The organism is Aquirufa salirivi, from assembly GCF_045310485.1.
Taxonomy (GTDB): Bacteria; Bacteroidota; Bacteroidia; order Cytophagales; family Spirosomataceae; genus Aquirufa; species Aquirufa salirivi.
In genome coordinates, this window is sequence record NZ_JBEWZH010000010.1 from 57672 (window position 1) to 115342 (window position 57671).

The 57671-nt window shown below is 38.4% G+C and carries 57 protein-coding genes (2 of these 57 cut by a window edge); 22 read left to right on the plus strand and 35 right to left on the minus strand.

Annotated features, from left to right (window positions below; all coding sequences use genetic code 11):
* Together U0R11_RS12690 and eno are read right to left on the minus strand one after the other, a co-directional pair.
* Nucleotides 1-43, minus strand: partial view of an FtsB family cell division protein gene (locus tag U0R11_RS12690; RefSeq protein ID WP_109321894.1) — the beginning only. Its footprint begins 275 nt before the window's first position; only the first 43 of its 318 coding nucleotides appear in the window; its start codon is at nt 41-43; its stop codon lies off the left edge, out of view.
* A gap of 4 nt (nt 44-47) precedes the next feature.
* Entirely contained in the window at nt 48-1325 is a 1278-nt protein-coding gene (gene eno / locus U0R11_RS12695; protein WP_406752083.1) for a phosphopyruvate hydratase, read from the minus strand.
* A gap of 137 nt (nt 1326-1462) precedes the next feature.
* Here eno and U0R11_RS12700 point away from each other — a divergent pair, with 137 nt between their 5' ends.
* Entirely contained in the window at nt 1463-2182 is a 720-nt protein-coding gene (locus U0R11_RS12700) for a thioredoxin domain-containing protein (protein WP_406752085.1), read from the plus strand.
* Here U0R11_RS12700 and U0R11_RS12705 read toward each other — a convergent pair.
* Nucleotides 2163-3134: an aldo/keto reductase gene (locus U0R11_RS12705; protein WP_406752087.1), complete on the minus strand. Its 972-nt coding sequence runs from the start codon at nt 3132-3134 to the stop codon at nt 2163-2165. The genes U0R11_RS12700 and U0R11_RS12705 overlap by 20 nt on opposite strands.
* Before the next feature lie 286 nt (nt 3135-3420).
* Between U0R11_RS12705 and U0R11_RS12710 the strand changes: the two genes are divergently transcribed.
* Nucleotides 3421-3789, plus strand: a complete 369-nt coding sequence (locus tag U0R11_RS12710) for a LytR/AlgR family response regulator transcription factor (RefSeq protein WP_406752088.1) — start codon at nt 3421-3423, stop codon at nt 3787-3789.
* 6 nt (nt 3790-3795) lie between these two features.
* Here U0R11_RS12710 and U0R11_RS12715 read toward each other — a convergent pair whose 3' ends face one another.
* The 5 genes from U0R11_RS12715 to U0R11_RS12735 form a co-directional block, all read right to left on the minus strand.
* Nucleotides 3796-4119 (minus strand): type II toxin-antitoxin system PemK/MazF family toxin, encoded by a 324-nt coding sequence (locus U0R11_RS12715; RefSeq protein ID WP_406752090.1) that lies wholly within the window; start codon nt 4117-4119, stop codon nt 3796-3798.
* A complete protein-coding gene (locus U0R11_RS12720; protein ID WP_166230733.1) occupies nt 4110-4355 on the minus strand; it encodes an AbrB/MazE/SpoVT family DNA-binding domain-containing protein in 246 nt (81 codons plus the stop codon). Before U0R11_RS12720 ends, U0R11_RS12715 begins: the two co-directional genes overlap by 10 nt.
* A gap of 234 nt (nt 4356-4589) precedes the next feature.
* Nucleotides 4590-5084, minus strand: coding sequence for a GNAT family N-acetyltransferase (locus tag U0R11_RS12725; RefSeq protein WP_166230736.1), 495 nt, complete (start codon nt 5082-5084; stop codon nt 4590-4592).
* A 2-nt stretch (nt 5085-5086) separates the two neighbouring features.
* The gene (locus U0R11_RS12730; RefSeq protein ID WP_406752092.1) at nt 5087-5374 is read right to left on the minus strand and encodes a type II toxin-antitoxin system TacA family antitoxin; all 288 of its coding nucleotides are present in this window, start codon (nt 5372-5374) and stop codon (nt 5087-5089) included.
* Between the two features lie 210 nt (nt 5375-5584).
* Nucleotides 5585-6244, minus strand: coding sequence for a hypothetical protein (locus tag U0R11_RS12735; protein WP_406752094.1), 660 nt, complete (start codon nt 6242-6244; stop codon nt 5585-5587).
* A 139-nt stretch (nt 6245-6383) separates the two neighbouring features.
* On the opposite strand from U0R11_RS12735, the gene U0R11_RS12740 reads away from it, so the two are divergent.
* Nucleotides 6384-7244 (plus strand): sugar phosphate isomerase/epimerase family protein, encoded by an 861-nt coding sequence (locus U0R11_RS12740; protein ID WP_406752096.1) that lies wholly within the window; start codon nt 6384-6386, stop codon nt 7242-7244.
* On the opposite strand, the gene U0R11_RS12745 is transcribed toward U0R11_RS12740, so the two are convergent.
* The 9 genes from U0R11_RS12745 to U0R11_RS12785 all read right to left on the minus strand — a co-directional run bounded on the left by U0R11_RS12745 (nt 7241) and on the right by U0R11_RS12785 (nt 16321).
* Entirely contained in the window at nt 7241-7969 is a 729-nt protein-coding gene (locus U0R11_RS12745) for a DUF5672 family protein (RefSeq protein WP_406752098.1), read from the minus strand. The genes U0R11_RS12740 and U0R11_RS12745 overlap by 4 nt on opposite strands.
* 1 nt (nt 7970) lies before the next feature.
* Nucleotides 7971-8957 (minus strand): glycosyltransferase family 2 protein, encoded by a 987-nt coding sequence (locus U0R11_RS12750; RefSeq protein ID WP_406752100.1) that lies wholly within the window; start codon nt 8955-8957, stop codon nt 7971-7973.
* Nucleotides 8958-8997: 40 nt separating this feature from the next.
* Complete coding sequence (rsmG, locus tag U0R11_RS12755; protein ID WP_406752102.1) at nt 8998-9624, minus strand: 16S rRNA (guanine(527)-N(7))-methyltransferase RsmG; 627 nt, start codon at nt 9622-9624, stop codon at nt 8998-9000.
* A 37-nt stretch (nt 9625-9661) separates the two neighbouring features.
* Nucleotides 9662-10489 carry a DUF2490 domain-containing protein gene (locus U0R11_RS12760; RefSeq protein ID WP_406752104.1) on the minus strand — a complete coding sequence of 276 codons (828 nt, stop codon included), beginning with the start codon at nt 10487-10489 and terminating at the stop codon, nt 9662-9664.
* Nucleotides 10490-10549: 60 nt separating this feature from the next.
* A complete protein-coding gene (locus U0R11_RS12765) occupies nt 10550-12007 on the minus strand; it encodes an inorganic phosphate transporter (RefSeq protein WP_406752106.1) in 1458 nt (485 codons plus the stop codon).
* An 88-nt stretch (nt 12008-12095) separates the two neighbouring features.
* Complete coding sequence (locus U0R11_RS12770; protein ID WP_406752108.1) at nt 12096-13322, minus strand: tetratricopeptide repeat protein; 1227 nt, start codon at nt 13320-13322, stop codon at nt 12096-12098.
* Complete coding sequence (locus tag U0R11_RS12775; RefSeq protein ID WP_166373326.1) at nt 13300-14856, minus strand: Rne/Rng family ribonuclease; 1557 nt, start codon at nt 14854-14856, stop codon at nt 13300-13302. The genes U0R11_RS12770 and U0R11_RS12775 overlap by 23 nt, the downstream gene beginning before the upstream one ends.
* Before the next feature lie 279 nt (nt 14857-15135).
* The gene (locus U0R11_RS12780; protein WP_406752110.1) at nt 15136-16002 is read right to left on the minus strand and encodes a tetratricopeptide repeat protein; all 867 of its coding nucleotides are present in this window, start codon (nt 16000-16002) and stop codon (nt 15136-15138) included.
* 25 nt (nt 16003-16027) lie between these two features.
* Complete coding sequence (locus U0R11_RS12785) at nt 16028-16321, minus strand: HU family DNA-binding protein (RefSeq protein ID WP_109321911.1); 294 nt, start codon at nt 16319-16321, stop codon at nt 16028-16030.
* A 176-nt stretch (nt 16322-16497) separates the two neighbouring features.
* On the opposite strand from U0R11_RS12785, the gene mutY reads away from it, so the two are divergent.
* The 5 genes from mutY to U0R11_RS12810 all read left to right on the plus strand — a co-directional run bounded on the left by mutY (nt 16498) and on the right by U0R11_RS12810 (nt 21422).
* A complete protein-coding gene (gene mutY, locus U0R11_RS12790; protein WP_406752112.1) occupies nt 16498-17595 on the plus strand; it encodes an A/G-specific adenine glycosylase in 1098 nt (365 codons plus the stop codon).
* 49 nt (nt 17596-17644) lie between these two features.
* Nucleotides 17645-18109: a single-stranded DNA-binding protein gene (locus tag U0R11_RS12795; RefSeq protein WP_406752114.1), complete on the plus strand. Its 465-nt coding sequence runs from the start codon at nt 17645-17647 to the stop codon at nt 18107-18109.
* Nucleotides 18110-18185: 76 nt separating this feature from the next.
* Nucleotides 18186-19544: a gliding motility-associated protein GldE gene (gene gldE / locus U0R11_RS12800; RefSeq protein WP_406752115.1), complete on the plus strand. Its 1359-nt coding sequence runs from the start codon at nt 18186-18188 to the stop codon at nt 19542-19544.
* Nucleotides 19528-20484: a hypothetical protein gene (locus U0R11_RS12805; RefSeq protein WP_406752117.1), complete on the plus strand. Its 957-nt coding sequence runs from the start codon at nt 19528-19530 to the stop codon at nt 20482-20484. The genes gldE and U0R11_RS12805 overlap by 17 nt, the downstream gene beginning before the upstream one ends.
* Nucleotides 20481-21422, plus strand: coding sequence for a hypothetical protein (locus U0R11_RS12810; RefSeq protein WP_406752118.1), 942 nt, complete (start codon nt 20481-20483; stop codon nt 21420-21422). Before U0R11_RS12805 ends, U0R11_RS12810 begins: the two co-directional genes overlap by 4 nt.
* Here U0R11_RS12810 and U0R11_RS12815 read toward each other — a convergent pair whose 3' ends face one another.
* Nucleotides 21423-23699: an ATP-dependent helicase gene (locus U0R11_RS12815; RefSeq protein WP_406752120.1), complete on the minus strand. Its 2277-nt coding sequence runs from the start codon at nt 23697-23699 to the stop codon at nt 21423-21425.
* Nucleotides 23700-23850: 151 nt separating this feature from the next.
* The gene (locus tag U0R11_RS12820; protein WP_166373310.1) at nt 23851-24204 is read right to left on the minus strand and encodes a hypothetical protein; all 354 of its coding nucleotides are present in this window, start codon (nt 24202-24204) and stop codon (nt 23851-23853) included.
* Between the two features lie 302 nt (nt 24205-24506).
* On the opposite strand from U0R11_RS12820, the gene U0R11_RS12825 reads away from it, so the two are divergent.
* Nucleotides 24507-27299, plus strand: coding sequence for a TonB-dependent receptor (locus tag U0R11_RS12825; RefSeq protein ID WP_406752122.1), 2793 nt, complete (start codon nt 24507-24509; stop codon nt 27297-27299).
* Nucleotides 27300-27358: 59 nt separating this feature from the next.
* Entirely contained in the window at nt 27359-28690 is a 1332-nt protein-coding gene (locus U0R11_RS12830; RefSeq protein ID WP_406752124.1) for a T9SS C-terminal target domain-containing protein, read from the plus strand.
* Nucleotides 28691-29051: 361 nt separating this feature from the next.
* Here U0R11_RS12830 and U0R11_RS12835 read toward each other — a convergent pair whose 3' ends face one another.
* Nucleotides 29052-30326, minus strand: a complete 1275-nt coding sequence (locus tag U0R11_RS12835; RefSeq protein ID WP_406752125.1) for a DUF5690 family protein — start codon at nt 30324-30326, stop codon at nt 29052-29054.
* Nucleotides 30323-30868 (minus strand): phosphonate degradation HD-domain oxygenase, encoded by a 546-nt coding sequence (locus U0R11_RS12840; protein ID WP_406752127.1) that lies wholly within the window; start codon nt 30866-30868, stop codon nt 30323-30325. The genes U0R11_RS12835 and U0R11_RS12840 overlap by 4 nt, the downstream gene beginning before the upstream one ends.
* Before the next feature lie 107 nt (nt 30869-30975).
* On the opposite strand from U0R11_RS12840, the gene U0R11_RS12845 reads away from it, so the two are divergent.
* A complete protein-coding gene (locus tag U0R11_RS12845) occupies nt 30976-31416 on the plus strand; it encodes a GNAT family N-acetyltransferase (RefSeq protein ID WP_406752129.1) in 441 nt (146 codons plus the stop codon).
* On the opposite strand, the gene U0R11_RS12850 is transcribed toward U0R11_RS12845, so the two are convergent.
* The 3 genes from U0R11_RS12850 to U0R11_RS12860 are packed head-to-tail and all read right to left on the minus strand — an operon-like array spanning nt 31407 to nt 34368.
* Complete coding sequence (locus U0R11_RS12850; protein ID WP_406752131.1) at nt 31407-32483, minus strand: alkaline phosphatase; 1077 nt, start codon at nt 32481-32483, stop codon at nt 31407-31409. The genes U0R11_RS12845 and U0R11_RS12850 overlap by 10 nt on opposite strands.
* A 6-nt stretch (nt 32484-32489) precedes the next feature.
* On the minus strand, nt 32490-33635 hold the full coding sequence (locus U0R11_RS12855; protein ID WP_406752133.1) for a TIGR03364 family FAD-dependent oxidoreductase: 1146 nt from the start codon (nt 33633-33635) through the stop codon (nt 32490-32492).
* Nucleotides 33622-34368 (minus strand): HAD family hydrolase, encoded by a 747-nt coding sequence (locus U0R11_RS12860; RefSeq protein WP_406752135.1) that lies wholly within the window; start codon nt 34366-34368, stop codon nt 33622-33624. The genes U0R11_RS12855 and U0R11_RS12860 overlap by 14 nt, the downstream gene beginning before the upstream one ends.
* A 452-nt stretch (nt 34369-34820) precedes the next feature.
* On the opposite strand from U0R11_RS12860, the gene U0R11_RS12865 reads away from it, so the two are divergent.
* The 9 genes from U0R11_RS12865 to U0R11_RS12905 all read left to right on the plus strand — a co-directional run bounded on the left by U0R11_RS12865 (nt 34821) and on the right by U0R11_RS12905 (nt 46159).
* Entirely contained in the window at nt 34821-38057 is a 3237-nt protein-coding gene (locus U0R11_RS12865; RefSeq protein ID WP_406752137.1) for a SusC/RagA family TonB-linked outer membrane protein, read from the plus strand.
* Nucleotides 38058-38090: 33 nt separating this feature from the next.
* Nucleotides 38091-39677 (plus strand): SusD/RagB family nutrient-binding outer membrane lipoprotein, encoded by a 1587-nt coding sequence (locus U0R11_RS12870; RefSeq protein ID WP_406752139.1) that lies wholly within the window; start codon nt 38091-38093, stop codon nt 39675-39677.
* A gap of 234 nt (nt 39678-39911) precedes the next feature.
* Entirely contained in the window at nt 39912-40955 is a 1044-nt protein-coding gene (locus U0R11_RS12875) for a hypothetical protein (protein ID WP_406752140.1), read from the plus strand.
* Nucleotides 40945-41772 (plus strand): cytidylyltransferase domain-containing protein, encoded by an 828-nt coding sequence (locus U0R11_RS12880; protein ID WP_406752142.1) that lies wholly within the window; start codon nt 40945-40947, stop codon nt 41770-41772. Before U0R11_RS12875 ends, U0R11_RS12880 begins: the two co-directional genes overlap by 11 nt.
* Complete coding sequence (locus U0R11_RS12885; RefSeq protein WP_406752143.1) at nt 41750-42604, plus strand: transketolase; 855 nt, start codon at nt 41750-41752, stop codon at nt 42602-42604. Before U0R11_RS12880 ends, U0R11_RS12885 begins: the two co-directional genes overlap by 23 nt.
* A gap of 10 nt (nt 42605-42614) precedes the next feature.
* Complete coding sequence (locus tag U0R11_RS12890; RefSeq protein ID WP_406752145.1) at nt 42615-43520, plus strand: transketolase family protein; 906 nt, start codon at nt 42615-42617, stop codon at nt 43518-43520.
* 3 nt (nt 43521-43523) lie between these two features.
* On the plus strand, nt 43524-44861 hold the full coding sequence (locus U0R11_RS12895) for an aminotransferase class III-fold pyridoxal phosphate-dependent enzyme (protein ID WP_406752147.1): 1338 nt from the start codon (nt 43524-43526) through the stop codon (nt 44859-44861).
* Entirely contained in the window at nt 44862-45662 is an 801-nt protein-coding gene (locus tag U0R11_RS12900) for an SDR family oxidoreductase (protein ID WP_406752149.1), read from the plus strand. It begins immediately after the preceding gene.
* A gap of 11 nt (nt 45663-45673) precedes the next feature.
* Nucleotides 45674-46159 (plus strand): KdsC family phosphatase, encoded by a 486-nt coding sequence (locus U0R11_RS12905; protein WP_406752151.1) that lies wholly within the window; start codon nt 45674-45676, stop codon nt 46157-46159.
* Here U0R11_RS12905 and U0R11_RS12910 read toward each other — a convergent pair.
* The 7 genes from U0R11_RS12910 to U0R11_RS12940 form a co-directional block, all read right to left on the minus strand.
* Nucleotides 46156-46536, minus strand: coding sequence for a DMT family transporter (locus U0R11_RS12910; protein WP_205753204.1), 381 nt, complete (start codon nt 46534-46536; stop codon nt 46156-46158). The genes U0R11_RS12905 and U0R11_RS12910 overlap by 4 nt on opposite strands.
* A complete protein-coding gene (locus U0R11_RS12915; RefSeq protein ID WP_406752153.1) occupies nt 46533-47336 on the minus strand; it encodes a sterol desaturase family protein in 804 nt (267 codons plus the stop codon). Before U0R11_RS12915 ends, U0R11_RS12910 begins: the two co-directional genes overlap by 4 nt.
* A gap of 3 nt (nt 47337-47339) precedes the next feature.
* On the minus strand, nt 47340-48251 hold the full coding sequence (locus U0R11_RS12920; protein ID WP_269004678.1) for an N-acetylneuraminate synthase family protein: 912 nt from the start codon (nt 48249-48251) through the stop codon (nt 47340-47342).
* Nucleotides 48252-48260: 9 nt separating this feature from the next.
* Nucleotides 48261-49187 (minus strand): metallophosphoesterase family protein, encoded by a 927-nt coding sequence (locus U0R11_RS12925; RefSeq protein WP_406752155.1) that lies wholly within the window; start codon nt 49185-49187, stop codon nt 48261-48263.
* 177 nt (nt 49188-49364) lie between these two features.
* Nucleotides 49365-50552, minus strand: a complete 1188-nt coding sequence (locus tag U0R11_RS12930; RefSeq protein WP_406752157.1) for a glycosyltransferase family protein — start codon at nt 50550-50552, stop codon at nt 49365-49367.
* Nucleotide 50553: 1 nt separating this feature from the next.
* Complete coding sequence (locus U0R11_RS12935) at nt 50554-51354, minus strand: UDP-2,3-diacylglucosamine diphosphatase (protein WP_406752158.1); 801 nt, start codon at nt 51352-51354, stop codon at nt 50554-50556.
* Nucleotides 51355-51661: 307 nt separating this feature from the next.
* On the minus strand, nt 51662-52381 hold the full coding sequence (locus U0R11_RS12940) for a type III pantothenate kinase (protein ID WP_406752160.1): 720 nt from the start codon (nt 52379-52381) through the stop codon (nt 51662-51664).
* Between the two features lie 69 nt (nt 52382-52450).
* Here U0R11_RS12940 and panD point away from each other — a divergent pair, with 69 nt between their 5' ends.
* Nucleotides 52451-52801, plus strand: coding sequence for an aspartate 1-decarboxylase (gene panD, locus U0R11_RS12945; protein WP_269004673.1), 351 nt, complete (start codon nt 52451-52453; stop codon nt 52799-52801).
* Here the strand turns inward: panD and panB are convergent.
* Both panB and panC read right to left on the minus strand, forming a co-directional pair.
* The gene (panB, locus tag U0R11_RS12950) at nt 52798-53613 is read right to left on the minus strand and encodes a 3-methyl-2-oxobutanoate hydroxymethyltransferase (protein ID WP_406752161.1); all 816 of its coding nucleotides are present in this window, start codon (nt 53611-53613) and stop codon (nt 52798-52800) included. The two genes, panD and panB, sit on opposite strands and share 4 nt — an antisense overlap.
* On the minus strand, nt 53591-54469 hold the full coding sequence (panC, locus tag U0R11_RS12955; protein WP_406752163.1) for a pantoate--beta-alanine ligase: 879 nt from the start codon (nt 54467-54469) through the stop codon (nt 53591-53593). Before panC ends, panB begins: the two co-directional genes overlap by 23 nt.
* Nucleotides 54470-54538: 69 nt before the next feature.
* On the opposite strand from panC, the gene coaBC reads away from it, so the two are divergent.
* On the plus strand, nt 54539-55729 hold the full coding sequence (coaBC, locus tag U0R11_RS12960) for a bifunctional phosphopantothenoylcysteine decarboxylase/phosphopantothenate--cysteine ligase CoaBC (RefSeq protein WP_406752164.1): 1191 nt from the start codon (nt 54539-54541) through the stop codon (nt 55727-55729).
* Nucleotides 55730-55776: 47 nt separating this feature from the next.
* Here the strand turns inward: coaBC and U0R11_RS12965 are convergent, their stop codons facing one another.
* A complete protein-coding gene (locus tag U0R11_RS12965; protein ID WP_406752166.1) occupies nt 55777-57054 on the minus strand; it encodes an MFS transporter in 1278 nt (425 codons plus the stop codon).
* Between the two features lie 20 nt (nt 57055-57074).
* Nucleotides 57075-57671: the 3' portion of a bifunctional 4-hydroxy-2-oxoglutarate aldolase/2-dehydro-3-deoxy-phosphogluconate aldolase gene (locus U0R11_RS12970; RefSeq protein ID WP_166373253.1), read on the minus strand. Its footprint extends 66 nt past the window's final position; only the last 597 of its 663 coding nucleotides appear in the window; the start codon falls outside the window, past its right edge; the stop codon is at nt 57075-57077.

Genomic DNA, 57671 nt, shown 5'->3' on the forward strand with positions numbered 1-57671 from the left:
AGAAGCGATATTTTCCAAGAAAAAGCCCTTTAACGCGATCCATGATCTTAGAAATTCAAACCTGGGAAATAGGCGTTAGCACCCAATTCCTCCTCTATACGAAGCAATTGGTTGTATTTAGCCATACGGTCAGAACGTGAAGCTGAACCAGTTTTGATTTGACCTGTATTTAAAGCTACAGCCAAGTCAGCAATAGTTGCATCTTCTGTCTCTCCTGAACGGTGTGACATGATGTTTTTGTATGAATTACGTTTCGCCAAGTTTACCGTATCAATCGTTTCAGTTAATGAACCGATTTGGTTTACTTTCACCAAAACAGCATTAGCGACACCTTGCTCAATACCTTGTTGTAAACGCTTCACATTGGTTACAAATAAATCGTCACCAACTAATTGACATTTAGAACCGATCAATTTAGTTTGCTCAGCCCAACCTGCCCAATCATCTTCCGCCATACCATCTTCAATCGAAATGATTGGGTATTTGTTCACCCAAGTCTCCCAATAAGCAGCCATTTCCATGTTGTTCAATTGCTTTCCGTCAGATTTTTTGAAGGTATACAATCCTGTTTTCTCATCAAAGAATTCAGAAGAAGCTGCATCCATAGCGATGAAGATTTCCTCACCTGGTTTGTAACCTGCTTTTTCGATGGATTGTAATACAATTTCAATGGCCTCTTCGTTCGACTTGATGTTTGGTGCAAAACCACCTTCATCACCTACGTTGGTTGAATATCCTTTGCTTTTCAATACTCCTTTCAAAGCATGGAAAACCTCTGTACCCATACGTAATGCATGTGAGAAACTTTCTGCCTTAACGGGCATTACCATGAACTCTTGGAAGTCGATGCTATTGTCTGCGTGTGAACCACCATTTAAGATGTTCATCATAGGTACAGGAAGCGTGTTAGCGTTTACTCCACCAATATAACGGTAAAGAGGAAGACCGGCTTCTTGAGCTGCTGCTTTAGCAACGGCCATTGAAACACCTAAAATAGCATTAGCTCCTAATTTACCTTTGTTATGTGTACCGTCTAATTCGATCATCAAACGGTCGATCATGTTCTGCTCAGATACCTCTAGGCCCCATAATTCCTCTGCGATAGTTGTGTTTACGTTTTCTACGGCTTTTAAAACGCCTTTTCCTACATAAACAGATTTATCATCATCGCGTAATTCCACAGCTTCATGGATACCTGTTGAGGCTCCAGAAGGAACGGCTGCACGACCGAAAGCGCCATCTTCTGTCTTGATGTCTACCTCGATTGTGGGATTTCCACGTGAATCTAAAATTTGTCTTGCGTGAACGTACTGTATTGCACTCATCGTATAATTATTATTGTGAATAAATGGATTACGTTGTAATTGATTAAATTGCCATGCAAAATAACGTATTTTTTAGATAAAATCACTGATTTACCGAAAGTCAGCTGCTTAAATCGCTGATAATTAATGAAATAATAATGAAAGCTAAATTCCTTTTTTCTTCTCTTTTCGCCTTTTCTATTCTTTTTTCATGGCAGGCTTATGCCCAGACTGCCGAAGTTGAGGTCTTTGAAAAAAAGATTCAAGAGAACCCTACTGCCATTTTGTTGGATGTACGAACCTCCGGAGAATTCGGTGGAGGCCATTTGCCTAAGGCATTGAATATCGATTTTCGTGCTGCCGATTTTGCTGAGCAAATCAAGAAATTGTCCAAAGATAAGCCTGTATTGATTTATTGTCTTTCGGGAGGGCGTTCTGCACAAGCTGCTGAATTAATGCGTAAAGAAGGATTTCAAGTGACTGAATTGAAGGGAGGGTATTTGAAATGGACAACCAAATTGAAACCTTTGGAAGGGGTGCCTGATGTAGCACATGACAAAGGCTGGGATCTAGCGGATTTTACGAAGAAGATTCAAAGTGAAAAGGCGGTTGTCGTAGATTTTTATGCCAAATGGTGCGCTCCTTGTTTAAAAATGATGCCAACTGTTGACAAGCTTACACAAGATTATTCAGGTAAGGTAACGGTACTGAAAGTGGAAGCAGATGGCAACCAAGCCATTTTACAATCTTTTGGAATAGACGAAATCCCGAGCTTTTTGGTTTTCCAAGGTGGAAAATTGCTCCAAAAAACATCGGGATTCAGGGAAGAAGCTCAATTAAAAGAGCTCTTTGATCAATCTATTGGGACCACTCGGTAGGCTGTCTTTCCCAACGGTGTTGTTTTAGTTCTTCCAATAGGTTTGGTGCAAGACCTTGTCCGTCAGAAGTACCAATGTTACTTTTCACGTGCTTGATTTTTCTCATTCCTGGAATAATCGTCCCTACATCTGGATTCGACAAGATAAAGCGTAGAGCCATCTCGGGCATGTCCATGTTCGCTGGAACTAATGGCTTTAATGCATTTGCATGGTCTACACTAGAGGTTAAATTTTCTGGAACGAAATAAGTGGAACGCCAATCGTCGGCTGGGAAAGTAGTAGTATAGTCCAATAAGCCAGTTAAGCTTCCTTCATCTAATGGTACACGAGCGATGACGCCGATGTCTAATTTTTGACAAAGCGGGAACAATTGATCTTCTGGGTTTTGGTCAAAGATGTTATATATCACCTGAACAGAAGAAAACAAGTTCGTTTCTAATGAACGAAGGCAATTATGGGGTTCCCAACGGTTAACCGAAATTCCCCAATGTTTCACTTTGCCCTCTTGTGTTAATTTTTGGACAGCCTCTTTCCAGTCATCATTGTCCGCCCAAGCGTCTTCCCAGACATGGAATTGTTGCAAATCAATTTGCTCCACACCCAAGTTTTTCAAGCTTTTTTCAGTGTATTCAATGATGTGTTGAGCAGGGAAACAATCCTTTAATTCAAAATGTGATTTGGATGGCCAAATGAAGTTTTTAGGTGGAATTTTAGTGGCAGCATATAACTGTTTGTCGGCATGCTTTTTTAATAGCGCTCCCAAAATTTGTTCAGATAAACCTTCTCCATAGCCCCATGCTGTATCGAAGAAATTACAGCCTAATTCGACAGATAATTCTAAGGATTTTTGAACTTCATTATCGTCGGAACCAGTCCAACCAGCTAGGCCCCACATACCATAACCCACTTCACTTATTTGCCAATTTGTTTTGCCAAAACGTCTGTATTTCATGTTCTTTTTTTTCTTAAAGGTAAGGATTTTCTCAAAGCTCCTTGACCTGTAAATTAGTATTTGGGTTTATTTTATCAAGTAAACAAATCAAGTTTAGAGCGAAATAATCTACAATTTCTGTTTGAACAGATTGTGAAATGTGAAATAATTGTTAAAATAAAATGGCCTACGTGTTATTTAGAAGCGTTAATAACACAAATAACGTGAATTGTGGATTTTTATTTAAGAACATTGGCTAGCTTTACATTGTAAATGTTCCCTGTGTTAGATTAATCTCCATCAATTTATGAAAAATGTTAAGCCTGTTTCTAGCGACGAGAAGTTGTTAATAAATTTAGGAACCTTTAAAGTTTGCCCAAGTTGTATACTTTTTATTCGTGGCGAAGGAAATTATTCCAATATTTTTCTCAAAGATGGTCGCAAGGTTCTTTCTTGTAGGACTTTGAAATTCTTTGAAACTCTATTGCAAGATTATGGATTTATTCGCCCTTCCAAATCGGCTTTAGTTAATCCAACCTATATATCGTCTGTTGATTTAAAAATAGCTAAAATTATTAAGTTGAACAACGATGTCAACATCTCGATCTCCCGTCGCCAAGTAAGACCTTTGCGCGATTTTTTTAGTAATAAGCATGCTTTGGTGGGAGTATCGTAAAGCGATTTAATCCACAAAAGTTTCCTGTACTATTTTTTTTAGTTGGGCAATTTCATTGACTTCTAGAAATTCCATTGTTTTGATGATACGCTTTCTATCAATGGTGCGGATTTGATCCAATACGATCCAGCCTGGAGTACCCTGGTGCTTGATTTTGACACGGGTGGGATAAGCTTTGCTTTGACTGGTCATGGGTGCTATGACGATAGTCTGCAAATATTGATTCATCTCATTCGGAGAAATAACAACACAGGGACGTGTTTTTTTCATTTCACTTCCTTGGGTGGGGTCCAGATTGACAAGCACGATTTGGTATTGCTTTATTTCCATGCTTCTAAGGATTCATCTTCGAATACATCGGGTATCAGTAATTGATCTTCTTGGTTTTCACTCATTTGTTGGAATGCTTCAGTCCAGCCTTTTCTAGCTTTTTGAATAGGTTTTAAAACAATGCAATCTTCCTGTAAAATGAGTTCAATGCTGTCTTCTATTTGATATTTTTCGAGCATTGTTTTTGAAAGACGTATGCCTTTTGAGTTTCCAATAGCTATGATGGAGATTTTCATATGAATGAATTTGTAATTACAAAGTTATTACAAAAATGAATATTCCAATGTATTGAACTAGAACTTTCAGAGGATGAATCAAAACTTACTAGCATTTACATCATCTATATTAATTCGAATTTGAGCATTGAAAGTGACAAAATCTAGCTGTTAGGAAAATAAACAGTTTGTTGATAATTGGTCGGATTAAAACTCTTTTAATAGTCCCTTTGGAAAAAATTATAAAGCTTGTCCTTATTTGAATAACTCCTTTAGCGTTTTCATGGCAATGAACATTTTGCCACTATCAGGTAATGTAATAAAACCAAATTGTTCATAGAAAACATGGGCTTCTGAATCGATGGGATCTACTACGACGGCAAATGACCCCATTTGAAGAGATGCTTTAAAACTTCTTTTGAGGGCATCAATGAGTAAGATTTTACCTAAACCTTTTCCTTGGAATTTTTTATCTACAGCTAATCTTCCTAGGAGACTAATAGGGATGGAGGAATAGGATGGAGGTAGTTTCTTTTGGACGGACTCGGGGAAATGATGTAATGGAATACTGTAATTAGAAAGTGTATAGAAGCCTTGAATCGGGCTAGAGGAGGGTTCAGTCAGTACAAAACATGCGGCTAGTTTTCTTTTTACATCTTGGGAGGCTTGTGTTTTAACATAATTGTTTAGTAAGTCTTTTCCGCAATCAAAGTCTGCTCGTTCATGTTTGGAATCTAATAATTCAATCATGATTAAATCTTAGCTGTCCATTGTTGGTATTCTTGCAAGGCCTTTTTCAAACCTTCTGAGGGTTCATTAGCATGCGTTAAAGCATCAAAAAATAGTTGAGCATCCTTTTCACTGGCAAGAATCAATTCTTGTTGCTGGATGATCTCTTGAGCTTTTTCTTGTGCAGATTGAAATACAAAATCACTGAGGTTTCTGTAGCCACCTAGTGTTGCGGCTTTTTCAAATAATTGCTTTTGTTCTTTGGGAAGTCTAGCATCAAACCGACTTTGCTCTTTTACGCTGCTTTTCATTCTTTCCATTTTTTCCTAAATGTACGTATATTGTACGTACAAATTACGGTTTTAAATAGATTTATTCTGCTGATTACATAGCAAAATAGTCAGATTGAATGATTCAATCTAGCATATCAAGAAGATAATCAGCTAGATGATATTTCTTTAGTTATTGATCTTAATTAGTTTGTTGAAGTGTTTATTTATATTTGATTGGTTGAGTGGTACTCACCTCTTTACTACAATTCGTACATTTATTCGATTTTTGATTTGTTTATTTTTGGTAAATGAAATTAATTCTAAATTAATAGGACCTGGGTAAATGGAGTCTATATCTTCTAATTCATCAATACTAAAATCAAAAGGTTCAAAACCTGGATTATCATAATTAATCGGACTTTCGTCAAATTTAGGTTTATCTTGACCCCAAACCATATATTGGTTGAAACCTTTTGATAATTCTACGTATTTGTTGGTTTTAGTATAATATAAATAAATCCTATAAGATCTATTTTTGTTTATTAATTTCAACCATAAATCTGAGGATCCTTTTTTAGTCTGATATTTATCAGATATAATTGGAAGGTCTAAGTTATTGAAACAATATTCATATAAAATTGTAGCATAACCTTTTCCTTCAAAAATGGATTTAGACTTAGAAATACAATAAAACTCAGTTTTAAAAAAAGTTGTTGCTTTTAAACGAATTGCAGAAAGTAATTCGTTTTTCTCATCTGTTAATTTTAAATATGTATAATCGTCGTCAATTGCTTTGAAAATTTTTAGATTATTGATTGGAAATTGATATGAAAAATTTAAGTTATTCTTAAAGTAATAGTCTATAAAAGTTTCGGGTTCAAAATCATTTCTAGATATTAAATTTGGCAATTCTGTTTAGTTTAGAATCTAAATATAATAAATATTCAAAATATCGCCCCCCCCCCAAAAAAACTTATTCCCTCAATTCATTTCATTTATTTCTACGAATAGTTAAATTCGTGGATATCTATTTTATCACATTAATACAATGGAAAGAAGAATATTTTTAAAAGGCTTAGCCTTAGGAGTTTCGGGTCTATACGCTCACTCCAGCCTTGCTGCCAACCCTTATGTAGGGCCTTTGGGTGTGCAATTATATACTGTCCGTGACGCCGTAGCCAAAGACCTGGAAGGTTCCTTGGAGAAATTGGCCGGCCTAGGATATAAAAACCTAGAAATCTACGGATACAATGGTACTTTCTTTGGCAAAACTGCCCATGATTTTAAAACCATCCTAGATCGCGTGGGCTTAAAAGTGGTTAGCTCTCACCATACCTCAGGTATCGCCATCAAATCCAAAGGCACTTTGTCGGACGGATGGCAAAAGGCCGTGGAAGATTTACACCACGTAGGCGCAGAGTTCATGGTTTGTGCCTTCTTATTCCCAAATGAGCGTAGCACAGATCATTATAAGGCCCTACCTAACTTATTGACTAGTTCGGGTGAAGCAACTAAATCGGCAGGTATTCAGTTTGCCTACCATAACCACGACTTTGAATTTGTGAAGTCGGCAGATTTTATTCCTTATGATTTCATCTTACAAAATACTTCGCCTGACTTGGTGAAAATGGAAGCTGACTTATATTGGTTTGGTCGTGCAGGGATAGATCCAGTGGCTTATTTTGAGAAACACCCAGGTCGTTTCCCACTTTGGCACGTCAAAGACATGGAAGCAGGAACTAAAGTATTTACTGAGGTAGGAAACGGTACCATTGATTTTGACCGCATCTTTGCTGCTAGAAAAGCCGCAGGTTTGAAATACTGGTTCGTAGAGCAAGACATGAGTAAGCGTGATCCTTTTGAAAGCTTAAAAATCAGTCGCGATTATTTAGCAAAGAAGAATTACTAGGATTCTTTTTCTTCCATATAAGGTTCCCAAAAGCTAGGATTGTATTTTTCCCAAGCATGGCAACCAAAGGGCAATTTCCCTGCATTAAGCTGAAGGCTGATTTGTGGGTTTTGTTCAAATGCGAAGGCCAAGGCCTCTTTCCAAGTAGGTAATTTGAGCAAAAAGCGAAGCGGAAAGGCTCTTTTATGGTAGACTGAAAAAAGTGAATCTTCATTGGCTGGCCAAGTGCCAAATAGCCGATGATACCAGTTTAAAAATTTGACAATGGGGGCCACTTTTCGTAAGGATAGGCCCCCATTCATCATGATGGGCTCTATCAAGGGCCATTGGAAGGCATCTTTATTTTCCCAATGCTTCTTCTTCAATTTTGGCGCTCCTATATAATCATAGCCTTTTTGGCACCAAGCCACCAAATCATCTTGGAATACATAAGCGTCTAATTGGTAAATCAGAATAAACTCATGTTGGACGAATCGCTCATAAAAAGCAGGGTCAATCAATAAATGATTGTAGGATTTGGTACTGGTAAAAAAAGAAGGAGGAAAATAAGCCAAATTGGCCTCTGGAAAATGTTCTTGTACATAAGGGGCATTCAAACCCTCAGGCAGCACAAAATGAATGGGGTAGTGGCCTAATATTTTTTTACACTGGAGCAAAGACTTTTGTTCCAATGACGAAATAGTTTCTTTATAAATAGGAATAAGGATTCCCACCAATGTTTGCATGTTATTCAATAATATCACCTAAAACGGGATGCCACCACTTGCCTCCGTCATGCAATTTATAACCTCCTTGCAAAACTCCTTTCAAAACCGGCCAAATTCTTAGCAATCGGTTGTTGGCTAAGCTAGCGCGCATCTGGTAATGCAACATCCGACTGGCTACTTTTTTCAAGGCATTTTCTGGAGCTTTTCCACTGGCTTTCAGGTAATTATATAAGGCAGCGGAATCTGATGCTTTCTTCTCGATCTGGGCTAATTTAGCTTCTCTAGAACGCTTGAAGCGGTCTAAGAGCGAGACGGCTTTCTTTTCACTTTTAAGGCCAACTTGCTGACTGTCATGTTCACGGTACTGAATCAAAGGCTCTTTGACAAAAGCGATGCGATTGGTCATGGACAAATACAAGGCGATCCAACCATCGTGAATGAGCTCAGGAATGATGTGGGGAGTGGGGAATACTTCTTTTTTTACTTGAGAGCGGATGGCTAATGCAGCACCCGTTACGACATAACCTTTCAATAAGATGTCAAAGGAATTTCCTGCCCTCCAGGCCTCTTGTAATGGTTCAATGAATTCAATTTGTTCAAAGCTAGTTTTTCCGGTGGGTTTCCCAGCACGGTCGATCATGATGGCATTGGAAAAAACCGCATCTTTATCGGGATATTGTTCGAAGTAGCGGACCAAAGTCTCTACTTTATGTGGGAACCAAAGGTCGTCCTGATCACTAAAAAATAGGATGTCTCCACTACACGCCTGAACACACATTTCGAAGTTTTTACTACTTCCTACATTCTTTTCATTTTGATGAATGTGGACCTTAAAAGAGACTTTTTCTTTGAAAGCTTCTAGAATTTCGATGCTTTTGTCGCTGGAACCATCGTCAAAAACAACCAACTCATGGATAGCCTGTGTTTGTGAAGCTATACTTTCCAGTTGATATGGGAGGTATTTTTCGCCGTTATAGGTACAAAGAGCAACTGAAATATGGGGCATTCAAACAGATTAAAAATTCAAGATAAGGAATTAACGCTGTTTACATGGGTACGTAAACCACTTTTTTAGTCTCAAAAAATTCTTCGTTGAAGATTTCTCCCAACTCAAAAACTTTATGTTTTTTGCCAAACTCGGCCAACTCTTCTGTTAGATCTCCTCCTTTTAAATACAGAATACCATTTCTTTGGGTATGAAAATGGTTAGGACTGATCTTGTTGTTTACCCAATAGTAAAATGGAGTGATGCGAGTTACTGCCCTACTCACCACAAACTCAAAGTCTTGGTCCAGATCTTCAACTCGGGTATGTAATGCCGTTACATTCTCTAAACCTAGGGATGAAGCGACACCTTCGACTACTTTGATTTTTTTACCAATGCTATCCACTAAAGTAAACGTACATTGGGGGAATAAAATAGCCAATGGAATGCCCGGAAAGCCCCCACCTGTTCCTACATCTAAGATTTCAGTACCTGGGCGGAAATTGATAATCTTGGCTATACCTAAGGAATGAAGCACATGATGTAACATCAGGTTATCGATATCCTTTCTGGAAATGACATTGATTTTTTCATTCCATTCTTGGTACAAAGGATAGAGCATTTCGAATTGCTCCAATTGTTTGGATGTCAGTTCTGGAAAGTAATTTTTAATAATATCGGCTTTCATTTCTTTTTCAAAGTGCAAAGATACGTAAATGCCTTGTTTAAAAGAATGATTCCAAATTCGATATCGCTAGATTTACTTGAAGGATGTTATTGATTTCCACATTATTTTTTGAGGCATTGTTAAAACGGAAGATGCTTTGTTGCATATATCCCATTTCTACTGAAAGATTGGCGTTAATTCGATAGCCTAAACCAAGTAATACGCGGTTTTGGTCAAAAATATTCAGGTTGGGCACATTTTCACCCATGTTGATCATCAATTCATTGTAAGCTTGAATATACCAGGTTTTGTCTTCCATGTAGGCTTTTCCCAAAGGCATACTTCCTTTGATTTGATAACGAAATCTTTTTCGGTAAGAGTTGCTAGAAAAATCACCTCCATAAATGAAGCTTTTATCATCCACAGCTTGGTTAGCACCTAACCAACGGAACTCATATCGTAAGCGGTGATCAATGCGTAAGCGATTCAGTTGCTGCGTTAAAATGACTTGTGGAGAGATCCGTAATTCAGAAAAGAAAGCGGATGGTTCACCAAGGCTAAATCGGTTGGTTCCTATCCATCCTAAGGGCATCAAGGAGAAGCGTATGGCAGGACTCATTTGATAGTGGATGTAAGGCCTGAACACATGTTGGTTCAAATTATGGTAGGGATTCCCCGTGGTGGTAGCAGGATTGTAATCTCCTTGCTGGTCTTGCCTTCTTTGTTGGTTTTCTAATTGCCAACTGAATTTGCCAGCTATTTTACCCGAAATGTTTAGGTCAGTCCAGCCATTAGCAATGTGATTATAATACCTGGGGGATTGTGCTTTTGCGCTTAGGACACAAAAAAGAAGCACAAGCTTTAGGCTTAGGCTTACCTGTTTCATGGATTATATTGGTGTGTAAAAAAAAGGGAAGCTTTTGGCTTCCCTCAAAATTACGAGCTTTTATCCCGTAATCCAACGGAAAAAGACAAACAAACCTGCGGCTAGGATGATGGTTACTGGGAGTGTTAATACCCAAGCCATCACAATATTTTTGACAGTTCCGCCTTGCAGGTTTTTGATACCTTTTGAGGCAACCATCGTTCCGGCTATACCTGAGCTTAATACGTGCGTGGTACTTACGGGCCATTTGTAGGCGGTTGCCAATCCAATGGTCACTGATGCAATTAATTCGGCCGATGCTCCTTGAGCGTAGGTTAAATGGTGTTTACCTATCTTCTCACCGATGGTCACGACGATTCGTTTCCAACCTACCATGGTTCCCAGACCCAAGGAAAGAGCTACCATCCACATGACCCAATTAGGAGCAAAATCAGTCACTGCTGCAATACCTGTTCCTGAAGTAGCACCAAAGGCAAAAAAGGCAGCTTTATCTCCAGCAGTAGCTTTTTTGAAAGCTTTTTTATCGGCTTCAGATAAGGCAACAGATTCGCTTTCGATTAATTTTTTGGCATGTTTGTTGATATTCAATGCCGCTTTTCTAATCTCAAACTTTTGCTTAGTAGTTAGGTTACTTGTTTGAATGTTTTTTGTTAAAAGTAGTTCGTGCAATGCTTTAGAAGAGCTAGTAACAACACGGAAACTTTCTTGTTCTTTAATGGAAAGTGTTGTGGTGTCAATTTTAGCTGAAATAATTTCTACTTGAGTTAAGTCTTTTTGTAAGCGGCTCAAATCTAAGGTAGAATTAATAGCAAAATAGCCCGGTAAAAAGGCAATTAAAATCACCATGACAAGACCGATTCCTTTTTGTCCATCATTACGACCATGGAAAAAAGACACCAATGTACAAGTCGTAATTAGAATAGCACGAATCCAAAGCGGAGGAGGGGAATTCTTTTTAGGCTCTTTAAAAATCTCTTTATTTTTTATGGTCTTTTTTAATATGTACATCAAAACGATGGCCAATGCAAAACCAAATAGTGGCGAAAGTAATAATGCTTGTCCAATTTCTTGGGCTTTATCCCAGTTAACGGCGCTGACATTGGTTTGATTTTCTGGTAAAATAGCGTGACCAACTCCAATACCAATGATCGAACCGATTAGGGTATGTGAACTAGAGGCTGGTATACCAAAGTACCAAGTACCTAAATTCCATAAGATAGCGGAGAATAATAGGGAGAGTGCCATGGCCATGGAATGGTACACATTGGTATCAATGAGTAGTTCCGTGGGGAGAAGCCCTATGATACTCATGGTAACACCGACACCACCGGTTAAAAGACCCACAAAATTCATGAATCCAGACCAAATAACTGCTTGTGTGGGTTTTAAAGAATGGGTGTAGATAACTGTCGCTACGGCATTGGCTGTATCATGAAATCCGTTTACGAATTCAAATGCACAGGCAGCAAATAGACAGAAAAATAGTAGGAAGAATAAGGTAGGATCTAACCCAAACATATAATATTATTTAAGGTATATTGGTGCAAATATGGTCGCAAAATTACGCTTTACCCATGATGCCCATGTTAAGTAATTGTTAAATTCTTTATTTCTTTTTTCTTCGGGCTTTTTTGGCCTCAGAAAGCAGTTTTTTCGCTTCGGTATATTGACTCGTTTTTTTGTCGGCCTTATCCATTACCTCTTTGCAGTGTTCCACGGCCGTGTCGTAATCACCCTCTTGGTATGCGATACGAGCTAATCCCAAGACGGAAGCCCAATAATATCCTGACTCTAAGGAAGCAGTTTGAATGGAGAAATCCATGCATTTTTTAAAATAGATTTTTGCCTCAGTATGATTTTTGAAAATGTATAATTGGTAGTATCCTAAAATATAAGAGGCATAACGGCCTGATACGCCTTCGTAGCCTACTTGGTGATGATCTATTTTGTTTAAAATACTTTTAGCTACTTCCATGGCCTCATCTAATTTCCCTAACATGAAGGCCGAGCGAGCATGATAACGTTCGAAGAAAGGATTATCTGGATAATTCTGATGTGTGTATTTGGCTAATTCGTAGCTCTTTTCTGACATGTTTTCCATGGCATAGATTTGCAAGAGGAAATAGCGGGCTTCGGTACGGGTATAAAAGGCTTGGTAGCTTACTTTTTCTAATTGTTCTATGCCTTGTTGCTTATTGGCTTTTGGGAAAAGCCAAAGAACAGGTCGTAACAGTTTAAAGTTTTGCTTGATAAAATGGTAGTAGTAATTGTAAAGGCCGTCGCCAAACATCAGTTCAGGACTGAAATCGGCAAATTCCCGTGAATATTCTAAGTATTTTAAGGCGCTTTTAGCGGCGAGAGTGGCACGAGCCCAGTGTTTACGCTCGGCATGTAAACGACCTTTGAAGCCATAGGCAGCGGCCATAAAGAAGGCAGCTTCGGGGTTTTCCGTGTCATCCCAAATTTTCTCGGCTTTGGAAATACTTCGATCCATATATTCCAATAAGCGATCATCATATACTTCATTTTGGGTATTGGGAACCATTTTCCACCATTGAACAAGCCCTAAAAGGAAGTCGGGCAGTGGATGTTCAGGATATTTGACTTTGAGGTAATTGAATTCCCTTTCGGATTCGGGGAATTTGAAATTGTACATTTGATTGATGGCATTGGTAGCTTCAATCTGCACTTCGGAAGTTAATAAAAGCATTCCTTTGGAGCGCTCCTTTTCTGCTTCTTCAGTTTTCTTCCACCATTGACCCAAGCTTAGGAAAGATAGTGAAAGAAAACTTAGAAGTAGTACATATGATCTAAGACGATATCTCGATCTCATCTCCATTATGGTTCAAAAACTTAAAGTCAGTAATACCTAGGGATGAATCCTCTGTAATGTGAATCCAAGACTTAAACGTCATGAACCATTTCATTCGTATAGAAGGGAATCCTTTAGTAAAGTAAGCACTTAAGAAAGGATGAACCAATAAAGTGAGTTTTTTCTCATTTTGTTTGGTAATCAAATGTTCCACATGCTGCGCAATAGTCTCAGAAACGGCGATACTGGCGGTGATGGTACCGGTACCTCCACAACTAGGGCATGTTTCATGCGTGGCCACATTCATTTCTGGGCGGACACGTTGGCGCGTGATTTGCATCAAACCGAATTTGGTCAGCGGCAGAATGGTGTATTTAGAACGGTCCGTTCTCATTTCATCACGCATGATGTCCTGAATCAACTTACGGTTATCCGCTTTTTTCATGTCGATGAAATCGATCACGATGATACCACCCATATCACGCAGGCGTAATTGACGGGCAATTTCCTTAGCGGCTTCACGGTTAACACTTAAGGCAGTAGCCTCTTGATCGTCTTCAGAGTTGGATTTATTTCCTGAATTCACGTCGATCACGTGCAAAGCTTCCGTATGTTCTATGATGAGGTAACCGCCAGCAGGTAAAGAAACGGATCTTCCGAAAAGCATTTTTAATTGCTTTTCGATACCCACTTGTTCAAACAACTTGGTTTTACCCGTGTGTAATTTGACAATCTTTTCTTTTTCTGGAGCTACTTGATGCACATAACCTTTGGCTTCGTTGTACAAATCCTGATTATCAACGATGACATTGTCAAAGTCGTTGTTTAGCAAGTCTCTTAACATAGAAGTGGCACGGCTCATTTCACCAATGACACGGTCTCGAGGTTTGGCATCGACTAGTTTGGCTATACCATCTTCCCATTTGGAAATAGAATCACGTAGATCGCGCTCCATTTCTTCTACGGCTTTTCCTTCGGCTACTGTTCTGACGATGACACCGAAGTTTTTCGGTTTGATGGATGACATCAATTTCATCAATCGACTTCTTTCGGCTTTGGACGTAATTTTCTTTGAAATATTGACGCCATTGGAGAAAGGAACTAACACGAGGAATCTTCCAGCGATGGATATATCACAAGAAAGACGAGGGCCCTTGGTGGAAATAGGTTCTTTCACTACCTGCACCAAGATGAGTTGATTACGGGTTAAAACCTTATCGATTTTACCTAATTTATCAATTTCTTCTTCTATTTTGTAGTTCTCCAACTTGATGTTTTTGCCCTTTTTGTTCATGACATCACGAGAGAATTTCTGCAGTGAGTTCAAGTTAGGGCCTAAATCATGGTAATGAAGGAATGCATCCTTTTCATAACCTATATCAATGAAGGCAGCGTTAAGACCAGAGACTAATTTTTTGACAGTACCAAGATAGATATCACCCACAGAGAATTGAGGTTCCGACTGTTCAATGTGATATTCTACAATCCTTTTGTCTTGCAAAAGGGCAATTCTATCCCCTTTGGGGGTAGAATTAATGATTAATTCATTACTCACAATATATTACGAGAAGAATGTTAGACGGGACAGACTTATCCCTACGCTAATATATATAACAAACACCAAAAACAGGCCATTTGGGATGGTCTGTTTTTGGGTTACCTAATTACGCTACCAAAAGGAGGTAATTATACTAACTATTTCTTCTTGTGACGATTCTTACGAAGACGTTTTTTTCTTTTGTGTGTTGAAATCTTATGACGTTTTCTTTTCTTTCCGCAAGGCATACCTGTTAGCGTTTAAATTTTGAATAATGTAAGAAGTTGATTTTCAACCTCAATGTTTTTGCATTTCTGCGAGCAACTCTTGGGCAGCTTTGGTTTCTTCAGGGTCTTTGCTCTTGTCAAGGACCATCCGAAGCACTTTTTTTGCCTCATCTAATTTATCTAACTGGGCCAAGCAAAAACCGAGGTTTAAGGCGGCTTTGTAATTCGTTGGTTCCAGCTTCAATATCTGTGTGAATCGTTCTTGGCCTTTGCCAAATTGATTCGATTTAATGGACAAAATCCCTAGATTAAATAAAGCAGGCACGAATGTCGGCTCTTGTTCAATCACTTCCCTCAGTAAGGTAATCCCTTTCATTGGGGTGGGAGTGTCCACGTAAGTCATCGCTAAATTCGTTTTTACCAAGAGGTTAGACGGATCTTTCGATAATACTTGTTCAAAATATACACGTGCTTTTTCTCCCATGGCCTTACCCTTTGTCGGGTTCAGTGCATAAGTTTGGGCTTCAAAATACAATTGGCCCGCACGTAAGAAGTTGTTTAAAACAGGATGCTGATCGGCGAATTGTCCTGCAAAATAAGCAGCACTATCGTAATGATTAGCTCCTACAAATGTGTTGATTAATTTATCTAACACACTCGACTTGGCAACCTCTGTTTTTGCTTGACTTAATTCAGATTTTAATTTAGAAACAGCCGCTTGTTGAGCTTTCGTCAAGGGTGCAGCATGCGTTTCTTCTGATTTTGTCGCACTTTTTTCTGTATGTTCATCCTGGTGATCGTCGCCTTTCGCATCGCGATTGGCTCCTCCAGCAGGAGTGTTACTCGTGGTATTACTCACATTTCCCTTAGGTAATTGAAATATGAGGGCAGTCAACCCAAGGCCAATAATCAGAATGATCACATAGGATTTCTTCATTTTTCTAGACCTGAGGCATTAAGCCTTATTTAGCAGGGTCAGTGCTGGTTTTAACTTGTTCAATGAACACTTTAGCTGGTTTAAAGCTAGGTACATAGTGTTCGTCAATGGTAATTGCTGTGTTTTTTGAAATATTTCTAGCAATCTTTTTTGCTCTCTTTTTGTTGATAAAACTTCCAAAACCACGAACATAAATGTTCTCTTGTTTGGATAAATTATCTTTTACAACTTCGAAAAACTTTTCTAACGTTTCAGAAACATCTTTTTTGTCAATCCCTGTTTTGCTGGAAATTTCAGCAATTACATCTGCCTTGGTCACGGTAATTAATGCTTTAAATTATCAATTTTGTTCTAATCGCTTTCCCTTTCTTTAAAAGGGACACAAAAGTAATGTTTTTCTCGAAGAATAGAAATGGTTGTCAATGATTTAATTGATTTTTTTAGTAAATGCTTGTCAAATAGCTCCCTTCTTTCTTCGTATCTTTGATTCATCCCATGCAATCTACAAATCATCACCCTTTTACAGAAGGCCTATTAACCTGGTATCGGCAACATGCTCGAGAATTACCTTGGCGACAAACCCAAGACCCTTATGCGATTTGGTTGTCGGAGGTTGTACTGCAACAAACCCGCGTAGCACAAGGATTGCCATATTATCTAAAATTGCTTGAGGTTTTTCCTACAGTGGAATCCTTGGCCCAAGCGGAGGAATCTGTTTTGTTTCGACATTGGCAGGGATTAGGTTATTATTCTCGAGCTAGAAACTTGCATAAAACAGCGAAATTGGTCGTAGCTAATTTTCAAGGACAATTTCCTACTACCTATTGTGAATTAGTTCAATTACCAGGTGTGGGCCCCTACACCGCTGCGGCTATTGCTTCTTTTGCTTTTGGGGAGGCTAAACCTGTTGTAGATGGTAATGTCTTTCGAATATTAGCGCGTTATTTTGGCATAGAAACGGATATACTTCACAGTTCGGCAAGAAAAGAATTTACTGATGTGGCCATGGAATTAATTCCTCAGGACCAGCCCGCCGAATTTAATCAAGCCATCATGGATTTTGGCTCCTTGCAATGTAGTCCAGCACCTTTATGCGCTAGCTGTCCTTTGAGTTTGACTTGTTTTGCATTTCAACAGAAGCGAATTCAGGATTTCCCTGTGAAGCAAAAAAAAGCGAAACAAAAGAATCGATATTTTAACTACTTTATCTTGGAACAAGGGAATCAGGTACTCGTTCGAGAAAGAAAAGAAAGGGATATTTGGTCAGGCTTATGGGAGTTTTATATGGTAGAATCAACCCAAGAGGAAGAACTTGAAAGTTTATTAGAAATGGATGACAATTTATCCATCATGCTCCAAAGCACTTCCGTACAGTCCTTGAAATCGCCCAAATTACATATACTCAGCCACCAAAAGATACATTGTCGGGCATGGCATGTCCAAGTTCCTGATAATCTTGACATTAACGAATTGGCAGGATTTCAATGGATACGGCCCGAGGACTTTGAAAAGCTGGGAAAATCGGTCTTGCTTTTGAATCTGATAACTGATAATTTGCATCTGGAGATTTTTAATGATTCAATGCCACGATAATTTTGTTTTGGCAAAGGGTTTGCCGATAATCATTTAAAACAAACACATTATGGCAGGAGTAAACAAAGTAATTTTATTGGGCAATTTGGGGGGAGACCCAGAAGTAAGAGCCTTACCAAGTGGGGTTAAGGTGGCTAATATCAATATTGCTACCTCAGAATCTTATCCAGGAAAAGATGGACAGCGGGTGGAGCAAACGGAATGGCACCGCGTGGAGCTGTGGGATAATTTAGCCAACATCGCGGAACAATATCTGCGAAAAGGTAATCAGGTGTACATCGAAGGAAAAATACGGTCAGAGGAGTGGCAAGATAAAAATGGAGCCACGGTACGTGGATACCGGATTCGGGCTACATCCATCAACTTGATTGGGGGTAAAAATGATCGTCCAGCCCAAGACACTCCCGAAGCAAGACCTCGTCCAGAGGCATTGCCTACAGCAGATAAATCAGCCTCATCTGTACCTAGTTTTCCACAAGTTGCAGATTCCGGAGACGATGATCTTCCATTTTAATATTCTGGGCTAGAAGGGAATAGTTAATAAAAGCTATTCCCTTTTTTATAAATTTGCATAAATTTAGCTTTACCCTATGGAGGCCGATCCCTATTCGAATATCTTGTTGATTGCTTTTGAACCTAACATCAGCGCGCCTTCCATCATTTTTATCAGCTTAGTATTAGTCACTTTAATTTTACTTTCTGCTTTGCTTTCAGGCTCAGAAGTAGCCTTTTTTTCCCTAAATGCCGAGCAGAGAATAGCACTCAAAGAAAGTGTCACCAAAAGGGAAAAAACGCTAAGCCGATTGTTAGATCAACCTCAGCTTCTTCTCGCAACACTTTTGATTGCCATCAATTTTGTCAATATCATTTTCATTACATTGGCCAATTACCTTACCCAGCTATTAATTGGGGAAGAGTCGGTTAATACATTGATTGTCACCTTGTTTTTATTGTTTGGGGTAACTTTCATCATTGCCTTTTTTGGAGAATTGATCCCTAAGGTATGGGCTCAACAAAACAATTTGATTTTTGCTCGATATACCGCTCCTTTGATTGATTTTTTCACTTTTACGTTTAAACCACTTTCAAGGGTTTTATTAGGGATATCCAATTTGATTGAAAATCGGATTGAGAAGAAATCTTATTATTTGACCACCCACGAGTTGAATCAGGCCTTAGAAATAACGACGGATGAGAATACGACAGAAAGGGAAAAAGATATTTTGCGGGGTATTTTGAATTTTGGGAATACCTCTGTGAAGGGCGTCATGAAGGCTAGAAGGGATATTGTAGCTTTCGATACGGAGATGGACTTCCATGAATTGATGGATAAAATCAATAAAAATGGATATTCTCGAGTTCCAGTTTATGCCGAAACCATCGATAAAATTGAAGGGATTTTGTACATCAAGGACTTATTGGAACATATTGATCAGGATGAAAAATTTGATTGGTTATCACTTTTGCACCAGCCCTTTTTTGTTCCAGAAAATAAAAAAATTGATGATTTGCTCTATGATTTTCAAGAAAAACGGGTACACATGGCCATTGTGGTGAATGAATACGGAGAGACAGAGGGCTTGGTGACCATGGAAGATATCATTGAGGAGATTGTAGGGGACATCAATGATGAGTTTGATGAAGAGGAATTAGACTATAAAAAGCTAGATGAACATACGTATTTATTTGAGGCAAAAATTTCTTTGAATGATTTTTGTCGTGTTTTTGATGTAGATGTCTCTATTTTTGAAAAAGTAAAAGGGGAAAGTGAGACCTTAGCAGGTTTGTGTATCGAGTTATTTTCTCGTATTCCACATGCTGGTGAGGAAATAGTTTGTGAACCTTTTATCTTTAAAATTCAATCGGTGGATACCCGCCGAATTAAAAAAATTAAGGTTAGCCTGAATGCCGCTCCTTTGCCCCCTGAATCTGATGAAAAAACTGTATAGTTCATATAAACGCTTACTTTTTTTACTACCCTTAAGTTTTTTGCTGAGCGCTTGTCCGGGGCCGGCACCTACGCCTGAACCAGGTGTAACGGAGTCCAGTTATGAAGATGGGGTGGATCGTGGTATCATAGAAAATCCTGAATTGGATGAGGCCTCTGGAATGGTGTCAAGTAAAAAGAATGAAGGCTTTTTATGGGCTCATAATGATTCCGGGGATGGCAATCGACTGTTTTTGATCGATACTTTTGGGAAAGGGATGAAGCAATTTGTTATCCAAGGGGCCGAAAATAGAGATTGGGAAGACATTGCCTTGATATCGGATAGTAATGGAAGTGCAGTTGTTTATATTGCCGACTTTGGGGATAATAGTGCGAGCCATGCTTCTTATGCCATTTATTGGTTTAATGAACCCAATGTCTCTTCCATCAATAATGCAACCATTACCGGAGTTCAGAAATTAACGTTTACCCTACCTGATGGATCTCGGGATATGGAATGTTTGTTAGTAGATCAAAGGACAAAGGATGTTTTTATTGTTTCAAAAAGAGAAACAAAGAAGAGATTATATAAAATACCAGCAGCAAGTTTTACCAATCAGGCTAATGTTAAGGCTGAATTTGTGCAGGAATTGAGTGTTTCGGTGCCTTTTTCTACCTTGGGACAGATTGTGACAGCATATTATATCACGTCTGGTGATGTTTCGCCAGATAATACCGAGATATTGATTAAGAATTATTTCGAATGCTATTATTGGAAGCGAAAAACCAATGAAACGATCCCAGAAGCTTTAGCAAGGGCAGCAAAACAAGTTCCTTATGTGGGGAATCCAACAGAACCTCAGGGAGAAGGAATCACCTTTGCGGCAGATGGAGGAGGGTATTATACCATTTCTGAAAAAGGAAGTACACCGGTTCATTTATATTATTATAAGCGAAAGTGAAAACAACTCACTGGTTTCGTTTAGGAATTCTAGCCTTGATTGTCTGGGCTTGCCAATCGCTCTATATCATTGATGCACAAATGGCTAAAACCAATTTTTCGGCAACGGTCGATGAAGGGGTTTTGGAAAACATTGAAATCGATGAAGCTTCTGGCATGGTGGCCAGTAGACTAAACCCGGAACTTTTCTGGGTTGTCAATGACTCGCAAGATTTAAATCGTATTTTTTTGATTGATCGCTATGGAGCGGGTAAAGTGGAGTTTTTACTTCAAGGAGCTCAGAATAGGGATTGGGAAGATTTGGCTTATTGGTATAAAAATCCAAATGAATCCTATATATATGTGGCGGATACAGGCGATAATAATCAAACTTTTGGGAGTTATTTTATATATCGATTCAAGGAGTTTGACATTCGGTCATCCAATATGGTTACTCGAATCATAAAGCAGGTAGAAAAATTGGAATTTAAATTACCAGAAGGTTCCAAGGATATGGAGTGCTTGTTGGTAGACCAGCTGAATGGAGATATGTATTTGGTGAGTAAGCAGGATGATCGCAAAAGTCTGTTTAGAATTAATGCTCAAAGCTTTACAGAGTCTAAGGTAGTGGAGGCTGAGTTCGTTAGAAAATTGCATTTTTCAGAACCAAGTTCAGATTTAGCGATTCTGAAACAACTATATAATATTACGGCGGGGGATGTGGCTAGCAATAATCAAGAAGTAATCATGAGGAATTATTTGGAGGTGTATTATTGGAAGAAAGGGAAGCATGAAAGTCTAGGGGAAGCCTTAAAACGTCCTCCAAAAATAGTGCCAAGCAAACTAGAACCTCAAGGTGAGGCTCTGGCTTTTTCCCATGAGGCAGATGGTTTTTATACGATATCCGAGGTGGCTAGTTCTCCAGGCCCAGTTCATGTGTATTTCACTCCCAAGAAATAATTAGACTTTCACCATTAGTTTGGCGAAACTCAATAACAAGGTTTTTTCACCTACTCCTTTTTCGAAATCAATCACCGCTTTTCTTTCAGCGCCATTGACTTCAATTTTTTTGATTAATCCAAAACCAAATTTCTGATGCTCCACTTGTTGGCCTGCCTCTAATTTTAATGGATCGGTAGGGGCAAAATGGCTGGATGCTACGTGCTGGTAATTCGTATTTTGTTTTGGTTTTTGGATTAATTGAGCAGCAGACGGGCTAGTGGAACTGGATACAAATCCTGTTTTCTGAACAGGTCTGAAGGCTTGAACCTCTTTTTTGCCAGGTGTTTTTGCCATTTTCAAATAGGCACTGTCAATTTCATCGAGGAAACGACTTGGCTCACATGATTTTAATCGACCAAATTGATAGCGTGATTCCGCATAGGAAATCATCAATTTCTTTTCGGCACGGGTGACGGCCACATAAAAAAGTCGACGTTCTTCTTCCAAATCCGCTTGGCTTTGTAGCATCATTTGGCTGGGGAATAAATCTTCTTCTAAACCTACTAAAAACACGTGTTTGAATTCAAGGCCTTTCGCCGAGTGAACTGTCATTAAGGTCACTTTGTCGCGATCATTGGGGTCTTCTTGCGTGTCGGCATTGGTTAATAAGGAGACAGACTGCAAAAATGTAGCTAGGGATTTGTCTTCATTTTCGGGGTCATCTACAAATTGTTTGATGGCATTCAGTAATTCTTGTAAGTTTTGATAGCGGGCTAGGCCTTCTACCGTTTTATCTTCATAAAGTTCGCGCAAAAGTCCTGAAGCTTTGGCTACGTGGTTGGCGATTTCATAAGCATCTTTATGTTCAACTTCAGCCATTAATTTGAATGACTTAATGAGGTCCGCAAAGTTTTCAATGGAGGCGGTTCCTCTTGCTCCTTGGAAGGTTTGAATGTTGGAAATGACATCCCAAATGGAGCAATTATTTTCAGCTGCCGTAACTGCAATTTTTGCAATAGTGGTATCCCCAATGCCTCTTTTAGGCAAGTTGATGATGCGTTTAAATGCTTCTTCATCGTTTTGATTGACCACAAAACGTAGGTAAGCAAGGACATCTTTGATTTCTTTTCTTTGGTAGAAAGACAATCCACCTATGATGCGATATTTGATGTTTAATCGGCGCAAAGATTCCTCAAAAGAGCGTGATTGAGCGTTGGTTCGATATAAAATAGCAAAATCTGACCAGTGTAATCCTTCTTTTTGTTTGGTTTCAAAGATGGCGGAGGCAATCATCCGGCCCTCTTCATTGTCACTTCCAGCACGGATAATTTCTATTTGATCCCCTACTTCATTGGACGTAAAAACGTTTTTTTCGAGTTGGTTTTTATTTCTTGAAATGATGGAATTAGCTACAGCCACGATATTTTTGGTAGAACGGTAGTTCTCTTCCAATTTGATGGTTGTCAGGTCGGCATAATCCCTTTCAAAATTCAAGATGTTTTGAATATCAGCTCCGCGGAAAGCATAGATGCTTTGGGCATCATCGCCTACCACGCAAATGTTCCGGTGTACGGCAGCCAGTTTTTTCGTTAATAAATATTGAGAAACGTTGGTATCTTGAAACTCATCCACCATGACGTGTTTGAATTTGTGTTGGTATTTGTTCAATACGTCCAAATGATCTCTAAAAAGGATATTGGTTTGGTATAATAAATCATCAAAGTCCATGGCATTGGCTTGAAAGCAACGAATGCAATAGGTTCGGTAGATTTCACCCATTTTGGGGATGCGGGCCATGCGATCTTCTTCTCCCAGAATGGCGCTATTTAGGTATTGTTCAGGACTGATTAATCTATTTTTTGCACCTGAAATTCGGTTTAAGACCAAATTGACTTTATATACCTTATCATCCAGGTTTTGTTCTTTGATGATGGCTCGTAGTAGGGACTTGGAGTCGTCGGTATCATAAATGGAAAAGTTGGAAGTATAGCCCAATTTTTCACCTTCAAAGCGTAGAATTTTAGCAAATACGGAGTGGAAAGTCCCCATCCAGATGTTTTTTGCCTCTTTTCCGATGACGGATTCGATACGATGGCGCATTTCGCCAGCGGCTTTATTGGTAAAAGTTAACAGTAATATTTGGAATGGATCAATGCCATGTTGAATGAGGTAAGCCGTGCGATAAGTTAGCACGCGTGTTTTGCCAGAGCCAGCTCCAGCAATAATCATTAAAGGGCCTTCAGTATGTAAAACAGCTTGTCGTTGGGGCTCGTTCAAGCCAGCCAAATAATCCATAAGGGGAAATTAATTGATGGGAAAAAATAGAGATTAAAATTACGAATTTTTGAGCAGGGGCTTGGTATTCTAACTTATATTTTGGGGTAGTATTTTTTGGGGACAAAAAAAAAGGCGCAAGAGGCGCCTTTTTCATGTTGGGTTTAATCGATTACTGTACAGCCACTAAATCTCTTTTCGTTTCTGTTAAAATACTGAAAGTCTTAGATTTGATGACGTTTTTACGTGAATCAAAAATAACCATTTTATAGCGACCATCATTTAGGTTAGAGAAATTGAATAATTTCTTTGTACTAAGTGTTTCGCGGGTAATTTGGTTATTGTCTTCATCATAAATAACCACGTACAAGGGTGATGATGTATCCGAGCTAACTAGGAATTTCATTTTACCTACTTGGTCAATGTTTACAGGAAGAGCGAATTCTGCGGCATGTGCAGAAGAGACAGACAAGATAGCGGCTACGACGAGAGCGGCTAAGGCGTTTTTTGTGATGAAATTTTTCATAATGTTGATAATTGATAAATGCTTGATTAATAAAATCTTAGGCGGAAACTTTCCGTTTGTTTGCCCAAAACTAGACTTTTCATGTTAACTCCAAATTAAATACGCAAAAAATTTCACTTTTTTAAGAATATTCCTCTTAAAAAAATTATATTTCTTCGAATAATTCAATTTTTATTTCTATGTTACGAAATGGTTAAATTTTTTTGGATTATTTAACATTCAGGAAACATATAGATAATAGCGTGTTAACCGTGAGGCTATTGATTGCAGGTAATTTTGTGCCGTAATCAATATAAATACAAATGAATACACACCAATTATTTAGAAGTTTATTAATCGTTATTGTATCATTGGCGTCGTTTGGTCATACATTTGGCCAAGTAGGGAAAGTTAAAGGAACTATTTCCGATCCTGTATCTAAGGAGCCAGTTATTGGAGCAACCATTCGCTTAGAGGGCTTGAGTATCGGAGCTAGTACAGGAATTGATGGAAATTTTGAATTAGGCACTGTGCCTGCTGGAATTTACAAATTGGTTGTAAGTTCGGTAGGATATCAATCACAGCAAATTCCAAATGTCAGAGTTGAGTCAGGAAAAGAAACCATTGTTACCGTCTCATTGCAAGAAGATAACAAGACCTTAGCCAATGTGGTGGTGAAGGCTCAAAAAATCACGACATCTGAGGTGGCGGTATTGACGGAGACAAGGCAGCTACAACAAATTGCTGTGGGTATATCGGGACAGCAGATTCAGAAGACTCAAGATAGAGATGCTTCTGCTGTGGTACGTAGAATTCCAGGAGTTTCAATTTTTGATGAGAGATTTGTGGTGGTGAGAGGTTTAAATGAGCGTTATAATACGGTATTGGTGAATGATATCATTACGCCATCTACGGAGGTTGACTCAAAAGCATTTTCATTTGATTTAATTCCCAGTTCTATTATAGATCGTATGTTGATTTTTAAATCAGCCTCTTCTGATTTACCGGGCGATTTAGGTGGAGGCGCTATTAAGATATATACCAAGACAGTACCAGATGGGAATACATTTTCAGCCAGTTTTTCTACGAGCTACCGTTCAGGAACGACGGCTCAAAAGGCGATGTCCTATGTAGGTGGTAAGACGGATTGGTTGGGTTTTGATGATGGTGGACGTCAGTTACCATCAGGTTTTCCTTCTAGAAATAGCATTGCTACTGCAGGAAATACCGAAGCCGTGATTTCTCACTTTAGAAATTTGCCTGCATTTTACCATGTAGAAGATAAAAACGTTTTACCTGATTTCAGGGGTAATTTGAATTTTGCCCACCGTTGGTTTATGGGAGATAAAGAGCTTACGAACTTTTCGTATGTGAATTATTCCAATACGAATCAGGCGTTTCAAATGCAGCAAAGAAGATTTACTTTCTTAGGAGACACGGAGAAATATTATCAAGATCAATCTTTATCTCAAAATGTGCGCATCGGTATGATGTCGAACTGGGCCTTGATTTTGAATCCGAATAATAAATTAGAATTCAGAAACTTGTTCAATCAAATTGGTATTAAAGAAACCGTTTTTCGTAACGGATATAATGAGAACGTGGATTTGAACAATGCTTCTTTCCGTTATGAGCAGCGTTCTATTTATTCAGGTCAGGTTAGTGGAACTCACGAATTGTCGGCAGTAAGTAAGTTGAAATGGGTGACAGGTTTAGGATATACATTCAGAACGGAGCCAGATTATAGAAGATATACTCGAAGTAGAGAGAGAAATTCTACAGGGGTCTTTACTTTTGATTTACAGCAATCAGATAGTCCAACTTTACAACAGTCGGCGCGTTCTTTTTCACATGTAGAGGAGTTTATTTATACGACAAGAGCTGATTTTGATCATATACTTAAGGAGAATGAAGATGAGAAATTAAGAACGACTTTCCGTGCAGGAATTTACACTGAGTACAAGGAACGTGCATTTTCTAACCGTTGGTATGGAATCACAAATCCAAATCGATTGTCATCAGACAACTCTTTGTTGAAACAGGATCCAGCTAATTTCTTCAATCCAACTAATTTGGGAGGCAACTCGATTTATTATGGAGTAGGTACCAACTTTGAAGATAAGTACACCGCTCAAAATACCTTTGGCGCAGCCTATGTGCAGATGTATTTACCTATTGGAGCCAAGCTGAATGCTACGATTGGTTTAAGAGGAGAGTATAATAATCAAGAATTACAAAGTAAGGAAAGAGGTTCTGGAGCTGCCATTAAGGTAACGAATCCTGTATTTAGTCCACTTCCTTCGTTGAATTTGGCATATAATTTCACAACAAAAAACTTATTGCGCTTTGCATATAGTTCTACAGTCAACCGACCTGAGTTTCGTGAATTAGCTCCTTTCACGTATTATGACTTCGTATATGATGTGACACGTACTGGTTTTATTCCAAGAGCTGATAAACCAAAATTATTGAATGCTACGATTAACAATTTTGATTTGAGATATGAATTATATCCTTCTAAATCAGAATTGATTTCCTTGGCTGTATTTTATAAGAAATTCTTAAATCCAATTGAATCCAAAGTGTTTTACAATGGTAGTACAGTCGCTTTTACTGTTGACAATGCTACGGAAGCAACTAGCACCGGAGTGGAATTAGAAATCAGAAAGCAAATTGCTCCTAATTGGGTGGCATTATTCAATGCGGCATTGATTAGTAGTAATGTGCGTGCGGGACAATCCGATAATATGTTGAACCGTAATCTTCAGGGTCAATCTCCTTATTTGATCAATGCTGGTATATTTTATGAAAATGCAGACAAAGGATGGCAGGCAAATGTTTTATATAACGTGATCGGAAAAAGAATCTTTGTGATTGGAGATAGCCAGTTGTCGGCTGATATCTACGAGATGCCAAGAAATGTGGTGGATATCAATATCACGAAGGCCTTGACGAAGAGAATAGATTTCAAGTTAGCGGTACAAGATTTATTAAACCAGAAGTTTTCTTTAGTGCAGGATACGAACCGTGATGGTGAAATTTCTGACAAGGATGGTGTATACCAAGAGTATCACCGCGGAAGTTATTTTACCATGGGAATTACGATGAAGTTTTAGTGCAAGCCTAAAGAAAAATGATAAGTAGTAACATTTAAAAACATATAAAAAACAAATTCATGCAACAATTACGTGTCATTTTCGCTTGTTTGCTTACGGCTGCCATAGGTTTGTCAGCTTGTACGAAAAACGATTCAGAAGTAGAAATTACAGTACCAGCGCCAGCTAATCGTACGGTAAAAGAGGTTTCTGGAAAAATCACTGCCAACACTACTTGGAAGGAGTCTGAAAAGTATTTGTTAAAAGGATTCGTCTATGTAGAGTCTGGAGCTACTTTAACAGTAGAGCCTGGAACAATCATTTTGGGTGATAAAATCACGAAGGGCACATTAATTGTTAAGCCAGGTGGAAAATTAATAGCACGTGGAACGGCAGCTAAACCGATTGTATTTACTTCTGGTCAGGCGAAAGGTTCTAGAAATTATGGCGACTGGGGTGGATTAATTATGTTGGGGAATGCTCGCGTAAATAAAACTCCAGCGACAATTGAAGGAGAGAACGTATCTACTTTTGGAGGTTCCAATGATTCAGATAATTCAGGCGTATTGAAATATGTACGTATTGAGTTTGCGGGTATTGCCTTTGAGACGGATAAGGAAATTAATGGTTTGACTTTAGGAGGTGTGGGTTCAGGTACAGAAATTGATTATGTACAGGTTTCATACAATGGAGATGATGCTTATGAGTGGTTCGGAGGAAATGTAAATGCGAAGCACTTGGTATCATACAGAAATATGGATGATGATTTTGATACGGATTGGGGTTATAGTGGTAATGTTCAATTTGCATTGTCGATCCGTGACCCACAAGTTGCTGACCAATGTTCATGTTCAGACAGTAATGCTTTTGAATCGGATAACGATGCAGCAGGTTCAGATGCTTCACCACAGACTAGTGCGAAGTTTGCCAATGTAAGTGCTTTTATCGCAGACGGAACAGTGGATAAAAAATACCGTTCGGCTATGCGTATCCGCCGTAATTCAGCCATTTCGGTTATCAACAGTTTATTTGTTGGAGGTTGGGTTGCTAAGGGAGGGTTAGAATTAGAAGGTACAGCTGCTCAAAATAATTTTATGACAAGCAAGAATATTCTTTCAGGATTAGTGGTAACAGGTATGTTGAAGCCAATCGTTACAGGAGATGAAACGATGTTAAAAGATGTTACCCGTAAAAATCAGTTTGGAGTAGCTGCGGAGACATTAGGTTTAACAGCTGGTTATAATCGATTACAAGGTAAGCCAAGTTTAGCTTTAACTAGTGCATCTAAATTATTGGGTGGAGGAGTTAGTTTACCAGCTGGATTTGAAGCGAATACAAATATTGGTGCTTTTGGAACTACGGATTGGACAGAAGGCTGGACAAACTGGGATCCACAAAACACGGATTACTAAGATTTTATATTGGTGTAATTCAGAAAATGCCGGAAGGATTCCTTTCGGCATTTCTTGTTTTCATGCCTGCGCTTTCTAACGCTGTCAAGGTTTGGAACCTTGCCAGCGTTGCGTAGCTGGGCGCAGACAGAACGTTTCCGAAATAGCCTTATTGTATCAATTTCTTGGTAAATAAGTGGCGTAATTGCTCACTATATCTTATGATATTTAAGCGTTGCCCGTGATGCTGGCAATAGTTAAAAGGAAAATACTGGAGGAGAAATTTGAGTTAAAGAAATGCCTGCGCTTTCTAACGCTGGCAAGGTTCCAAACCTTGACAGCGTTGTGAGCTGGGCGCAGACAGAACGTTTCCAAAATAGCCTTATTGTATCAATTTCTTGGTAAAATAGATTACGCAAGAAAGAGCAATGCCAATTCCAGCGATACCAAATAGGATAATCCAATCAAAAAATAAATGGGCTAAATTCCACTGAGGGAAAATGAATCCACTGCATAAAAGAAGCAAATTATATCCGACATAGCCTGTCGAGTCTACGATGTACATGAGAAAGCCTATATTCGCTTTATGCTTACTTATTGCCAGCATTCGTTCAAATATCGAGGTGGTAATGGTTAAATAAGGTAGATAAATACCAAACCCTGTAAGTACAATTAGCCAAAAAGGATTTAAATAGTGAAGGCCAAGGGTTCCACTGATAATAAGCAAAATAAATCCAAGCATGATGATTCCCATACTTAGGAAAAAGGCATACACATTGTTTTTGATAAATACTAAGCTGCCATTAATCACTAAAATACCGACAGTAACCCATATCTCTGTTTGGGTAAATAAGGAGGGAATATTTTGAAAACCCAAATATTCCCAGATTTCAGGGGCAAAGTCGGACCGAATGCCTCGTAATAGTGATGCAAACAAATACAATAAACTAATACCGAGTATCCCTGGCCCCAATGATTTAATGATCCGATTTCTATCTAAGGATGACATGGGTGCTCTTTCCGAGCGATCTGCCATGTCCTCTTTTGTCGGTTTCGGGATTTGCTGGAGCATCCAAACAAAGAACAGAAATGGTAAGCTAAATAGTAAGCCTGCTGTAAAAGGCATCCAGGTTTCTGATATGCCTGTATTTAGTAAAAATTTCCCCACTGATTTTGAAACTCCGTCGGCTAAAATGAAACTTGCTCCTAAACTGGCGATGAATAATTCCGTATTTTTTTTACCCTCCAAAAATCCTTGAATATAGCCAAAAATCATCCCCAACGGTAGGCCATTAATCATCAAAAAAAGAATGCACCAGGGTTTGGGAGCTAGTCCGAATCCCAATAAGGCTAGTTCGGCTATAAAGACACTTAATACGATTGCTTGAATTCTTTTCGACCAAGCTATGGACGAAACAAAAAAGATTCCTCCACATTTGGATAACATGTATCCTGCAATTTGGGATGATATTAATACCGATTTCCAAGGTATACCTAACCAAAATTGTTCTTCATAGAGTCCTGCCGTAAATGGTTTTCTAAATCCATATACGCAAAAGTAACAACCAAATGCAGCCACCATAGACCACAGCGGATGAGTGAACCATTGTGATATGAATGAGCTTTTTTCGGATCTAGATGAGGAAGGGAATATCACAAAGATGTGTTTTCGATTAAATCCAGGTAATGTTCCAAGGGAAGAACTTGTAGTCCAGGAACCTTGGCAGCATCATCGTATTTTCTTAATTGAATAGATGAATGAAAGTGTGGATTTTGCTCAAAAATTAAACACTCCTCTTCACTCATAGGACCACCTTGAAGTGCTAGACTAATCAGAGATGGTTCGCTTAAGATTGCTTGATATCCCGTTTCTCTGTTACATAAATAGCGTTTGGCATTTACATGTAAATGAATGGGCTCTGTTACGGCTTCATGGAAATATCGATCTAAAAATGCCTTAGCCAAATTTTCATGCATGTCGTCAATGCCAATTTCTGGGGCATCGTCTGGAAGAGCATGCAAAAGATGTCCTATATCATGTAATAAACTTGCAACAATCAGCTCCGCAGATACCCCTTCATCAGTGGCTAATTGGGCACATTGTAAGGCATGTTCTAACTGGCTTACAGCCTCTCCACCATATTGAGAATCGCCCAATTCGGCAAACATGTGTTGGACTTTCTGAGTAATCTCTTTCATCGGCTTTTTTTCAAGTATTTTATGTAATTTAAGCCCATTGAAATGCGCAAAAAATACCCTAGAAACGATTTAAAATAGATTTCACATAGCCGTAACAAATCCGTAAAATGGACCCAAATTATACCCTTCGCCGAGCTAAATTAGATGATGAAACAGCTGTATTGGAACTTGTCAATGAGCTAGAAAACAGAGAGTCTGACCCACAAATTTTTGCTCAAATTTGGGCGGAGTATTTGGGGCATATGCATACCCATGTTTGGGTAGCAGAAAACAAAGAAAAACAAGTACTTGGTTTTTTGAGTGTGGTAGGTCAAAACCTATTACATCACGAAGGAATGGTCTATGAGATTCAAGAATTAATGGTTACGGCCTCTTTTCAAGGTAAAGGCCTCGGTAGAAAATTAATAGAAGTACTTAAAAATGAGCTTAAGGAAAAGGATGTGAAATCAATCGAAGTGACGTCGAACAAACGAAGAAAAGAAGCCCATGCTTTTTATGAAGCGATGGGCTTTACTAATTCACATGAAAAATTTACAATCTATTTTTGAGATAGTCTGAGGGCCGCTTTCAATTTGTCGAAAATGGCGGTGTTTTGATATATTCCTTGAAAAACCTCAGAGCCTGGTCCAAAAGCAAAAACGGGAACCATTTGTCCCGTATGTCCTTTGGTAATAAATGAAGCTTTTACTTCGCCTGTTGTCATATCTCCTCCCAATAAAGCCATACCACCCGTTTCGTGATCAGCCGTAATTAGAACCAATGTTTCTTTATCTTTTTCAGCAAAATTTAAGGCAGCTTCTATACTTTTATTGAAATCCACCATTTCTGACACGGCATAGTTGGTATCATTCGCATGTCCACCCCAGTCAATTTGTCCTCCTTCAATCATGACAAAGAAGCCTTTTTTATTCATGGAAAGTAATTCCATCGATTTGTTCGTTGCATCAAGTAAAACATCCCCTCTGCCTTCACTAATTTTAATGGGGTCACCGGATGCATATAAATAGATAAATTTCCCTTGCTTAATGGCATTCATTTCAGCTAGGGATTCAACTACTTGATATTTTTTTGATTTAAGGGAATCCAATAAATTTTGACCATCTTTTCGTTGGTCAAAGCTTTTTCTTCCTCCTCCTACAACAATATCTACATCCGTTTTGAGAAAATCTTTGGCTATCTCATCATGCATATTGCGCTTGATCTGATGGGCAATAAAGGCAGCAGGAGTAGCATCTGTGATATCAGCGGTACTGACTAAACCCGTAGCCAAACCTTTTTTCTCTGCCAATTCTAAAAGGGTTACTTGTGGAGCTTGTGTGGCATCCACCCCTATAGCTCCATTGTAGGTTTTTTTACCTGTAGAAAATGCAGTGGCTCCTGCTGCTGAATCTGTTACATAATTATCAGATGCTTGATTTTTATGAAAGCCAATGTGACGAATTCTTTCTAAGGCTAGATGTCCTTTATTGGCTGTAAGTCCAGCATAAATTTGACTGACACCCATGCCATCCCCAATTAAAAAGATGATATTCTTCGGGTATTTAATGGTAGAACTTTGTCCAAAAGTGGTAAATGCAAGTAAGTAAAGTAAACTGATGGAAATGACTTTTTTCATAGAAGGTTAATAAAGTTTTTGAATGTATTCTGCTGTAAATCCGGGACTTGTTGTCATTCCTTTGCCACCAATTCCATTGATCACATGAATGACATCGTCCAATGTTTTGGTAAAGATATCAGATTTGTTGGCCTGTAAATAATATCCAGCCCAGGTTGATTCTACATCCCAACTTTCAAGATGCAGAATTCTCTTAGCTTCATTCAGCATCATTTCGTTGATTTCTGTAGCTATTTCAAAACCAAAATTGGCTTGATGGTGCGCTGGAACATAAGCATGAGAATCACCTAAAATAATGGAGCCATCGGCAGCTTGTTTGAATAAAATATGAATACCCTGCTCCTGTAAAAGTTTTTGGTCGACACTTGCTTCTAACTTGTGAAAAGAGGGACAAGAGTGAAAACTTTCATAACGACGAATCGTTAAACCCGTTAAAATATTGGCATTAAATGCCCGTTTTTGTGGTTTTAAACGCATCATTTGAAGCTTACTAATTTTTAAGTCGGCCTGAGCAAATAAGTCTGGGAAAAGAAATTGGGTATCCCTACCACTGGCTAAAATGACCTTATCGGACCAAAAAGCTTGTCCATGTGCGCTATGAATCTTAGCAATGCCTCGCTTTTTTTCAATGGATATAACGGAGCATAAAGGTTGGTAATGTAATCCCATGTACTGGATAAGAAATTCTCTGACTCGATGTACCATCACCAAAGGATTGAGGGATGCTTCTTCGGGAAAAAATAGTCCTCCTTTTACATACTCTTTCTTTAAGGAGGGATTTAATTCCATGCATTCATGAGCCGAGTAGAGTTTATTGGTATAATTTCTTTCCGTAAAAAGTTGATGTATTTCTTCCAAAAGTGTCATTTCTTGGTCGTCTGAAGCATAATACCATGATCCATTTTTGACTAGAGAAATATCGGTGTTTTCTTGTAAGTCCTTATAAATTTTTAAGGATTTACGGCCATATTCAAACCATTGAGGAAGTGATTGTCCCGATGGAACAGCCTGTCCAAAATTACGGAAACTGGCTTCAAAAGGTAGTGCGTCTTTTTCTAATAATAAGACAGTTTTTCCTTTTTTTAAGGCGTGATAAGCACAAAAGGTCCCGATGATACCTGCGCCTACAATGATTAAATCATATTTTTTCATGATTCACTTTTTCAATGATGGGTATTAAATCAGCTATATTATTCAGTAAGCCATCATTTGGATAAGCTTCTAGTTGCTCTCTTGAGTGAGTACCATTACAAACACCAAGTGCGAGACGAACTCCTGCATTTTTACCAAAGGCTAAATCAACGGGCGTATCACCCACATTAATGACTCGATTTTTATCCGTAATACCAAAACGCGACATGGCAAGTTCAATCATATTGGGAGCTGGTCGACCTATTCCATTTACTTCATCTGGACAAACAGAAAGGTGTATGCCCGACTTGTTTTGGATATTCATGTAATTCTGGTTGAGGGTTTTTCCCCAACCTATTTTATCTAAAATGATATTAGCGACTTTGCGATAAAAACCCGTTGTTAAGGCTATATAAATACCTTGTTGATGTAAATATTGGAATAATTCAAGGCAACCTTCAGTAGGTTTAACTTCAGTATTTAGGTAATGCTCTTCTAAAATTTGTGTAAAATCTTGATAAGAAGTTTGAGCTTTTTGTTCCACCATGGGATCTCCTTCTCCCAATTGTTCTGTCCAAAGCGTTTGAAAAACATAAAGTTTGGCATAGCCCTGTAAGGCTAATATGCGGTCATCGCTAGACATTAAACCATTTTTTAGAGCGGCTTTTTTGAAGCAGAGCTCCACTTCATGCTCATCTAAGATGCTTGTTCCAGCCATATCTAATACGACTAATTGAATGTTTTTTGTGGACATGATAGAGTAGTTTGAATGCGAATTTCCAGTTTTTAAATTAGCAATGGATTAGTTGGATGTGAAATAATTGTAAAGAAACTAATGGTATTATTTTAAGTTTATTTGATATTCAGTAACGCGCTAACCTTGTCTTAATTATTTGTCAACAATTTCGTAACAAAGGACTATTTTTCTTAACAATTTCTTGTTCTAAGGCACACAGTTAGCTTACCTGCTAGGAATACTTTTGTGTGAAAATTTAAGGGATTAGAAAATGATGAAACTCTACGAGAACATTGACTATATGTAGTAGAATTAGTACATTCTAACAGATATTCTAGTAAACTAATTCATTATGAGCATTTTGACTCTTAATTGTTTATTTATTGGAAAACAGAATTAATCGTTTTGGTTCGTTTTGTACATCTAAACCTAAAATTCTTTTTTAACATTCTTTAAAAACAAAAAACTTTATGAAAAACTTTTTACAAAAATTGTCTCGAAGAAAGATTGCGCATAAGTCGGCTTGGCTTATGATGATCTTTTTTCAATTGACGACTATGTTGGCAATGGGCCAATCTAGAAGTATCAGTGGACGGGTAATCTCCAAAGAGGATAATTCTGGGATACCTGGTGTTTCCATCCAAGTGAAAGGAACAAACATGGGAACTAATACGAATTCGGAGGGACGTTTCTCTCTTTCGGTGAATGCCAATGCTATTTTACAGGTTTCTATGATTGGATACAAAAAGCAAGAAGTTGCCGTCGGCGCTCAAACGGAGCTTTCAATTGTCCTAGTAGGCGATGATAAACAGCTTCAAGAAGTAGTAGTTACAGCTTTAGGTATCAAAAAAGAGATAAGAAAAATTGGTGTATCTATTCAGTCTTTGGATGGTGCATCCGTAGTGAAAGCTCGTGAGCCCAATGCGATTAATGCTTTGGTAGGAAAGGTAGCAGGTTTAACGGTGGGTGCACAGCCGGAACTTTTAAGAAAACCTACCATCTCATTACGTGGTAACTCCACCGTTCTATATGTAGTAGATGGTGTACCTATTAACTCGGATACTTGGAACATTTCTCCAGATGATATTGAAACCTATTCCGTGTTAAAGGGAGCTTCTGCTTCGGCATTATATGGTTTCCGTGGTAAAAATGGAGCTATTTTAATCACAACAAAACGTGGTTCAAAAGATAAAAGAGGATTCTCTGTGGAGGCAAATTCATCAACTATGATGGAAAATGGATTTTATGCCATACCGGTAGTTCAGGATGAATATGGTCCAGGTGATCACGGTCGTTATGCTTTTGGAGATGGTAAAGGTGGTGGATTAAATGATGGTGATTACGATGGTGGTTGGGGGCCGAAATTCAATGGACAGTTGATCCCACAATATGATTCACCTGTGGATCCAATTACGGGTGTTCGTGCAGGTACTCCTTGGATTAACCGGGGTAAAGATAACTTGAAACGTTTTTTAGAAACAGGAATTTTATCAACAAACAACGTTTCTGTTTCTGCTACTGGCGACAAGTATAATTTGCGTTTTTCGACCTCTCATATTTATCAAAAAGGAATTGTTCCAAATACGAAAATGAACATTACCAACTTCAATATCGTAGCTGATTACAAGTTTTCTGATAAGTTGAAATTTGAATCCAACTTACAATATAACCGTCAGTATACTCCCAACATTCCCGATGTGAATTATGGTCCTAACTCCATCATATATAATATCATCTATTGGGCGGGTGCCGACTGGAACGTGGATGATATGCGTAATTATTGGCAAAAAGGTAAAGAAGGTATTCAGCAGATTTATGCAGAATATCAGCGTTACAATAACCCCTATTTTATGTCATATGAGTGGTTACGTGGTCATTACAAAAATGATGTCGTAGGTCAAGCAGCATTGCGTTATCAATTAGCAGATGGCTTAGAAGTTTTGGGACGTACGCAAGTAACTACTTGGGATATGGTAAGAACGGAGAAATTCCCTTATTCTGCTGGTTCATATGGACGTGATGAGCGTCGTGGGGATTACCGCGAGGACCGTCGTTCTTTATTTGAAAATAATACAGAATTATTGGTTTCTTACGATAAGGATATCACAAGTGGTTTGAATACAAAAATCACCGCTGGTGGTAGTATGAGAACTTTCCAATACAAATCAATGTACGGAACTACGGATTACTTGAACGTACCAGGTTTATACAATTTTGCGAACTCATCGAACCCCGTGAAACTATTTAACTTTGGTTCAGAAATGAGAGTATTGTCTGCTTATTATTCAGCTGACTTTTCATATAAGAACTTTATTACCGTTTCTACTACAGGTCGTTTAGATAAGTTGTCTACTTTACCAGCGGGTAATAATGCATTCTTCTATCCTTCGGTTTCTGCTGCAACGGTATTATCTGATTACATTAAACTTCCAGAGGTCATTTCATTCTTGAAGTTTAGAGCTTCTTATGCTAATGTAAAAGATGGTTTGACAGCCTCTACTATTGGAACAACACCCTCCATAGGTGGAGGTAACCCAATCGGATACGGCGAGCAATATCAATCACCTTATGATGGTCCAGCGTATACCAATTCAGCGGCATATTCTACGTTCCCATTGTACAATAATCAAACGGCAGCATCTTATACGAACACCTTGAATAATCCGAACCTAAATCCAAGTTCTACCACCCAGAAAGAAATTGGTATGGATTTACGTATTATTAAAAATCGTTTAGGTTTGGATGTTACTTATTGGAATTCATTAGATGGTCCTTCTATTTTCTCTTTACCCATTTCTACTACCTCAGGATATAGTTCAGCTTTGGTGAATGGTATTAAAACAGAGAAAAATGGTTTTGACATTTCGCTTACTGGAACTCCAATTAAAACAGAAAGCGGGGTCACTTGGGATGTGGTGGCGAACTATGGTTCATATATTGAGACATTGAAGGAGATTTACCCAGGAGTGAATAGCTTAAATACGTTCTTGAAAGTGGGTGATCGCTTAGATAAAATGTATGGTAGAGCTTTTGTTCGTACACCGGAAGGAAAAATCATTAATGATGCTTCTGGACGCCCTATTTATAATCCAGTATCTCAGAATTTAGGCAATATCAATTCGGATTTCGTATATGGTATCAATAACAAGGTAACGTATAAAAATGTGAGTTTAAGTTTCCAATTTGATGGACGTGTTGGAGGGGTAATTTCAAACTATACTCAGAGACAAACGTACCGTGGTGGTCGTCATATTGGCACTACTACTGGCATCTTTGCGGAGGCTCGTCCACAGGATTTTGTGGGTGTGAAAGCATTTACAGGGGAAGGGGTACAGGTTAGTAATGGTGTAGCTATTGCCTATGATGTGGATGGTAAAGTAACCAACTACTCGGCTTTACAGTATACTCCAAATACCACTAAGCAATTTGTTCAAGATTATGTTTCTAGGTATTATAATTCAGATGAAGGAAACTTAATGAGCAGAACATTTAGTATGTTACGTGAGGTGAATTTGACTTTCAACTTACCTTCAGCTTGGTTCGGAAAATTTGTACATCAAGCCAATGTTTCTTTGGTAGGACGTAACTTATTTTATTTCGCGGAGAAAACAGACATTGATTTAAACCAATATGTATTTGGTGGTGAATCTGGTCCACAAACTCCTTCAGTTCGTCGCTACGGTGTGAATTTTAACGTTACTTTTTAATCCATCGAATTATCGATTTAAATGATAAAGCATATGAAAATGAATAAATATATCCTTGCTCTTTTTGGCCTTTTGATGGTCACGTTGAGTAGCTGTGAAAAACCTTTTGATCAGTTGGAAATTGATTCCAACAAACCTGTGCATGTACCTGCTTCTTTGGTATTCCAAGGGGTGGCGTATAATATGTTCAATGATAATGGTCGTCCATTTAGTGCGGAGATGCGCTGGAACCAGTTTTATTGTTCGAACTACAATTATTATGCGAACAATGAGTACACTTTTGGACAAATGCCAAACCAGTTTACTACCTTAAAAAATGTGGTGAAAATGGAGGAAGAAGCCAAACGTGCTGGATTGGCTGACGTGAATGGATATGCTGCTTTAGGTAAATTCTTTAGAGCCTATTTCTATGATCAAATGTCGAAACGTGTCGGTGATTTACCTTTGACAGAGGCTTTGAAGGGAATTGAAGGAGTTTCTCCTAAGTATGATTCTCAAAAGGTCATCTACATTCAAATCTTGAAGTGGTTAGATGATGCCAATACGGATTTAACGAGTTTAATTGCCAAGGGGGAAACCGTTTCTGGAGATATCTATTACAATGGTGATTTGAAGAAATGGCAAAAGGCTGTTAATGCCTATCGTTTACGCGTATTGGTCACTTTATCTAAGAAAGATACTGATGCTGAATTAGGTGTAAAGGCCAAATTCGCAGAAATGATCAGCAATCCGACGAAGTATCCTATGATGACTTCCATGGCGGATAACTTGGAGTTTAAATGGAATAACTTCAACAAGTATCCATCTAATCCAGACAACTTTGGTTTTGATGCTACTCGTCAAAATATGGCAGCAGCTTATGTTAATTTACTATCAGGTTTAAAGGACCCACGTGTAATGGTTACTTGTGAGCCAGCTGGATTTGAATTGAAATCAGGCAAATTGCCGTCAGATTATTCAGCCTTCTTAGGTGCAAGCTCTGCGGAAGATTTGGCGGATATGTCAGATAAGGCGGGTATCAATAATGGTGCAGGTTTTGCTCCAGGTAAATACTCTTTCCAAAATAGAAACCGTTACTATAAAAATTATACGGCAGAAAATACGTTCATCGTAGGATATCCTGAATTATGTTTCAACATGGCGGAAGGTATTGCTAGAGGATGGGCAACAGGTTCTGCGGAAGATTGGTATAAGAAAGGTATTCAAGCTTCTCAAGCATTTTATGGGGTTAAAGATGGGGTGAATACGATGACTTATTCTAGAACTGGTTCTATGGCAGCGGCGGATCAAGTTAATTATACGATTGACTTCACTTTTGCTGATTATTATGCCCAAGCTGGTGTGAAATATGATGCTTCTAAAGCCATTCAACAGATTGTTTCTCAAAAATACTTGGCGTTCTTTATGAACTCTGGTATGGAAGCCTATTTCAACTGGAGAAGAACTGGATTCCCTAAATTTGATGCAGGTGTAGGTAATGGGAATTCCAATAGAATTGCCGTTCGATGGATATATCCTACAACAGAAAGAACGACGAATGCAACTAATTATAAAGCGGCAATTCAAAGTCAATTCAACGGCACAGATGATATTAATGATCTGATGTGGTTGATCAAATAGTTAATGGTTAAAATGAGAAATAAGTTACCTAAAAAGCCAGGCATTGCCTGGCTTTTTGTTTTTGTAATATTATGATAATGTGTGATTTGTGTTACGCAATTGGATAATATGGAGTGATTTGAATACCCAATATTATGCTTGTTTTTTTAAACTATTACATAATTATTAAATCGGATTTTTGCCTCAAATTAAACCAAGTTAGCTACCTAAATTTACTTTACAGTTAGGTTATACATGGCTAATAGAAAGAAGATATTGTTTTTAACAGGTTCCATGAATCAAACCATTCAGATGCATAAGATCTCTATGTACCTGTCGGAATATGATTGTTACTTTAGTCAATTTTTTAGTGATGATCAATTCATATCCTATGCTATAAAACGGGGGATTTTAGATGGGACTATCATGGGTCGCCCATTAAAAAGAATTGCAGAAAATTACTTACTATCTCATGGCTTGAAAATCGATGATAAAGCCGAATTACATCACTATGATTTAGTGGTTTTTTGTTCAGATTTATTATTCCCTAAGAAGTTTAAAGGCGTAAAAACGATTTGGGTTCAAGAAGGGATGATTGATCCCTTTACAACATGGAGTGGGATCATTCAAAAGTTAAAATTGCCGAGGTATTGGACCATGGGAACATCACTGAATGGGACGTCTAATTTATGTGACATTTATTGTGCTGCGTCTGAGGGATATAAAAATTACATAACAGAAAAAGGGACAAGTCCCGATAAGGTCATTGTGACGGGAATTCCCAATTATGATCATTTGAAACTATTTCTAGAAAATGATTTCCCTTATTCAGATTATGTGATGGTGGCAACTTCTGACATAAGAGAGACATTCCGATTTGAAAACCGAACGAAGTTTTTAAAGAAATGTGTGGAAATAGCAGGAGAAAAAAGGTTGTTGTTTAAACTTCATCCCAATGAAAATAAATCAAGAGCCATGGAAGAAATCAAACGCATTTGTCCTGAAAATACCTTGATTTTTACGGATGGACCTACCAATGATATGATTGCCAATTGCAGTGAGTTAATTACTCAATATTCAACCGTAGTTTATACAGGTATAGCACTGGGTAAAAAAGTATATTCTTATTTTAATATTGATGAATTGAATCAATTAATGCCCATTCAAAATGAAGGAAGCTCGGCGGAAAATATATCAACTATTTGTCGTGAGTATATCGAATTTACGGGTAAAAGAAATCAATTTATAGCTCAATATTCTTCTAGTTTTGAAAAATGTATCAAAGGCTATGAGGAATAGCAAGTTGCTGATTTTGGTTCAAGCCAGAACAGGTTCAAGTAGATTCCCGAATAAGGTATTGAAACCTGTTTTGGATAAACCTATTTTGATTCATCAACTTGAGCGCATCCAATCTATTCAAAGAAAAGCAGAGATTGTGGTCATCACATCGTTAGAGCCTGAAGATGATGCAGTCGTGGAAATTTCTAAAAAATATGGCTTTCCCGTATTTAGAGGATCTCTCCTCGATTTGTTGGATAGGCACTATCAAGCAGCTAAAGCCTATGACGCCGATTGGATTGTTAAAATTCCATCCGATTGCCCTTTGATAGACCCACAAATAATCGATGAAGTTTTTGATTATTGTTTCTCACATGAAGGGGAATTTGACTTTGTGAGCAACCTGCATCCTGCTTCGTATCCAGACGGAAATGATGTTGAAATGATGACGTTTTCTGCTTTGGAAAAAGCATGGAAGGAGGCAAAACGCCCTTTTGAAAGAGAACATACGACACCCTATTTTTGGGAAAATCCAAGTCTATTTAGCATAGGTAATTGGGAGTGGAAGAGTGGTTTAAAGTACGATATGAGTCACCGATTTACCTTGGATTACCCGGAAGATTTAACTTTTATAGATCAGGTTTACCAGCATTTGTATTTCTCTAAGCCATTTTTTTGCTTAGATGATATTCTCAACTTGTTACAAGCTCATCCTGAAATATACCAGATTAATTCTTCCTATGCTGGAGTGAATTGGTATAGAAATCATTTACATGAATTAAGAACGATTGGTGTTGAACAAACGAACATGTACCATGAAATTAGAAAAACGAATTGAACTACAAGAATTCGCCTTACGCGTAAGGGAGCGAATTGTGCCTTTGGCAAGTGAAGGAGGTTGCTTTTTAGGCGCATCTTTGTCGGCAGTTGACATGTTGACCTATCTCTACACGTCCTTTTTAACGATAGATGCACAGCATTTAGATGATGAAAATAGAGATTATTTGTTTTTATCGAAGGGGCATGATGTGCCTGCCTTATATGGGATTTTTGTAGAATTAGGATGGATTGAGCCCGAAAGATTGAAAAATCATTTATCTGTCAATGACCATATTTATTGGCATCCCAACCGACATATTCCAGGGGTGGAATTTCATGCAGGCTCATTGGGGCAGCTTCCTGCTGTGGCCATTGGAGTGGCATTGGAGATTCGTCTAAGAAAAGGAAATAACCGAGTGGTATGTATTCTAGGTGATGGAGAATTAAATGAAGGTTCATGTTGGGAAGCATTTTTAGTAGCCCATGCCAAACAATTATCCAATTTAATTTTTGTTGTGGATAGGAATCATTTTCAAGCCAATATGGCTACAGAAGAATTAATTCCTTTAGAACCTCTCCAAGATAAATGCCAGGCTTTTGGCTTACAAACCTATCGGATCAACGGTCATGACTTTGACCAATTAGAGGAAGTTTTTACTCAATTGGAATTAAATCAGGGGCCATCCATGATCATTTGTGATACAATACGCGGCAAAGGATTGCCCTCTATTGAAGCACGCGCTGACCGCTGGTTTTGCAACTTTAATTCACAGGAAATAGCGGATTTATTGGATGAATTACATCAAATTAAACAAGCTGATATTACCTCTCAAACGATTGTAGCTAGATAATAGTAGCACCATGACTTACGAACAATTATTACAAGAAAAAGCCAGTCATGATCAGAGATATGTGGTCATGACGGCAGAAAATAGGGCTTTGGTTCGAAATTTACCAGGCATTTTGGGTGACAGGTTTATTGATACTGGAATTACAGAGCAAACCATGATGGGAGCAGCAGCAGGCTTAGCTTTGCGTGGCAGGAAACCAATTGTGCATGCTTTGGCAGCCTTTCTTACCATGAGGGCATTTGAATTTACCCGTACCTCCATTGGTATTCCCAACTTACCTGTCAAAATGAGCAGTTTCATTCCAGGCTTTTTGTCGGACGGTAACGGACCTACACACCAGGCCATTGAGGATGTAGCCATTATGAGGGGCATACCCGGGATGGAAGTGTTTGCTCCAGCTGATGAGGACGATTTAGTGAAGATGTTACCAGCCATTTGGGAGACCGAAAATCCAAGTTATGTGCGAATCAACACCACAGCTAATCAATACAAACATTCGATTTATGAGCTAGGTAAGGCAGAGATTGTAGCAGAAGGGAAAGATGTGACCATTTTGACCTACGGTTTTATGTTTGAGAACAGTTATCATGCCATGTTATCCTTGCAAGAAGCGGGGTATGATGTGGGATTGGTGAACGTTAGAAGCCTAAAGCCATTTGATGTGGATATGCTAAAGGCCTTAATTGGGAAAACACAATTACTGGTCACCATCGAGGATCATTTTTTAACAGGGGGATTATTTAGTATCGTGGCTGAGAATTTAGTTAGCAATCAATGGTCTATTCCTGTGAAGCCAATGGCATTAGATGCTCATTGGTTTCGACCTGCTCGTTTACAAGAAGTGGTTGAATATGAGGGTTTTGATGTCCCTAATTTAGTATTACGTATTTCGAAATTTATTCAAGAAAATCAATAAGTTATGCCTAACTCGGTTCAGTTTAATGCTGCATTACCCCGTATTTCTGTTTCTCAATCTTGGTACCAGCGAGGGTTGGAGGTACAAAAACCCATTACTCAGACATTGGCAAAAGGTCCAGGTCAATTCTCCAAAGGGGTAGCACCAATTTACCTACAAAAGGGGAAGGGGTCGCATGTATGGGATGTGGACGGGAATGAATACATTGATTACAATATGGGGATTGGTCCTTTATCCCTTGGATATGGGGTATCTGAAATTGATCAAGCGATCATCGAACAATTGAAAGACGGCATTACTTTTTCATTAATGCATCCATTGGAGGTTGAAGTTGCCGAAATAATTTCCGAAATCATCCCCCATGCAGAGGCTGTAAAATTTAGTAAAACAGGAGCCGATGTCACTTCTGCGGCTATTCGAGTCGCTAGGGCATTTACAGGTAGAGATAAAGTATTTTGTTGTGGTTATCACGGCTGGCATGATTGGTATATTGGGATTACATCTAGAGGAAAAGGTATACCAGAAAGTATTAAAAATTTGTCCTTTACATTCGGGTTTAATGATATAGAAAGTATCCGTGAAGCTTTGGATGAATCGGTGGCTTGTGTTATTCTTGAGCCATTTATATTTGAAAAACCGCAGGAAGGATTTTTGAAGGATTTAGCAGAATTATGCCGTGCTAATGGCACATTACTCATTTTTGATGAGATGTGGACTGGATTTAGAATTGCTCTGGGTGGAGCTCAGGAATATTTTGGAGTTAAAGCTGATTTAGCTACTTTTTCTAAAGCATGCGCTAATGGAATGCCATTAGCTATTTTAACCGGGAGGAAGGATGTGATGCAATTGTTCGATGAGGATGTGTTTTCTTATACGACATTCGGAGGAGAGGCTTTGTCTTTAGCTGCCGCTAAAGCAACTATTTCATTTATGAAAGAACATGCTGTTCCAAAAGTCTTAGAAGAAAAGGGATTATGGCTTCAAAACGCATATAATCAATTGACCTCTGATTTAGGGATGAGCCATATAAGTACTTGTGTGGGTTACCCATGTCGGACCATGCTTACCTATGCTGCAGAAGGTCAGGATTCCCTAGTTTTGAAGACATTTATGCAGCAGGAATTATTGCAAAAGGGTATTTTGTGGGGTGGCTTTCATAATATGTCGTATAGCCATAGTCAGGAAGATTTAGCCTATACCATGGAAGCATATTCAGATATTTTACCCAGGTTAAAATCGGCAATAGAGTCGAATACGGTTAAATCATTGTTAAAAGGGGAGGTATTAGAGGCGGTTTTTAGAAAAGTTATGGATCATAATATTAAGCCTAAAGTCAACTAGATGGACTTATTTGAATTAAATGACAAAGTAGCCTTGGTTACGGGTGCTTTAGGTTTGATTGGAAAAGAGCATTGCAAGGCATTAGCTCATGCAGGAGCTACGGTTATTGTGGCGGATTTAAATGAATCAGCATGCCATGAATTTGCCCAAACACTAGGGAATGGATCCATGGGATTAGGCATGGATATTAGTTTCGAGCCATCGGTTCAATTAGCTGCTAGCTGGGTGAAAAGCCAATTTGGGCATTTGGATATTTTGGTGAATAATGCAGCTATTAACGACCATTTTCAAGATTCGGCTAATGTATTAGCTTTATCATCCTTTGAAAATTATCCACTGTCTATGTTTAAAAAATCATGGGAGGTGAATGTCATGGGCATGTTTTTAGTTTCACAAAAAATGGGGCAATTAATGCTAGAAAAGGGAGGAAGTATCATCAATATTGCTTCTACATATGGCATGGTAGGTCCAGATCAAGGGCTTTATAAAGACGCAACTGGTAAACAAGTCTTTTATAAAACTCCGGCATATCCTACCACGAAAGGAGCTGTTATAAACTTCACTCGATATTTGGCGGCCTATTGGGGGGATAAAGGAATTCGGGTAAATACATTGTCGCCAGGAGGTGTAGAGAATGGGCAGTCTGATTATTTTATACAACAATATATTCAAAAAACTCCACTGAAAAGAATGGCAAAAGCATCCGATTATGCAGGCGCCTTACTTTTTCTAGCTAGCGATGCCTCTGCCTATATGACTGGGGCAAATTTGGTTGTTGATGGAGGCTTTACAGCGATTTAAACCAATATATCATGCAATTAAATAGTATTAAGTTAGTTTTGACGGATTGCGACGGAGTCTTGACGGATGGCGGGGTATACTATGGAGAGGCAGGTGAAGCATGGAAGAAATTCAATATTAGGGATGGTATGGGAGTTGAGCGATTGCGTAAATTAAGAGGAATCCCAACAGGAATTATTACGGGTGAAGTATCAGCTTCCTTAGTGAAAAGAGCTGAGAAACTTCAAATATCAGAATTGCACCTAGGTATTAAGGATAAGGAAAGAGTATTAGCAGAAATTTTAAAAAAGTACGATTTGCAAGCTTCGCAAATTGCTTATATCGGGGATGATGTCAATGATTTGGTTGTTTTGCCTTTTGTGGGGGCATTTTTTTGTCCAGCAGATGCAGTAGAACAAGTTAAAAAAGTAGCGTCCTTGGTGCTCTCCACTAAAGGAGGAGAAGGATGCTTTAGAGAAATGGCTGAGCTTATTCTTCAGGCTCAGGGGATAAATTAATTGGAAGCAGAAAATTGTTTTAGACCAATTATTCCAATAACAATCAAACTTAAAAAGGCGATTTCTAGGAAATTTGTAGGTGTTTTAAAATAGAAAACATCGGTTATTTTGATGAGAACCAAAGAAAAGGCTGTCCAAACGGCTATGGCGGTGGCTGTAGGGATATCTTTCAATGAAATGGAGAGAAAATAGATGTTGGCAATTCCAAAAACTATATATCCTAAAAAAGGGGAAAGCTCTGTTAAAAATGCCATGGAAAAAGGAGAATGCTGATTCCATGAGAGTTTGAATTTTTCAAAATTCATGTACTTCAAAGAATAGGTCCAGCCTGTTTCAAAGATGGATGCAATGAATAAATACAGCCAAGGTTTAATCATAAGTCTTCTTGCTTTTTTTCCCTAGGTTCAAATGTCCATCGGTAAAATGCATACCAATGCTGGGCGAAATAATTTTTTGGAAATTTATAGTATAGACCCCAAGAACTTGGTTGATTTGGGCTCTCATATAAAGTTCTAAAAATCACATCCCAAAAGCTAAATTTAGTTGAAAAATTTGCGTGAAAGACTTCATGATGATTGGCATGGTGCCAAAGGTGAAACTCGGGGCCATTGATGATGTACTTTAGTTTTCCAAGACTAACTCGAATGTTAGCATGGATGAACATTCCCCATAATCCATCTATTAATCCTTTAATAGGAATAATGAGAGGGTCTGCTCCAAGTAAAATAATTGGTAGAAACTCAATGGTTTGGTTGATAATAATTTCTAGAGAATGAGATCTAGCTCCCGCGATCCAATCAATTTTTTGATTGGAATGATGTGCTTCATGAGTTCTCCATAATACCTTGTTGGCATGTTGCCAGCGATGAAACCAATAAATATATAGATCATGAGTAATCAAAAAGAAGAGCAGTTGCCATGCTATAGGCCAACTGCCCACTGAAAACATGAACTTTATTGGAATAAAATGTTGAATTGGTGCAATGATATAATCAAATATCAAAATTTTAAGTAGAAAGCTTTGTACAATCGCATATGCCAGTAAATCGGTCCAGAATCCTTCTCTAAAAAAGGAAATACCCTTACGATAAGGGTATTTCCTTTCAAACCAGATTAATAGTATAACTCCTACAATGAGTACAATAAAGCAAATTATATGGACGTCATGTAATTTCATTTATTAAAGCATATCCACTAACCTATTTTCCGTGATATTAACACGCAGTTTTTTCATAGGTCCAATTTCACTTTCATATACTTGTTTGATTCCATTTCCTAGGGATAATTCCGTATCATGTATATCTTTTACCAAACGTACAAAGCCTTGTGGCTCCACCGATGCAGCATGATCAGATCCCCACATGGCCCGATCCAAGGTAAAATGACGTTCCACAAATTGAGCTCCTATGGCTACTGCAGAAACTGTTGTACTTAATCCTGTTTCATGCCCTGAATACCCGATAATGTAATCTGGATACATATTTTTAAGGGTTTTAATCATTCGCAAGTTTAACTCCTCTGGCTTGCAAGGGTAGGCTGAGGTAGCATGAGCAATCATTAATGGATAATCACCATATTCTCTGATTAAATCCACGGCAAAACTTATTTCATCCATGCGAGACATCCCCGTTGAAATCATGATGGGTCTGCCAGTAGCACATATTTTACGAATTAGAGAATCGTCGGTTAATGAAGCAGACGCTAATTTGTACATCACAGGATTGAATTGTTCCATGAAATCTACCGAAGGTTCATCCCATGCGGAAGCAAACCAATCGATACCTTTCGATTTGCAATAATTATCAATTTCGGAGTATTCTAAAATCCCAAATTCTGTTTTTCTTTTATAATCGATGTAAGTCATTTTACCCCAAGGTGTATCTCTTACAATTTCCCATTGATCTTTAGGAACGCAGATTTCTGGAGTACGTTTCTGAAATTTGACAGCGCTCACTTTTGCTTCAACAGCAGCATCAATTAACTGTTTTGCTATTTCCAAGGAACCATTATGATTGATTCCAATCTCTGCTATGACATAACAAGGACTACCTTCTCCAATCGTTTTTCCAGTATTTAATGTAATTTGTTTCATAAGGTCTATTTAAGATTTATATGTTGTGTAAGTATTCGTGAAACTGCCATCTGGATATAAGTCAATGATGGCATATCCAGGTTTTGTTTGTTGATAATCCCCTGACCACCAGGCTCCACTTACGGCTCCATTGCAGCAGTAGCTTACTCCATTGTATTCGACACGATCTAGTAAATGAATATGCCCACTGATAGCTAATTTGACATTAGGGTATTTTAGGAATAAATCCTTTAGTTCACTGGCATCTTCGTGCATCCATTTCCCAGGTACATTCCATTGATTTTTTTCAAATCTTTTTCCATCAAAAAATATACATGCTGATAGAATAGGAATATGGGAGACAATCATGACAGGCTTCAATGGAGGAATATGGGCTAATTCATTTTTTAGCCATTCCATTTGCTCTTCATCGATTTTCCCCGTGTACCATTGACCATCTTGGTTGGGACTAATACTATCTAAGCTAATTAAGTGCCAATGACCTAGGTCTTTTGACGTGTAGCATTTTTCCTCTTTTAATTCATCTAGTGCCCATTTTTTTCCATCTACGATGCTTTGTGGATTTTCATTTTTGCACCAAATATCATGGTTACCGATGGACTGAATAATAGGTGTAGAAAGTGAATGAGTTAATACATCGTTCCAAAGTCTCCATTGCTTTTCAGCAACTCCACGCCCTCCTCGATGAGCGTCCATAATGGCATCTCCACTATTGATAATTAAATCAGGCTTAGAGGGTAAATTTTGGATGTGACTAAGGCATTTTTCTAGCCCTTTGGCAGCACCTATCAGAGGCATCATATGCACATCCGTGATATGTGCAATGCGATAAGGTTTAGAATTTTTGGGGGATGACGATTTTGCCATTCCCATGGAAGGCAAACTAATTGAACTTGCAACTAAACCTAAGGTGTGTAGTAAAGACCTTCTATTCATAGGATGGTTGAGTCATGATTTCTACCCAAATTTCCTATTTTAGTTTTACCTTAGTTTTTCCTGAAAATCATATAATTGTTTTTTTTTAGGGCAAATAATAAGGAAATGTTGCCTCTTGATAACTAAATGATAAAGGCTAAGCTATCAGGGAATGATCCAACAAGTAGTAGGTGTAAATTATATTTTTGGAATGGATAAGCCGCCATTATTTTTAGGCAATGTCCAATGGATTCGCTTGGTAAATAGCGACTTCCAGCTACTTTTTTTCTTACGATCTGGTTGAATTAGTTCTCGTAAGTGAATATCCATTAATCGAGAAGATTCCTGAATCCAATGGTGGTAGGTAGAATAATCCGTTACGTGTTCTTTTTGGTAGACTTTGAAAAGATTTAAATCAAAAGTACTTGCGGCTAAACCTGCGCCCGACTGAGCTCCATCAAATGCATTGATCATTTGTTCGATGTGGTTGGGAACAGGAACCATCATCGTTGGTTTAGCCAAATACATGGCTTCTGCAATGGACTCAAATCCAGCAGTGGAAATTAAGCCAGCACATTGCGACATTTTTTCCAAATAGAGTTCTGCATGAATGGGATGGAAAGTCAAATTAGCAGAATAGTGAAAAATTTCTTTGTGGCTAGGGTGGTCCCAAAAACAGTCGAGTTGAATATCTGGATTGAGTGTAGACCATGCCATGATATCTTCGGCTAGTCGAAAGTGCGTTAAATAAGCTAACCAACTTTTACCCGCTGTGGATTTCAATTCTTTTACCTCTTTTCTTAATAAGGGAGGAATCACATCGATATTCCGTTTTGTGTCATTTTCCAAAGGCAAAAAGGAGAGGCCTAGTTTTTTCTTAGAACCAATCGCCGTGATTTGCGTATTTAGATTGAGAAAAAATTGGTCAATTTTTTTTTCAGGAATGGTCTGAAAGTGTTTGTTTAACAAAAGATATTGATGTCCTATGGATAAGCATGGAATTTTAGCGCCAGTTCTCCACTGGTGGAGGCCAGTAATGGATTCATAGAAATTAATGATTCCATCAGGTCTATTTTCATCAATAAATGAAGCTAACTCGGAGGCACTATTCCAGTAGGTTTTAAATTTGGAGAAGGCTTGTAAGGCCGTTTTGCCTACTTGAACAGCCTTCCCATTGCCATAACAAAGCGATGGGCTTTCGTATTGCAAAAGAGGTTTATCTCCGATATAATCAGTAAAAAAGCTAGGTATTTTGCGATTATTGGTGGAACCAACAGCATATCCTACGACTTCATGCCCTGCTTCCTGTGCTAATTGACTAAGGGAAATAGCTTGGGTCAAATGCCCTCTTCCCTCTCCTTGAATCGTAAATATAAACTTTCCCATATTAGAGGGTCATTTGGTCGCTTAAAATTTCTTTTAATTCTTTTTTTAAATCAAAATCAGGATACTGAAGAATTTGCCATTCACCTTGATGTGTTTCTACCAAGGCAGTTAATGATTCTACCCAATCACCTGAGTTCATGTAGGAAATCCCTCGAATCTCTTTAATTTCAGCTTTATGAATGTGGCCACAGATAATGCCATCTGCTTCTTGAGCAATAGCTAGTTCAACTAGTTTTTCTTCAAAATCAGAGATGAAATTGACGGCTGCTTTAACTTTTTGTTTGATAGTTTGAGAAAGGGAATAATATGGTTTTCCTTGTCTTTCTCGATGGTAATTATACCATTTATTCACCCACAATAAAAAAGTATAACCGATGTCACCTAGATAAGCTAACCACTTCATTTGACTAGTAATACTATCAAATATGTCGCCATGGGTGATAAAATATTTCTTACCAAATGACTTTAAAGTATAATCTCTTCGAATAGAAAACTGTTTACCTATTTTTAATGGAATGATTTGATCCAGAAAATCATCGTGATTGCCACGTAAATATATTACTTCTGTATCCCAGCGATCCATCATTTTTAAGACAGCACGAAAGAATCCTGTGTGTTTTTTCTTCCATTCGCCTCCCTTTTTTAATTGCCATCCGTCGATGATATCCCCATTTAGAATGAGTTGATGGCAGGAATAAGCTTTCAGAAATTCATTAACTTCTTTGGCTTTGGCACCTTTACTTCCTAAATGCAAATCGGAAATAACGATGGTTTTGTAAGTGGGTTGGTAGTTAACGCTCATGTTGCGTAGTTTTTCTTGATTCAAAACTACGTTGATTGTCAGTTGATTGTGTTAGGAAGGCGTTAAGGTATGGTTAAATTTTAACTTGAAAATCCCTTAACGCTGTCAAGGTTTTAAACCTTGACAGCGTTGGTAAAATTGGTCTTTTTAGCCCGTTAAATCAATCAGTTTCTTGGTGATTTTTTGTTAAAATCAGCTTACTGATATAATGAAAATATATCAGTTTTTTGATGAATATAGAATGGAAAAATTGATAGATTTGCCTAACGCTGTCAAGGTTTTAAACCTTGACAGCGTTGTTGATTTGTTAATTTAACCTCGCCAATCCTGCTAAACCTTTCCAAATTAAGTCAGGATCAAATTGTATATCCCATCCATTTAATTGGGACGTAAAATATGGAGCATCACCGCCACATAATATAATAACGACATGAGGGTCCAGTTTTCTCAATTCCGCTATATAGCCTTGGACCTCCAACAATATTCCAGACATGGTTCCGGCCAATAAATTACTAGTAGTAGATTGTCCTAATAAAGGAAAATCCATCTGAGGAGAAATTAATGGTAAATGGGCCGTATAATCATGCATGGATTTTGTCCGCATCATAAGTCCAGGACTAATAGCGCCGCCTTTAAAATAGCCATCCTCTATCCAATTATACGTAATGCATGTGCCTAAACATATGCTTAAATGATTGCTTGTAGGATATGAAATTTGAGCCCCTTCTGCTATGGCTAATCGGTCTACTCCTAATGTCAATTTGTCATATTGCGCGTAATTTACATGAGTCAAAGAAGTAGAACTTAGTTGATGTAATGGTGCTAAATCTTTTAAGGCAAAAATTAACTCAGATGGAACATCTATTACGCTACTAAGAATGATGGAATCAATATGTTTATTTTGGCAGATTTGAATTATTGATCCAAAATTCACCTGGTTTAATATGCCAAAATCAACGATTCGATCCGCCTCTACCCAAGCATATTTTAATTGAGAATTTCCGAAATCCAAGCAAAATACCATCATTCATTCGATTTGTTAACAAAGTTAACTATTTCTTTTTCGTAAATTTGCGCACTCTCAAAAACGAAAATTGTGTATCAGATACAAATATTAAAATCAAAGGTGCATCGCGCCACAGTCACAGAAGCAAATATTGATTATGTAGGAAGCCTAACCATGGATGAAGATTTGATGGATGCTGCCAACATGTTAGAACACGAAAAAATTCAAGTAGTCAATGTGAATAATGGGGAACGAATTGAAACCTATTTAATCAAAGGTGAACGTGGATCAGGCATCATTTGCCTCAATGGTCCTGCTGCAAGAAAAGCCGTAGTTGGCGATATTGTTATCATTATTTCCTACGCCCTCATGGACTTTGAAGTGGCTAAAACGTTTAAGCCAACCGTCGTATTTCCAAATGCAGCCAACCGCCTTGTCTAATAAGATTCTGCTTCATTGGGGAAATCTTGTCGCTTGACATCTGCCACATAATTTTTTACTGCTAAGGGAATCAATTCCCCTAAATTCAAATAGCGACGCAAAAACCTAGGTTTAAACTCTGTGTTTATACCCAACATATCATGCATCACTAAAACTTGCCCATCGCAATGTTTTCCAGCTCCTATGCCTATACTTGGGATAAGTAAACTTTCACTCACTTTTTTAGCTAAATCAGCCGGGATTTTTTCCAAAACTATTCCAAAACATCCAGCCGCTTCCAACATCTTGGCTTCCTCTACCAATAAATTAGCTTCTTCCTCTTCCTTTGCCCTTACACCATATGATCCAAATTGATAAATACTTTGCGGCGTCAATCCCAAATGCCCCATAACTGGAATCCCCGCTTTCACAATTTTTTTGATACTATCAATCACCTCTTGTCCACCTTCTAATTTGATAGCATGCGCCCCCGTTTCTTTCATGATTCGAATGGCAGAAGATAAAGCAATCTCACTATTGGATTGGTAGGAGCCGAAAGGCAAATCTACGATTACCAGGGCTCTACTAGTACCTCTGACCACGCATTGTGCATGGTATATCATTTGTTCCAAAGTTATGGGTAGTGTGGTTTCATGGCCCGCCATCACATTACTAGCACTATCACCTACCAGCAAAACATCTACACCAGATTGGTCCAATAACTTCGCCATAGAAAAATCATAACATGTCAGCATAGAGATTTTTTCTCCTTGCTTTTTCATGATTTGTAAGCTCTGGGTCGTGATTTTTTTAAACTCTTTTAAATAGCTCATGTGGAAATAATTGATTGTCGATTAGTCGGATTCCACCTATAAATGCGGCCACTAATACAACAAATGTTTGAGAGAGATCAGTAATAGGTTCTAAACTTATAGGGTCCGCAAAAGCAATATAATCCACGGATTCAAAGCCTGCATCCAATAATTGTTGACCAAATTGTTGCTCTAATGCTTCTGTATTTCTAGTTTTTTGTTCAAGCATAGCCATTCGTATCATATCAAAACCATGATAAATGGCCAAGGCTTGTATTTTTTGTTCAGGACTAAGTCGAACATTTCTACTGCTCATAGCTAATCCACTTGCCTCACGAATGGTCTCACAAGAGATCAATTCTATTTTGGGTTCAAATGAATAATGAGCTAATAAATATCGAATGACGGCAACCTGTTGGAAATCTTTGGAACCCATCAATAATAAATCTGGACGGACAGCTTCCAATAACCGATGCACAATCACACAAACTCCCTGAAAATGACCGGGCCTATGTGCACCTTCCCATAGTTCCTCCAATCGTCCTAGGGAATAATGAGGCAATTGATGCATTCCTTCAGGATACATCTCTTCTACAGACGGAAGAAAAAGAGCCTCACAACCAGTCAATTCAAGTTTTTGTATGTCTTCATCTAAGGTTTTTGGATATTTTTCAAAATCCTTAGGATCATTGAATTGAGTAGGATTAACAAAAATACTACAAACTGTCACCGTCCCATGTTGTTTGGATTTTTCTATGAGCGACAAATGCCCCGCATGCAAAGCTCCCATGGTAGGAACAAATCCAATCAGGGTGTTTTTCAACCGATGTCCATCGATGAAATCTTGCAATGCCTGTTTTGTTTCAAATATCTTCATGGTCGAAATTGGGACTAAAATTACCTTATTTTAAGCAAATTTCGTTACTTGCCGACCTTTTCTAATACTATGTTACAGGGTAAAAAAATCGTCGTAGGAATTAGTGCCAGTATTGCGGCTTATAAAGCGATACTTTTGGTTCGTCTATTGAAAAAAAATGGAGCAGAGGTACGTGTTATTATGACTCAGGCTGCCAAAGATTTCGTCTCTCCACTAGTGCTTTCGACCTTTTCTAATTACCCAGTTTGGATCGATTTCCATGAGAATAATGTTTGGAATAACCATGTAGAATTAGGCCTTTGGGCAGATGCTTTTATCATCGCTCCAGCCACATGTAATACCCTGAGTAAAATGGCTAATGGCTTGTGCGACAACATCGTAATTGCCACCTATTTGTCGGCTCGTTGCCCAACCTTCATCGCCCCAGCCATGGATGAGGATATGTATAAACATCCCTCTACTCAGCAAAATTTGGCCAAATTACAGTCTTATGGAAATCATATTTTATCTGTGAATACGGGGTTTTTAGCTAGTGGTTTACATGGAGAAGGACGTATGGTAGAACCAGAAGAAATACTGCTAGCGCTTGTTGAAAATATAGGTAGGGGGAGTAAATGGCAGGGGACAAAAGTGTTAATTAGTGCAGGACCAACCCAAGAGGCTTTAGACCCCGTTCGTTATATTTCTAATCATTCTTCGGGCAAAATGGGTATTTCTTTAGCGGAAGCCTTTTATTTGCAAGGCGCTGAAGTTACCGTCATTGCGGGCCCTATGACTTTGAAACCTATCTTTTCAGGTATTCATTGGAATGCAGTCGTTTCTGCCAAAGAAATGAAAGAGGCTTGTCTTCGCGAATTTCCAAATTCGGATTGGACCATCATGGCTGCCGCCGTGGCAGATTATCGACCAGCCACAGTGGCCAGTGAAAAAATCAAGAAGAAGGGAAATACATTAGAAATTAGTCTAGAAAAAACCACGGATATTTTAGCCAATATGGGTTCACAAAAAAGAAGCTATCAAAAACTGATAGGTTTTGCTTTGGAAACTGAAAATGAAGAAGTTCATGCCTTGGATAAATTACAAAGGAAAAAACTGGATGCGATTGTCCTGAATTCCTTAAAAGAACCAGGTGCAGGTTTTGGTTTAGATACCAATCAAGTTCAAGTCTTTCATGCTTCCGGAGAGCGACATGCTTTTAGCCTGAAATCAAAAGAGGACATAGCCCTAGAACTGCTCGATTTATTTCATCGTTGGAAATAAAAAAAGCGTGCTGATTTCTCAACACGCCTAATTCAAATAGAGTATGTTTAATCAATTTTCGCGATCTCCAATTTTGGTGCCAAGGAATAAATAATCAACCAAGCCAAAATATAGGCACTTCCGCAAAGCAAGAAGATGATGTTATAACCATCATTGATATTCCCCAAAAGTTTATATTTATCTAATAAGGATCCCACAATCATAGGAAAGAAAATACCACCTACGGAACCAGCCATTCCTCCAATTCCAATGACGGAACTAACTGCTTTCTTAGGGAACATGTCCGTAGCGATGGAATAAATATTTGCACTCCAGGCTTGGTGAGAGGCTGCTGCCAAAGAAATCAATGCTACGGCTTGCCAAATATTATCACAATAACGGGCTAACATGATGGGAACTACTGCCAAGGCAAAACCTAACATGGTGATTTTTCTAGCCTTAAAAGAAGGCCAGCCTAGGTTAATTAATTTACCTGATAACCAACCTCCTCCAATACTTCCTACGGTCGTGGCAGTATATACGATAATCAATTCCAAGCTCGGTTTTTTCAAATCCAATTGGAAACGCTCGGAGAAATAAGAGGGTAACCAGAAAAGGAAAAACCACCAAATAGGATCGGTCAACATTTTTCCAAAGAAAAAAGCCCAAGTTTGGCGGAAGCCAAATAATTTAGCCCATTTAACCGGCTCTTGGTTTTCATCTTTTTCTTCTTTATCCGCATGGATGTAGTCAAATTCAGCTTGAGATAATTCCTTGTGTTTAGAAGGAACTTCATAATATAACCACCAGAAAATCAACCAAATAAAACCAATGGCACCAGTCGCAATGAAGGCCATTTCCCAACCATAAATACCTAAGATCCATGGAACTAAAATCGGGGCAGCAACAGCTCCAATGTTGGCACCAGAATTAAAAATACCCGTGGCTAAGGCCCTTTCATTTTTTGGAAACCATTCCGCTACAGTCTTAATCGCTGCGGGAAAGTTACCTGCTTCACCCAAGCCCAATAAACCACGCATGAATGCGAAGCTCAATGTACCTGTTGCCAAAGCATGCAGCATAGCCGCAATACTCCAAACAACGATGGAAATGGAATAACCTAATTTGGTTCCGATTCGATCAATAATTCCTCCAAAACCTAATAAACTAATGGCATAGGCAGCCTGAAAGGTAATGACAATGTTGGAATAATCTGTTTCAGTCCAATTAAATTGGTCTTCTAAAACCGGTTTTAATAAACCAATCACTTGCCTATCTAGGTAGTTGATGGTGGTGGCAAAAAATAGCAATGCGCAAATTTTCCAACGGTATTTTCCTATTTCCATAGTATGAGGTTTTGTTTGGGTTACAGTTCCCGGTAAGTTGTTATTAATTCGGCAATCATTTGTTCAATAGCGTGATAATCTTTTTTAGCAATCAAATCTGCAGGAAACAATTGTGAACCCATACCTACCGCAGCAGCACCTGCTTTAAACCAAGTACTCAAACTCTCTTTGTTTGGTTCTACTCCACCAGTCACCATAATTTGTGTATTGGGCATAGGTCCTTTTAAGGCTTTCACAAAAGCCGGACCCACCACATTCCCAGGAAATATCTTGACAATCTTTGCACCCCAAATTTCGGCCTGACGGATTTCGGTCAAGGTCATTGCTCCTGGCATCCAAGGTATATCATACTTGCCACAAATCTCCCCAACTGCTTCCGTAGTGAAGGGTTGTAACATAAAATCTGCTCCCATTTGAATGAATTCATGGGCTTGTTTGGCATCATAAATAGTACCAATACCCAATACCAAATCAGGACATTCTTTCTCCACATATTCCATCGCTTTCGCAAAAATATAAGGAGCCTCTTTACCTCGATTCGTAAATTCAAAAACACGGATTCCACCGTCATAACAAGCTTTTAATACGCTTGTAGCAATGGATAAATCAGCATTAAA

Coding starts and splice junctions, on each gene's coding strand:
- U0R11_RS12805 (WP_406752117.1), top strand. CDS start 19,528: ATGAAAAAACTGTATAGTTCATATAAACGCTTACTTTTTTTACTACCC.
- U0R11_RS12725 (WP_166230736.1), bottom strand. CDS start 5,084: ATGATTGAATTATTAGATTCCAAACATGAACGAGCAGACTTTGATTGC.
- U0R11_RS12930 (WP_406752157.1), bottom strand. CDS start 50,552: ATGGGAAAGTTTATATTTACGATTCAAGGAGAGGGAAGAGGGCATTTG.
- U0R11_RS12705 (WP_406752087.1), bottom strand. CDS start 3,134: ATGAAATACAGACGTTTTGGCAAAACAAATTGGCAAATAAGTGAAGTG.
- U0R11_RS12920 (WP_269004678.1), bottom strand. CDS start 48,251: ATGAAACAAATTACATTAAATACTGGAAAAACGATTGGAGAAGGTAGT.
- U0R11_RS12845 (WP_406752129.1), top strand. CDS start 30,976: ATGGACCCAAATTATACCCTTCGCCGAGCTAAATTAGATGATGAAACA.
- U0R11_RS12710 (WP_406752088.1), top strand. CDS start 3,421: ATGAAAAATGTTAAGCCTGTTTCTAGCGACGAGAAGTTGTTAATAAAT.
- U0R11_RS12840 (WP_406752127.1), bottom strand. CDS start 30,868: ATGAAAGAGATTACTCAGAAAGTCCAACACATGTTTGCCGAATTGGGC.
- U0R11_RS12870 (WP_406752139.1), top strand. CDS start 38,091: ATGAAAATGAATAAATATATCCTTGCTCTTTTTGGCCTTTTGATGGTC.
- U0R11_RS12750 (WP_406752100.1), bottom strand. CDS start 8,957: ATGCCCCATATTTCAGTTGCTCTTTGTACCTATAACGGCGAAAAATAC.
- U0R11_RS12720 (WP_166230733.1), bottom strand. CDS start 4,355: ATGAAAATCTCCATCATAGCTATTGGAAACTCAAAAGGCATACGTCTT.
- U0R11_RS12850 (WP_406752131.1), bottom strand. CDS start 32,483: ATGAAAAAAGTCATTTCCATCAGTTTACTTTACTTACTTGCATTTACC.
- U0R11_RS12860 (WP_406752135.1), bottom strand. CDS start 34,368: ATGTCCACAAAAAACATTCAATTAGTCGTATTAGATATGGCTGGAACA.
- U0R11_RS12700 (WP_406752085.1), top strand. CDS start 1,463: ATGAAAGCTAAATTCCTTTTTTCTTCTCTTTTCGCCTTTTCTATTCTT.
- U0R11_RS12885 (WP_406752143.1), top strand. CDS start 41,750: ATGAAATTAGAAAAACGAATTGAACTACAAGAATTCGCCTTACGCGTA.
- gldE (WP_406752115.1), top strand. CDS start 18,186: ATGGAGGCCGATCCCTATTCGAATATCTTGTTGATTGCTTTTGAACCT.
- U0R11_RS12740 (WP_406752096.1), top strand. CDS start 6,384: ATGGAAAGAAGAATATTTTTAAAAGGCTTAGCCTTAGGAGTTTCGGGT.
- mutY (WP_406752112.1), top strand. CDS start 16,498: ATGCAATCTACAAATCATCACCCTTTTACAGAAGGCCTATTAACCTGG.
- U0R11_RS12915 (WP_406752153.1), bottom strand. CDS start 47,336: ATGAAATTACATGACGTCCATATAATTTGCTTTATTGTACTCATTGTA.
- U0R11_RS12825 (WP_406752122.1), top strand. CDS start 24,507: ATGAATACACACCAATTATTTAGAAGTTTATTAATCGTTATTGTATCA.
- U0R11_RS12795 (WP_406752114.1), top strand. CDS start 17,645: ATGGCAGGAGTAAACAAAGTAATTTTATTGGGCAATTTGGGGGGAGAC.
- U0R11_RS12895 (WP_406752147.1), top strand. CDS start 43,524: ATGCCTAACTCGGTTCAGTTTAATGCTGCATTACCCCGTATTTCTGTT.
- U0R11_RS12935 (WP_406752158.1), bottom strand. CDS start 51,354: ATGAGCGTTAACTACCAACCCACTTACAAAACCATCGTTATTTCCGAT.
- panB (WP_406752161.1), bottom strand. CDS start 53,613: ATGAGCTATTTAAAAGAGTTTAAAAAAATCACGACCCAGAGCTTACAA.
- U0R11_RS12875 (WP_406752140.1), top strand. CDS start 39,912: ATGGCTAATAGAAAGAAGATATTGTTTTTAACAGGTTCCATGAATCAA.
- U0R11_RS12940 (WP_406752160.1), bottom strand. CDS start 52,381: ATGATGGTATTTTGCTTGGATTTCGGAAATTCTCAATTAAAATATGCT.
- U0R11_RS12745 (WP_406752098.1), bottom strand. CDS start 7,969: ATGCAAACATTGGTGGGAATCCTTATTCCTATTTATAAAGAAACTATT.
- U0R11_RS12760 (WP_406752104.1), bottom strand. CDS start 10,489: ATGAAACAGGTAAGCCTAAGCCTAAAGCTTGTGCTTCTTTTTTGTGTC.
- eno (WP_406752083.1), bottom strand. CDS start 1,325: ATGAGTGCAATACAGTACGTTCACGCAAGACAAATTTTAGATTCACGT.
- U0R11_RS12830 (WP_406752124.1), top strand. CDS start 27,359: ATGCAACAATTACGTGTCATTTTCGCTTGTTTGCTTACGGCTGCCATA.
- rsmG (WP_406752102.1), bottom strand. CDS start 9,624: ATGAAAGCCGATATTATTAAAAATTACTTTCCAGAACTGACATCCAAA.
- U0R11_RS12730 (WP_406752092.1), bottom strand. CDS start 5,374: ATGAAAAGCAGCGTAAAAGAGCAAAGTCGGTTTGATGCTAGACTTCCC.
- U0R11_RS12900 (WP_406752149.1), top strand. CDS start 44,862: ATGGACTTATTTGAATTAAATGACAAAGTAGCCTTGGTTACGGGTGCT.
- U0R11_RS12925 (WP_406752155.1), bottom strand. CDS start 49,187: ATGAATAGAAGGTCTTTACTACACACCTTAGGTTTAGTTGCAAGTTCA.
- U0R11_RS12855 (WP_406752133.1), bottom strand. CDS start 33,635: ATGAAAAAATATGATTTAATCATTGTAGGCGCAGGTATCATCGGGACC.
- U0R11_RS12770 (WP_406752108.1), bottom strand. CDS start 13,322: ATGAGATCGAGATATCGTCTTAGATCATATGTACTACTTCTAAGTTTT.
- U0R11_RS12910 (WP_205753204.1), bottom strand. CDS start 46,536: ATGATTAAACCTTGGCTGTATTTATTCATTGCATCCATCTTTGAAACA.
- coaBC (WP_406752164.1), top strand. CDS start 54,539: ATGTTACAGGGTAAAAAAATCGTCGTAGGAATTAGTGCCAGTATTGCG.
- panC (WP_406752163.1), bottom strand. CDS start 54,469: ATGAAGATATTTGAAACAAAACAGGCATTGCAAGATTTCATCGATGGA.
- U0R11_RS12905 (WP_406752151.1), top strand. CDS start 45,674: ATGCAATTAAATAGTATTAAGTTAGTTTTGACGGATTGCGACGGAGTC.
- U0R11_RS12765 (WP_406752106.1), bottom strand. CDS start 12,007: ATGTTTGGGTTAGATCCTACCTTATTCTTCCTACTATTTTTCTGTCTA.
- U0R11_RS12890 (WP_406752145.1), top strand. CDS start 42,615: ATGACTTACGAACAATTATTACAAGAAAAAGCCAGTCATGATCAGAGA.
- U0R11_RS12715 (WP_406752090.1), bottom strand. CDS start 4,119: ATGGAAATAAAGCAATACCAAATCGTGCTTGTCAATCTGGACCCCACC.
- U0R11_RS12820 (WP_166373310.1), bottom strand. CDS start 24,204: ATGAAAAATTTCATCACAAAAAACGCCTTAGCCGCTCTCGTCGTAGCC.
- U0R11_RS12865 (WP_406752137.1), top strand. CDS start 34,821: ATGAAAAACTTTTTACAAAAATTGTCTCGAAGAAAGATTGCGCATAAG.
- U0R11_RS12780 (WP_406752110.1), bottom strand. CDS start 16,002: ATGAAGAAATCCTATGTGATCATTCTGATTATTGGCCTTGGGTTGACT.
- U0R11_RS12815 (WP_406752120.1), bottom strand. CDS start 23,699: ATGGATTATTTGGCTGGCTTGAACGAGCCCCAACGACAAGCTGTTTTA.
- U0R11_RS12880 (WP_406752142.1), top strand. CDS start 40,945: ATGAGGAATAGCAAGTTGCTGATTTTGGTTCAAGCCAGAACAGGTTCA.
- U0R11_RS12965 (WP_406752166.1), bottom strand. CDS start 57,054: ATGGAAATAGGAAAATACCGTTGGAAAATTTGCGCATTGCTATTTTTT.